This is a genomic window from Burkholderia sp. BCC1999, assembly GCF_905339975.1.
Classification (GTDB): domain Bacteria; phylum Pseudomonadota; class Gammaproteobacteria; order Burkholderiales; family Burkholderiaceae; genus Burkholderia.
This window is the reverse complement of sequence record NZ_CAJPHP010000019.1, coordinates 1-56,376: the sequence shown is the minus strand read 5'-3', so window position 1 is coordinate 56,376 and position 56,376 is coordinate 1. Positions and strand designations below refer to the sequence as shown.

Here is a 56,376-nt window from a genome sequence, read left to right as displayed (position 1 = left end):
TTTGCTCATGGCTTTGAAAACGGACGCGCGTAGCGGACGCGTGTAACGGGCCCAAAAATGGGCAAAAAAACCGAGTGCGACGGCCCGATCGCGGATCGGCCGGCCGGCGCGTCGGACACGCGCCTTCTCGATGACAGACGTTTGAGGAACTCGTTATTTTACCCTGTTGGCGCGGATCGCGGGCTTGACCCCCGTGGTTGCGCGGATTTGGCGCAACAAATTCTTTCACCGGGCTTTCAGCGATCGGCCGCGAGTTTCGCGCCGAGACCGACGAGCGCGACGCCGCACAACGCGTCGAGCGGGCGCCGCACGCGCCGGTAGCCGCGCTGCGCGCGGGGGCTCGCGAACAGGTACGCGACGCACGAATACCAGCCGGCCGACAGCACGCCGATCGTCACCAGCACCGCGCCGTTGAACCACAGCGGCACGTGCGCGGGCAGCATCGCCGCGAACACGCTGGTCCAGAACGCGCACGATTTCGGGTTCGTCAGGCACGTGAACAGGCCGCTGCGATACGCACGCAGGTAGTCGAGCGCCTGCGGTGCGGCCAGCGGCGCGGCGGCGTCCGGCGCGTCGGCCGGCGCCGCGTCGCGACGCACGCCCGAGCGCAGCAGCTTGAAGCCGAAATACACGAGATACACGGCGCCGCCGATCCGGATCGCCTCGTACAGCCATTCGACCTGATGCAGCACGGCCGCGAGGCCGAGCATCGCGAGCGTCGCCCACGCGACCGACGCGGTGCCGACGCCGAGCGCCGACGCGGCGCCCAGGCTGCGGCGACCCGCGAGCGACAGCTGCGAAATCATGAAGAAATTCGGGCCGGGCGTGATCGCCGCGACGAGGTAGACGACGGCGATTTGCAGCAGGATCGGCAGGTAGGTCATGGCGGCGCGGCCCGGCGGCGGGGCGATGGCGGAATGGGCAAGCCGCTACTTTAGCGCGGGCGGCGCGGCCGCGCTCCGGCGGCGCGCGATCGGGGGTGGCCGACGAAGGTTATTGCGGATCGAGGCGCAGGCGAGCGATGTACGGCAGGTGGTCCGACAGCCACGCGGCTTCGCCGGACGGCGCGCGCCATTCGAGCGGCGTCAGGCCGCGCACGAACATCTTGTCGAGCGCGAGCGCCGGCGAGAACGCGGGGAACGTGCGGCCCGATTCGCCGAGCAGCGTCGCGACCTCGGACATCCCGATCTCGCCGAACAGCGCGACCGAATCGTTGCGCCAGTCGTTGAAGTCGCCGGCGAGCATCAGCGGGCCGTCACCCGCGTTGCGCACGATCCAGTGCGCGATCCAGTGCATCTGGCGCAGCCGCGCGGCGCGCGTGAGCGCGAGGTGCGCGCACAGCAGCGTGACCGGGCGCGCGCCCGCGAGCGTTGCACGCGCGACGAGCAGCCCGCGCCGCTCGAAGCGGTGCGCGGAGATGTCCCAGCGGCCGCCGAGGTCGAGCGGATGCGGCGACAGGATCGCATTGCCGTGCCGCCACGACGGCTTGAACACGTTCGGCCCGAGCGCGATCTGCCAGTCGAGCGCATGCGCGATCTCGGTGGCCTGGCAATGCCACACGTCGTCGACCGCGTCGTCCATCTGCGCGCCGAAGCCGGACGCGAGCACGGGGCGCGGCATGCGGCGCGCCATCGCTTCCTGCAGGAAATACACGTCGGCGTGCGTCGACTGCATCCAGTTGCGCATCGCGTTCCACGCGGTGAAGCCCAGTGGCGAGCGGCCCTTGTGCAGGTTCCAGCTGACGGCGGTGATTTCGTCGGGGGCCGCGTGCGGTTCGGCGAACGGCAAGGACAGGGCGTCGGCGGACATGACGCTCAGTCCTTCGCGACGTGCGCACGCACGCGGTACACGAGGTGCGGATGCTGTTCGACGAGCGTCCAGTCGGTCCATGCATCGGCGCCGACCGACAGGCCGGGGTGGCTCGCGACAATCTGCCGCGGCGACGCGGGTACGCACGGATCGATGCGCGTCGCGTTTTCGTCGTCGAGCGTTTCCTGCACGTCGAGCGCGAGCGACACCGTGTTCGCACTGGTGTCGACGGTGAGCGGCGCGACGGTGACCGAACGCGAACGCTCGGTCGGCACGACGCGCGCGTCGTTGCCGCACCCGACCGGCACGGCGGACGGATAGCGATGGGTATCGGTGCGGGTCTGACCCACGGTGGTGCGTTGCTGGAACGTGTCGATCGTCTGACCGTCGCGCACCACCTGGATCTCCCACGCGACGGAGGCTGGCGCGGGGCTTTGCGCATGGGCGGCGAGCGTGAGGCTCGCGAGCAGGACGGCCAGGCCGTGTTTCAGCATGAAACGTCTCCGGAAACGCGCAATAGCGGGGAACGGACGCACATCTTACGCCCGATCGATTTCGATCGTGATGTGACAGGACGCACTGCGACAGGTTCGCAGCACGATGCGGTCCTGCCCGACAGGTAAGGCCGAGCCGTGCATTTTCAAGCGAAAAAGCGCGCGAACTCGGCGACGGGAGCGCGCTCGGTGACGAGGCTGTTCTCGATCGCGTCTGGGTCCGCATGGCCGAGCGACATCCCGCAGACGAACTGCTCGTTGGCGGGAATGCCGAGGTGGTCGGCGACGATCCGGTGAAACGGCACGAACGCGGCCTGCGGGCAGGTATCGAGCCCGCGTGCGCGTGCGGCCGTCATCACGCCCTGCAGGAACATCCCGCAATCGAGCCAGGCCCCTAACGTCATCACGCGGTCGAGCGTGAAGAACAGCGCGACCGGCGCATCGAAGAAACGGAAGTTGCGCGCGTGCTGCGCGTGCATGCGCGCCTTCTCGTCGCGACCGATGTTCAACAGCCCGTATAGGTCCCAGCCGACCTTGCGGCGCCGGTCGATATACGGCGACACCCATTCGCGCGGGTAGTAGTCGTATTCGGCGACGTATTTCTCGTCGCGCGCGGGATCGTCGTGCGCCGCGGTCAGCGCGGCGGCGAGCGCATCGCGCGTGGCGCCCGTCGCGACGTACACGTGCCACGGCTGGATGTTGGTGCCCGACGGCGCGCGGCTCGCGGCTTCGAGGATCGCCTCGAGCGTGTCGCGCGGCACGGGGGTCGGCAGGAAGGCGCGGATCGCGCGGCGCGACGTGAGCGCCGCGTCGACGGCGTCGATCGCATCGGCATCGACGCGGGGGGAAGCAGCGGGGACGGACATCGGCATACCTTTGGGGCATCGCGCGACGCGCCGTGCGGGCGCCGTCGGCAAGGCCGGCGCGGCGGGTGGGGGAACCATCGATCATACGCTGCAGCGCGCGGCCCTGCAGCGCACGCGAAGTGTTAGCAGCAGACTCGCGTGGCTGCTTGCTTGCGCGGGGATATGGGATCGCTACACTGAAATCGTAAGGGTCTGATGGTCGTGTGACGGCAAGTGCAGCGAGGTTGGTATGACGACGGCGATGGTGAAACAGGAACTGGCGGTGGCGTCCTTCAGCACGGTGTACGACCTCGAGCAGGTCGAGACGGCGCTGAGCGACCTGAACGAGAGCGCGAGCGACGCACTGCGCGCCACTTACGAGCGGATGCTCAAGACGGGGAATCTGCGCTTCTGCGTGAAGCCGAACCGGATGCCGTCGTTCGATGAACTCGGCGACGCCTTGCCGAATTTCGGCGAGCCGCTCGACGACGTGCGCAAGCAGGTCGCGCTGTGCCTCGAAACGGACGACCGGCTCGAACTGATGCCGATCCTGCTGCTCGGGCCGCCCGGGATCGGCAAGACGCATTTCGCGAAGGCGCTCGCGCAACTGCTCGGCACCGCGTATCACTACGTGCCGATGAGCTCGCTGACGGCCGGCTGGATTTTGTCGGGCGCGTCGTCGCAATGGAAGAACGCGAAGCCCGGCAAGGTGTTCGAGGCGCTCGTGAACGGCAGCTACGCAAACCCGGTGATCGCCGTCGACGAGATCGACAAGGCCGGCAGCGATGCGCAATACGATCCGCTCGGTGCGCTGTACGCGTTGCTCGAGCACGACACCGCGCGCGCATTCGTCGACGAATTCGCGGAAGTGCCGATCGATGCGGGCAACGTGATCTGGATCGCGACCGCGAACGACGCGCAGGCGATTCCGGAGCCGCTGCTCAACCGGATGAACGTGTACGAGATCGCGCCGCCCGATGCGGCCGGCGCGCGCCGGATCGCGCAGACGATCTACGACGAGATCCGCACGTCGCATGCGTGGGGGCGGCGCTTCCCCGACACGCTCGGCGACGACGCGCTCGACGTGCTGGCCGCGACGCCGCCGCGCACGATGCGTCGCGCGCTGCTGCACGCATTCGGCGCCGCGCGGCTCGACGGCCGCGATGCGATCGGGCCGCACGACATCCGCGCGGACGAGGGCGCCGCGAAGCGCCGGCCGATCGGCTTCTGACACAGCGGCGCGCACCGCCGCGGCGTGTGCGCGCCGCGTCGTCGGCTGCGTCGTCGCGACGCGCTGCGGATGCGTTCTGCACGCGGGCGAACCGGGACGTACAATTCTCTTCTCTCCCTTCGACGCGTTAGCGGCGCGAACTGTCATGGAGCAGATGGATTGTGTCGTGATCGGCGCGGGTGTCGTCGGTCTGGCGATTGCGCGGGAACTGGCCGCGCGCGGGCGTGAAACGATCGTGCTCGAGGCGGCCGACGCGATCGGCACGGGCACGAGTTCGCGCAACAGCGAAGTGATTCACGCGGGGCTCTACTACCCGCGCGGGTCGCTGAAGGCGATGTCGTGCGTGCGTGGCCGCGACATGCTGTACGAATTCTGCGAAACGCATCACGTGCCGCACCGGCGCGCGGGCAAGCTGCTGGTCGCGACGAGCGCCGCGCAGGTGAAGCAGTTGAAGGCGATCGCCGCGCGCGCGGTCGAAAACGGCGTGCTCGACCTGCTGCCGCTCACGCGTGCGGAGGCGCAGACGCTCGAGCCCGCGCTCGAATGCGTGGAGGCGCTGTTCTCGCCGTCGACCGGCATCGTCGACAGCCACCAGCTGATGCTCGCGCTGCTCGGCGACGCGGAACGCAACGGCGCGATGTGCGCGCTGAAATCCCCGGTCGAATCGATCGACGTGCTGCGCGGCGGGCGCTTCGTCGTGCGCACGGGCGGCGATGCGCCCACCGAGATCGAGGCTGCCTGCGTGATCAACAGCGCGGGCCTCGGTGCACAGGCGCTCGCGCGCCGCACGCGCGGCCTCGACCCGCGCTGGGTGCCGCCGCTCTATCTCGCGCGCGGCAATTACTTCAGCCTGTCGGGGCGCGCGCCGTTCTCGCACCTGATCTACCCGATGCCCGATCGCGCGGGGCTCGGCGTGCACCTGACGCTCGATCTCGGCGGGCAGGCGCGCTTCGGCCCGGACGTCGAATGGTGCGATTCGCTGCGCTACGAAGTCGATCCGGCGCGTGCGACCGCGTTCTACGCGTCGATCCGCGCGTTCTGGCCGGCCCTGCCCGACGACGCGCTGCAGCCGGCGTATGCGGGCATCCGGCCGAAGCTCGCGGGGCCCGGCGAGCCGCCGGCCGACTTCATCGTGCAGGGCGCCGCGCAGCATGGCGTGCGCGGGCTCGTGAACCTGTTCGGCATCGAATCGCCGGGGCTCACCGCGTCGCTCGCGCTCGCGCAGCGCGTGGGCGAGATGACCGCCTACCGCTGACGCGACGCACGGGCAGCCGTGTGAAATCCCTTATCTCTGGAATTTCGGCGCGCACATTTATTCGCTTGGGCGTTATTCTGTCGAACGGCTGTCGCCAGAACAGCTTTCAAACCGATAACGTTGGAGCGAGTCCCCCATGAAAACATCCCGTCGGAGTTTCCTGATTACGAGCATTGGTGCCGTGTCCGCGCTGGCGCTGTCGCGCGAAGCGCTGGCCGATGCGCCGATGCTGTCGGAAACGGATCCGACCGCCGTGGCGCTCGGCTACAAGGCCGATGCCACGAAGGTCGACAAGACGAAGTACCCGAAATACGCAGCGGGCCAGGATTGTGCGGCCTGCATGCTGTACCAGGGCAAGAAGGGCTCGGCATCGGGTCCGTGCGGCGCCTTCCCCGGCAAGCAGGTGTCGGCGAAGGGCTGGTGCAGCGCCTTCTCGAAGATGGGTTGAGTCCCGTGCGGCATCGTGCGATGCCGCATTGTGGCGAAAACCGCAAAACGCCCGCCGTCGAAAGATGGCGGGCGTTTTTTATGCTTGAAAACGGTTCCGTCGCTTTCTACACTCGCTGCAAACCTGTGCGCCGCGACCCACCCGCGCGCCGCGCCGCCCGACACGGCGAATTCACGAGGACGAGGCACGCATGGCGACGATTGCGAATTCAACGAAAACGATCCGGCCCGAGCGTGCGCTGAATCGCCGCGCGGTGGCCGCCGCCGTGATCGGCAACGCGCTCGAGTGGTACGACTTCACGGTGTTCGGCTTCATGACGGTCGTGATCGCCGAGCTGTTCTTCCCGACCTCCAGCGAATATTCGTCGCTGCTCCTCACCACCGCGACGTTCGGCGTCGCGTTCTTCATGCGCCCGATCGGCGGCATCGTGTTCGGCCTGTACGCGGATCGCGCGGGCCGCAAGGCCGCGCTGTCGCTGGTGATCCTCCTGATGACGGCCGGCATCTTCCTGCTCGCGATCGCGCCGCCCTATGCGGCGATCGGCATTGGCGGCCCGATCCTGATCGTGCTCGGCCGGCTGCTGCAGGGCTTCTCCGCGGGCGGCGAATTCGGCAGTGCGACGGCGCTGCTGATCGAAGCCGCGCCGTTCTCGAAACGCGGCTTCTACGGCAGCTGGCAGATGGCGAGCCAGGCGGCCGCGCTGCTGATCGGCGCGCTCGTCGGCGCAGCCGTCACGCGCGGGCTGTCGCACGACGCGCTGCGCAGCTGGGGCTGGCGCGTGCCGTTCATCCTCGGGCTCGTGATCGGCCCGATCGGCTTCTACATCCGCCGCCATCTCGCCGATTCCGAAGCGTTCCTGCATGCGCAGCAGAGCGCGCGCCGCGCGACGCTCGGCGAAGTGTTCACGCGCCACCCGCGCGAGGTGTTGTGCGGGCTCGGCTCGGTGATCGCGCTGACGGTGACGATCTACGTGCTGATCAGCTATCTGCCGACCTTCGCGGTGAAGCAGCTGAAGCTGCCGTACGCGGAATCGTTCTACGCGGTGATCGTCGGCAACCTGCTGCTGATGGTGCTGTCGCCGGTCGCGGGCGCCTGGTCCGATCGCATCGGCCGCAAGGGGCTGTCGCTGTGGTCGCTCGTGCTGACGCTCGCGCTGATGTATCCGCTGTTCGCGTGGCTCGACGCGGCGCCGAGCATCGGGCGGCTGATCGCGGTGCAGGCCGTGCTGTCGGTGACGCTCGCGGGCTACTACGGGCCGTTCGGCGCGATGATCGCCGAGCTGTTCCCGGCCAACGTGCGCTCGACCGGGCTGTCGATCGCGTACAACGTCGCGGTGATGCTGTTCGGCGGCTTCGGCCAGTTCATCGTCACGTGGCTGATCAAGGTCACGGGCACGCCGCTCGCACCGACCTACTACGTGATGGCCGGGATCGCGCTGTCGATCGTCGCGGTCGCGTTCGTGCCGGCGCGCAGTGCCGACCTCGACGCGCCGGTGTGATCGCATGACGATTTGAAGACGGTCATCGGATCGTTTCGTAAAACGCAATGATGTGCTGCAGGGCACGGGGAACGGCGCATCGAGCCGTCGTGTTCGCGCCCGAATTGTTTAGTCGTCGAACGAAACTTGCGCGAGATGAACGGAATTGTCGCTCGCGCGCGTTTTCGCATTTTTTACCCACACTAAACATCGGCACAAACCCGTGCGGGGCAGATAGAAGAGTTTTTTCTCCAGCTTGTTGCCACATCGTTAGCTCAAGTAATATCCGCGTACGCCGGCCCCTGGCGGGCCGGTTCCGATCTGGAGACCTGGAGGAAACATGGAATACAACCGTCTGTTGCACACCCTGCGTGTTACCGCCATTGCAGGCGTGGCAGCGGCATCGCTCGGCGTCGCGGGCTCTGCATTCGCACAGATCCCGAACAAAACGCTCGTCTACTGCTCAGAAGGCAGCCCGGCGGGTTTCGATTCCGCGCAATTTACGACCGGCGTCGATTTCACCGCCGCCACGTTCACCGTCTACAACCGCCTCGTCGAATTCGAGCGCGGCGGCACGAAGGTCGAGCCGGGCCTCGCCGAGAAGTGGGACGTATCGCCGGACGGCAAGGTGTACACGTTCCACCTGCGCCATGGCGTGAAGTTCCACACGACCGACTTCTTCAAGCCGACGCGTGAATTCAACGCGGACGACGTGCTGTTCTCGTTCCAGCGCATGCTCGACCCGAACCAGGCGTTCCGCAAGGCATACCCGGTGTCGTTCCCGTACTTCACCGACATGGGGCTCGACAAGCTGATCACGAAGGTCGAGAAGGTCGATCCGTACACCGTGAAGTTCACGCTGGCCGAGCCGAATGCGCCGTTCATCCAGAACATGGCGATGGAATTCGCGTCGATCCTGTCGGCCGAATACGGCGACCAGCTGATGAAGGCAGGCAAGGCCGCCGACATCAACCAGAAGCCGGTCGGCACGGGCCCGTTCATCTTCCGCAGCTACACGAAGGACGCGACGATCCGTTTCGACGGCAATCCTGATTACTGGAAGAAGGGCGAAGTGAAGCTGTCGAAGCTGATCTTCTCGATCACGCCGGATCCGGGCGTGCGCGTGCAGAAGATCAAGCGCAACGAATGCCAGGTGATGAGCTATCCGCGTCCGGCCGACATCGCGACGCTGAAGGCCGACTCGGGCATCGACATGCCGTCGCAGGCCGGCTTCAACCTCGGCTACCTCGCGTACAACGTCGAGCACAAGCCGGTCGACAAGCTCGAGGTGCGTCAGGCGCTCGACATGGCGATCAACAAGAAGGCGATCCTCGAGTCCGTCTACCAGGGTGCCGGCCAGGCCGCCAACGCGCCGATGCCGCCGACCCAATGGTCGTACGACAAGAACCTGAAGATGGCGCCGAACGACACCGCGAAGGCGAAGGCGTTGCTCGCGAAGGCCGGCTATGCGAACGGTTTCGAGATCACGCTGTGGGCGATGCCCGTGCAGCGCGCATACAACCCGAACGCCCGCCTGATGGCCGAGATGATCCAGGCCGACTGGGCGAAGATCGGCGTGAAGGCGAAGATCGTCACGTACGAGTGGGGCGAGTACATCAAGCGCGCGCACTCGGGTGAGCAGGACACGATGCTGATCGGCTGGACGGGCGACAACGGCGATCCGGACAACTGGCTCGGCACGCTGCTCGGCTGCGAAGCGATCAAGGGCAACAACTTCTCGCACTGGTGCTACAAGCCGTTCGACGAGCTGGTCCAGAAGGGCCGCACGACGACGGGCCAGGACGCACGGACGAAGCTCTACACGCAGGCCCAGCAGATCTTCGCGCAACAGCTGCCGTTCTCGCCGATCGCGAACTCGACGGTCTACCAGCCGGTGCGCAAGAACGTGGTCGACATGCGTATCGAACCGCTCGGCTATGCCCGCTTCGACGGTGTTAGCGTGAAGTAACGCGCCTGTCGTAAGCTGTCGCAACTCATCCGGCGGCGGGAGGCCAAAAGCTTCCCGTCGCCGGTCGCACATTTCCCACAAGAAAATACGAGACGCATCATGTTCACATTCGTGTTGCGCCGCGTGGGCATGGTGATCCCGACTTTCATCGGCATCACCATCCTGGCGTTTGCGCTGATTCACCTGATACCGGGCGACCCCATCGAAGTGATGATGGGCGAGCGCGGCGTCGATCCCGCGATGCACGCAGAGGCGATGAAACGCCTCGGGCTCGACCAGCCGCTGCCCATGCAGTACTTCCACTACATCGGCCGGGCGCTGCATGGCGACCTCGGCACGTCGATCATCACCAACACGAGCGTCGCGGGCGAATTCTTCGCGCGCTTCCCGGCGACCGTCGAGCTGTCGCTGTGCGCGCTCGTGTTCGCGCTCGCGGTCGGGCTGCCGGCCGGCGTGATCGCCGCGCTTCGGCGCGGCTCGGTCGTCGACCACGGCGTGATGGGCACCGCGCTCACGGGCTACTCGATGCCGATCTTCTGGTGGGGGCTGATCCTCATCATGGTGTTTTCGTCATACCTCGGCTGGACGCCCGTGTCGGGGCGCATCGCCGTCGAATACGACTTCCCGCACCCGACGGGCTTCATGCTGATCGACGCGCTGCTCGCGCCGGATGAAGGCTCGTTCAGGTCGGCGGTCAGCCACCTGATCCTGCCCGCGATCGTGCTCGGCACGATCCCGCTCGCGGTGATCGCGCGGATGACGCGCTCGTCGATGCTCGAAGTGCTGCGCGAGGACTACATCCGCACCGCCCGCGCGAAGGGGCTGTCGCCCGCGCGCGTGGTCGTCGTGCATGCGCTGCGCAACGCGCTGATCCCGGTCGTCACCGTGATCGGCCTGCAGATCGGCACGCTGCTCGCGGGCGCCGTGCTGACCGAGACGCTCTTTTCGTGGCCCGGTGTCGGCAAGTGGCTGATCGATGCGATCGGCCGCCGCGACTATCCGGTCGTCCAGGGCGGCATCCTGTTGATCGCGACGCTCGTGATCGTCGTGAACCTGGTCGTCGACCTGCTGTACGGCGTGCTGAATCCGCGCATCCGCCACACGAGGTAATCCCATGAGCAATCTGCAAAACACCCTGCCGACCGAATCCGCGCCGGCCGGCGGCCGTGCGCTCGCGCTGCGCGAGTTCTGGGCCAACTTCTCGCGCAACCGCGGCGCCGTCGGCGCCGGCATCGTCGTGCTCGTGCTGATCCTCGTCGCGCTGCTCGCGCCGCTGATCGCGCCGCACAGCCCGGTCGAGCAATACCGCGACTACGTGAAGATCCCGCCCGCATGGCTCGACGGCGGCAACTGGAAATTCATCCTCGGCACCGACGAAGCAGGCCGCGACATTCTTTCGCGGCTGATGTTCGGCGCGCGGATGTCGTTCTGGATCGGCTTCGTGTCGGTCGTGCTCGCGCTGATCCCCGGCATCGTGCTCGGGCTCGTCGCCGCGTTCTTCCAGAAATGGGCCGACACGCCCGTGATGCGCATCATGGACGTGCTGCTCGCGCTGCCGTCGCTTCTGCTCGCGGTCGCGGTCGTCGCGATCATCGGCCCGGGCCTCACCAACACGATGTTCGCGATCGCGATCGTCGCGCTGCCGGCCTATGTGCGCCTCACGCGCGCATCGGCGCTCGGCGAGCTGCAAAAGGAGTACGTGACGGCGTCGCGCGTGGCCGGTGCCGGCACGCTGCGCCTGATGTTCTCGCAGGTGCTGCCCAACTGCACGGCGCCGCTGATCGTGCAGGCGACGCTCGGCTTCTCGTCGGCGATCCTCGACGCGGCCGCGCTCGGCTTCCTCGGCCTCGGCGTGCAACCGCCGACCGCCGAGTGGGGCGCGATGCTGGCCTCCGCGCGCGACTACATCGACAACGCGTGGTGGATCGTGACGATGCCGGGCCTGTCGATCCTGATTTCGGTGCTCGCGATCAACCTGCTCGGAGACGGGCTGCGCGACGCGCTCGATCCCAAACTGAAACGGATGGCGTGAACATGAGCCAAGATCTTCTGACCATCCGCAATCTCGCGGTGAACTTCAATGGCCTGCCCGCTGTCGACCGGATCAACATGTCGATCGCGCCGGGCGAGGTGGTGGGCGTCGTCGGCGAATCGGGCTCGGGCAAGAGCGTGACGATGATGGCGCTGATGGGCCTGATCGACGCACCGGGCAAGGTGACGGCCGACGAGGTCACGTTCAACGGCGTCGACCTGCTGAAGGCGTCGCCGAAGGCGCGCCGCAAGATCGTCGGCAAGGACATCGCGATGGTGTTCCAGGACGCGCTGACGAGCCTGAACCCGAGCTACACGGTCGGCTACCAGATCAAGGAGGTGCTGAAGCTGCACGAAGGCCTGCGCGGCGACGCGCTGAACCGGCGCGCGCTCGAACTGCTCGACCAGGTCGGCATTCCCGACGCGAAGAACCGCATCGCGTCGTTCCCGCACCAGATGTCGGGCGGGATGAACCAGCGCGTGATGATCGCGATGGCCGTCGCGTGCAACCCGAAGCTCCTGATCGCCGACGAGCCGACCACCGCGCTCGACGTGACGATCCAGGCGCAGATCATGGATCTGCTCGTGAAGCTGCAGAAGGAACGCGGGATGGCGCTCGTGCTGATCTCGCACGACCTGGCCGTGGTGTCGGAGGTCGCGCAGCGCGTCGCGGTGATGTACGCGGGCGAGATCATCGAGACCAACAGCGTGCCCGACATCTTCCGTGCGCCGCATCATCCGTACACGGAAGCGTTGCTCGCGGCGATTCCCGAGCACAATAAGGGTGCGCGTCGCCTTGCCGCATTGCCCGGCATGGTGCCCGGCCGCGATGATCGCCCGTCCGGGTGCCTGTTCGCGCCGCGCTGCAAGTATGTCGTCGACGATTGCCGCAAGGCGCGGCCGGCGCTCGACACGCTGGTGTCCGGCAACGATGCGATGCGTGCGCGCTGCATCAAGCCGCTCAACGTTTCCAACCTCGACCTGACGGGAGGTGCACGATGAATGCAGTCAATCAAGCGCGTGCCATGCCGCACGACGAGGAAGCCGTACTGGTGGCCGACGGCCTCGCGAAGCACTATTCGGTGAAGCGCGGGATGTTCGGGCAGGGCACCGTGAAGGCGCTGAACGGCGTGTCGTTCTCGCTGAAGCGCGGCAAGACGCTCGCCGTCGTCGGCGAGTCGGGCTGCGGGAAGTCGACGCTCGCGCGCCAGCTCACGATGATCGAGACGCCCACGTCGGGCAGCCTGACGATCGACGGCAAGAACGTGGCCGGCGCGAGCCGCGACACGGTCGCCGACCTGCGCCGCCGCGTGCAGATGGTGTTCCAGAACCCGTTCGCGTCGCTGAACCCGCGCAAGACCGTCGAGCAGACGCTTTCCGAGCCGCTCGAGATCAACGCGAACCTGACGGCCGCCGAGCGCGCGCAGCGCATCGCGCAGATCATGCGCACGGTCGGCCTGCGGCCCGAGCATGCGAAGCGCTATCCGCACATGTTCTCGGGCGGTCAGCGCCAGCGTGTCGCGATCGCGCGCGCGATGATCCTCGACCCGCGCATCGTCGTCGCCGACGAGCCGGTGTCCGCGCTCGACGTGTCGATCCAGGCGCAGATCCTGAACCTGTTCATGGATCTGCAGGAGCAGTTCAAGACGAGCTACGTGTTCATCTCGCACAACCTGTCGGTGGTCGAGCACGTCGCGGACGACGTGATGGTGATGTACTTCGGCAGCGTCGCCGAGCTCGGCGACAAGGCAACGATCTACGCGCGGCCACGCCACCCGTACACGCGGGCGCTGATGTCGGCGACGCCGGCGATCTTCGAGGAAGACCGCCGCGTGCAGATCAAGCTGCAGGGCGAACTGCCGTCGCCGCTCAATCCGCCGTCGGGCTGCGCGTTCCACCAGCGCTGCCCGTATGCGGTCGAGCGGTGCCGCGCGGAGGAGCCGAAGCTGCGCGAGGTCGATGGCCGGCAGGTGGCGTGCCATCGTGCCGAGGAGGTAGGGGAGGCGAATGCCTGATGTGTTGGCGGCGCGCGTGTCCGGCGTGCGCCGTGCGGGGACAAGCGGCGCGCGCGTGATGCGCGCGTACCGCTACGCGCGGCGCTGGAGCGTGCGTACCGTCACGGGCGCGGCGCTGGCCGGCGCGTGCGTGGCGGCCAGCCTCGTGGTTCCCGTCGAATCCGCGCGCGCCGAAGGGCGCGCGCCGGCCACTTCACCGATCCATCCGTCGCAAGTCCCGCCGCCCGGCATGAGCCTGCCGGGCTTCCACGCACCGTCCGTATCGGACGGCACGGTGTCGCGCGGCACGGTGCGCGTGCAGCCCGCGCGCATGCCGTTCTACGTCGCGACCAAAGGCAACGTCACGCTCTACGTGCTCGGCACGCTGCATACGGGCGATCCGTCGGATTACCCGAGCGCGCAGCCGTTCCGGCCGCGCATCCTCGCGGCGCTCGCCGCGTCGCCGACGCTCGCGCTGGAGCTGTCGCCCGACGATCTGCTCGAATCGCAGGACGACGTGTCGAAGTACGGCGTGTGCCGCTACCCGTGCCTGCAGCGCCTGCTGCCCGAACCGCTGTGGCAGCGGCTCGCGGCGCGCCTGCGCGGCAACCCGGCCGCGCTCGCCGAGATCCGCAAGATGCGGCCGTGGCTCGCGGCGCTCGTCGTCGAGACCTACGATTCGCTGTCGGCCGGCCTGCAGACCGAATACGGCACCGAGGCACAGCTGCAGAACGTGTTCCTGAAGAAGAAGGGCGGCCGCGTGATCGGGCTCGAGACGCTCGCCGAACAGATGCGCGCGTTCACCGGGCTGACGCTGGCCGAGCAGCGCGAGATGCTCGCGCAGGACATGGTGCAGACGCCCGCGCAAAACGCCGACGACATCAAGGCGCTGCACCGGCTGTGGCGAATTGGCGACGCCGATGCGATTTCCGCGTGGGCCGTCGCGAAGAGCGAGCGGCTCGCGCGTTCGAAGGCGCTGTCGGCGTCGATCGACAACAAGATCGTGTACGAGCGCAACCGGCGCTTCGTTGCACGAATGACGGCAATCGCCGCGCCGAACCGGCCGCTGTTCGTCGCGATCGGCGCGCTGCATCTGGGCGGCCCGCGCGGCGTGCTCGAATTGTTGCGTCAACAAGGTTACAGCGTCGACGCGAACTGAGCGTCGTCGTCGCGTCCGAACCGATCCTCCCCTGTTTGATTGACGTCGCGTGGGCACGTCAAACGCCTGTATGGGCGCGCGATTCGATAAGGAAAACCCTCGATTCGTCGGAAAATAGCGTTTCAAACGATTGACATCCCGTTCTGCCAATATCTATTCTTCGATCCACAAGTTGAAAAAATGAAAAGAATAGAAAAAGTTCTACGGGGTAGCAGAAAATAAAGCGCGGGGTTAGCGCGTTGCCGGCACGTGGTGCATACGTGCCGGCCGCGGAAAGTGTCTGCATGTACGGCGGGGCCAATCATCGTCGGACAACAAGAATGCATGCAGGCCGACTTGCACATAAGCAACGCTCCGTCGTCTGACCGGGGAATGCAGTGATCGGGCGGCGGCGGACGTTTTTTAATCCGGAAGATTTTTCCGGTCACCGTCGAAAGACGGTTTCGGGGGGTGCATCGACAGACGGCGAAGCCGCAGCGATTGCGCCAACGGAAAAGCGCCACGAGGGCGCTTTTTTCTTTTGTGCGGCCGATACGCGCAACGTGCGTTGCACGGGATGAATGCGCGTCACGCGCCCTCGTCGGCCTGCAGTGCGCCGGGCGCGACGACGTCGACGCCGGCGGCCTCCAGCGCCGCGCGAATCCGCTTCGCGAACGCCAGCGCATGCGGCCCGTCGCCGTGCAGGCAGACGGTCTGCGCGTTGAGCGGCACCCATTCGCCGCTCAGGGCGCGCACCTGCCGGTTGCGCACCATGTCGAGCGTGCGCGCGAGCACGGCGTCTTCATCGTCGATCAATGCGCCGGGCTGGCTGCGCGGCACGAGCGAGCCGTCCGCGCGGTAGCCGCGATCGGCGAACACTTCTTCCACGGCGGCGAGCCCCGCATGCCGCGCGGCCGCGACGAACACGCTGTTGGCGAGCCCGAACACCGCGAGCGACGGATCGAAGTCGTGGATCGCGGACACCACCGCATCGGCGATCATCGGGTCGCGCGCGGCCTGGTTGTACAGCGCGCCGTGCGGCTTCACGTGGGCGATGCGCCCGCCTTCGGCCTGCGCGATCGCCGACAGCGCGCCAAGTTGATAGAGCACGCCCGCGTAGATGTCGCCGGCCGGCAGCTGCATTTCCTTGCGGCCGAAATTCTCCGGATCGTGAAAGCTCGGGTGCGCGCCGATCGACACGCCTTTCTGCACGGCCCAGCGCACACAGTCGCGCATCGCGTTCGCGCCGCCTGCATGCCAGCCGCATGCGATGTTCGCCGACGTGACGAGGTCGAGCAGCGCCTCGTCCGATCCGCATCCTTCGCCGAGATCGGCATTCAGATCGATTTCCATGTTGTTCCTCGTCCACTGATGGCGTGGCGCGTCTTTCGTTACTGCTTCCGCCATTGTCACGCTGCGCGCGATTGGGCGCGGCGGCGCGCTTCTTCTCGCATGTCGATCGCAACGTCGATCTGCCGCAGATAGGCACGTTCTGCGGAGAGGGCGGCGTGCGCGGCGTCAGGTGTCGTGCGCACGAAGCGGATCGGCAGGTTGAGCCGCGCCTGTGCGAGTTTCCACAGATCGGCGCGGATCACCGTGCCGATCTTCGGGTAGCCGCCGGTGGTCTGCGCGTCGTGCATCAGCACGATCGGCTGGCCGTTCGGCGGTACCTGGATCGTACCGGGCAGCACCGCGTGCGACAGCAGCTCGACGGGCCGCTCGCGCACCAGCTCGGCGCCGGCGAGGCGGTAGCCCATCCGGTTGCTGTTCGCGGTGACGAGCCATTCCTCGTCCCAGAACGCCTGCTGCGAATCGGCCGCGAACGATGCGTAGTCGGGGCCCGGCAGCACGCGCACGGGCATCGCCCACGGCGCATGCGCGGGGCGGTGACGGCGCGGTGGCTCGTCGACGCGTACGAAGGCGCACCACGCGGGCGCCTTCACGCCGAATTCGGGCGCATCGGCCGCGAGGCAGCCCGCGCCGGCCGGTGGCACGCCGACCGGGAGCCGGTCGCCGTCGCGCAGCGTGCGGCCGCCGAGGCCGCCGAAGCGCGACGCGAGATCGGTACTGCGCGAGCCTAGCATCGGCAGCACGTCGATGCCGCCCGCGATGCACAGATAGCCGCGCATTCCACGTTTCGCGGCCGGCAGCACGAGCGTCTGCCCGGCCTCGACCGGCAGGCTCCACCACGAATACACGCGCTGGCCGTCGAGCGTCGCGCCGAACTCGGTGCCGGTGATCGCGATGCGCGTCGCGCGCGTGAAGCGGAACGTGGCGGGGCCGATCGTGACTTCGACAGCCGCCGCGTCGGGGCGGTTGCCGACGAGCCGGTTGCCGACCTCGAGCGCGAGGCCGTCGAGCGCGCCGCCCTGCGCGACGCCGAGGTGGCGTGCGCCGCGGCGCCCGAGATCCTGCACGGTCGACAGCGGGCCGGCGCGCAACACCTCGATGGTGCCCGGTGCGTTGCTCTGGGTCATGACGCGTCGACTCCCGCAATGGTGAAGCGCACGCGATCGCCGGGCAGCAGCAGCGTCGGCTGCGGCCGCGCCGGATCGAACAGCACCTGCGACGTGCGGCCGATCAGCTGCCAGCCGCCGGGCGACGTGGCCGGGTAGATGCCCGTCTGCGCGCCGCCGATGCCGACCGAGCCGGCCGGCACCTCGAGGCGCGGCGCCGCGCGGCGCGGCGTGTGCAGCGACGCGTCGAGGCCGCCGAGATACGCGAAGCCCGGCTGGAAGCCGACGAAGAACACGACATAGTCGCCAGCCGCGTGGCGGGCGACGACTTCGTCGGCCGGCAGGCCCGTGTGGGCGGCGACGGCCGCCAGGTCGGGGCCGGCGGCACCGCCGTACTCGACCGGAATCTCCACTTCGCGGCCGTCCGCGTGCTCGACGTCGGCCGTCTCCCACGCGTCGCGCAGCGCGGGCGTGAGCGATTCGGCCGTCGCGGCGAGCGCGTCGAACACGATGGTCAGGTTGTTCATGCCCGGCACGACGTCGATCACGTCGGGCCACGCGCGCGCGGCCTCGGCAACGGCCCAGACGCGGCGCTGGCAGTCGAGCGTGGCGGGCGGCGGCACCTCACAGACGAGGGCGGCATCGCCGAGCGGATAAATGCGGGGTTGCGTCATCGGACTGGCACGGTTCGGACGGCAATGTTAGCGCACATTGTCAATAAAATATCGACAACTTCCCAATAAGCGTTTTCGCCTAGCCCGTATGTCCGGGCTTCTGGCGTACACTCGGCACTCCCTGTCATCCGGCTTGCTCCGCCTTTCCATGAAGCGTCCTGCGACCAAGATCGTGTCATCCGAACACCTCGTTTCCGATTCGAGCGCGGAGCTGTCGGAGCTCGAGTACGGGCTCATCATGGCAGGCAACGCTTTCAACCGGTGGATGGTGCGCTGCATGTCGGCAGCCGGCGCGAAGGACATGACGGCGGTCGAGGTGTCGCTGCTGCATCATGTCAGCCATCGCGAACGCAAGAAGAAGCTCGCCGACATCTGCTTCGTGCTCAATATCGAGGATACGCACGTCGCGACCTATGCGCTGAAAAAACTGATCGCCCGCGGCTATGTGAAGAGCGAGAAGAACGGCAAGGAAGCGTTCTTCTTCGCGACCGACGCCGGCCGCGACCTGTGCCTGAAATATCGCGAGGTGCGCGAGCACTGCCTGATCGAGACGCTGAAGGACAGCGGGCTCACCAACGAGCAGATCGGCGACGCGGCGCAGTTGCTGCGCCACGCATCGGGCCTCTACGACACGGCCGCGCGCGCGGCGGCGTCGCTGTAAACGATTGCGGGGACCAGGGCGCGCGGGCCTGCGCTGACGGGCGCGAGACGACCGCGGCGCCGCGCGCCGCGTCATCCGGCGTCCGGGTAGAGCGCGCCGTCGGTCACGATCCAGCGCAGTGCGAGATCGTGTGCTTCGGCCGGCAGCGCATCGACGCGGCATGCTTCATACGCGATGCCGACCGTCACGGGCAGGGCGTCGGCCGGCCATGCGGCAAGCGTGCGGTCGTAGTAGCCGCCGCCGTAGCCGAGCCGGTAGCGCTGCGGATCGAATCCGACACAGGGAATCAGCAACAGGTCGGGCACGACGACGATTCCCGACGCCGGTTCCGGAATCCGGTGATGACCTTCGCGCATCGGTGTATGCGCATCCCACGCATGGAACGCGAGCGGCGTGTGCCGCTCGCCGATCACGGGCAGCGCGGCACGCCGGCCGGCATCTGCCGCGCACCACGCGAGCACCGCATCGCGCGCATCGAATTCACCGGGCAGCGGCCAGTAGAACCCGACCGTGCGCGGCGCCAGACGGTCGAGCAGCGTACGCAGCCGCGCGTCGAGCGCGGCGTTCGCGGCAGGCTGCGACGCGGCGTCGCGACGCGCACCGGACAGCGTTTTGCGCAGCGCAACCTTCGGGTTTGGCACAGGGTTGCATGCTATGCTTTCGCTCACTTCGCGCTCCATTCAAAACGATGTCGAACAGCCTTTACCGAGTATATCGCGCGGTCGCGCTGACGCTTTCGGCCACCGCGCTCGTCGCGGGCACCGCCGCGTGCGCCGCACCGAACGACGATGCGGTCTCCGGGGACGACCAGACCTTCGTGCAGCTTCGTGAAGCCGCACGCCGCAACGACGCCGCGAAAGCCGCGCAGCTCGCGTCGATGATCCCGAACTATCCGGTCCCGTCCTACGTCGAGTATTTCCAGATCAAGCCGCAGCTGTTCGATTCGACGGGCCGTGCGCGCGTCGATGCGCCGGACGCACCGGTGCAGTCGTTCCTGCAGCGCTACGACGGCCAGGCGATCGCCGACCGCCTGCGCAACGACTACCTGCTCGTGCTGGGCGCGCGCCACGACTGGCGCAACTTCGACGACCAGTACAAGCGCTTCGTGCTCGACGACGACACGCAGGTCAAGTGCTATGCGCTCGAATCGCGCGCGGCGCGCGGCGAGAACGTCGCCGATGCGGCGCGCGCGCTGCTCGTCGAGCCGAAGAACTACGGCGACGCATGCGTCGACCTGATCACCGCGTTGACCGTCAACCAGCAGTTCACGAGCGACGACGTGTGGCAGCAGGCGCGCCTCGCGTACGAGCAGAACTACACGACGCTCGGCGGCAAGATCGTCGACGCGCTCGGCCCGCGCCCGGTCGGTTTCGACCAGGCGACGAGCGCGCCGCCGCTGTACCTCGCGCGCGGCGTCGGCGCCGACGCGACGTCGCACCAGCTCGCGCTGATCGCGCTCGGCCGCATGGCGCGCAACGATCCGGACGCGGCCGCCGGCATGCTGACGACGGTCGCGCCTTCGCTGACCAAGCAGGAACAGGCGATCGCGTGGGGCGCGATCGGCTACCAGGGCGCGATCAAGCGCTCGCCGCTCGCGTCGGTCTGGTACGCGAAATCCACGAATGCGCCGCTGTCGAACCCGGGCTACGAATGGCGCACGCGCGCCGCGCTGCTCGCCGGCAACTGGCCGATGGTGCGCTGGTCGATCGAGCAGATGCCGCCGTCGCTGCGCGACGATCCGGCGTGGATCTACTGGCATGCGCGCGCGCTCAAGCAGAGCGGCGACACGCTGCAGGCGAACCAGGAATTCGAGCAGGTCGCGGGCCAGTTCAACTTCTACGGGCAGCTCGCCGGTGAAGAGCTCGGCCAGCGCACGTCGATCCCGCCGCGCACGAAGGTGAGCGACGCCGAGGTCGACGCGATGGGCAAGATTCCGGGCTTCGCGCTCGCGCAGCGCTTCTATGGGCTGAACCTGCGCCTCGAAGGCAACCGCGAATGGAACTGGCCGCTGCGCGGGATGACCGATCGCCAGCTGCTCGCGGCCGCCGAATACGGCAAGCGCGTCGAGCTGCTCGACCGCACGGTCAACACGGCCGACCGCACGAAGGCCGAGCACGACTTCACGCTGCGCTACCCGTCGCCGTACCGCAACATCGTCGAACGCTATGCGCAATCGACCGGCCTCGACGTCGAATGGGCGTACGGGCTGATCCGCCAGGAATCGCGCTTCATCATCAGCGCGCGTTCGTCGGTGGGCGCGGGCGGCCTGATGCAGCTGATGCCGGCCACCGCCCAGATGGTCGCGAAGAAGCTCGGCATGGGCACGATCACGCGTGCGCAGATGCACGACATCGATACCAACATCCAGCTCGGCACCTGGTATCTGGCGGACATCTACAACAACTTCGACAGCTCGCCGGTGCTCGCCACCGCCGGCTACAACGCGGGCCCGGGCCGGCCGCGCCAGTGGCGCCAGGTGTTGACGCAGCCGGTCGAAGGCGCGATCTTCGCAGAAACGATTCCGTTCAACGAGACGCGCGACTACGTGAAGAACGTGCTGTCGAACACCGTCTACTACGCGGCGCTCTTCGAGGGCAAACCGCAGTCGTTGAAGAAACGTCTAGGCATGATCTCGCCCTGATACGCAATCTTCACACTGCCGCGCGAGACGCGGCAGTGTTCTTTTGAGGCTCTCACGACATGGATCGCCAGACCGTCGCGCTGCTGGGCGGCACCGGCTTCATCGGCAGCCGGCTCGTCAATGCGCTGATCGACGCCGGCAAGCAGGTGCGGATCGGCACGCGCCGGCGCGACCACGCGCGCCACCTGCAGATGCTGCCGGTCGAGATCGTCGAGCTCGAAGCACTCGACACGCGCACGCTCGCGCGCTTCGTCGCCGGCGCGCATGCGGCGATCAACCTGGTCGGCGTGCTGCACGGCGGCCGAGGTACGCCGTACGGGCCCGGCTTCGAGCGCGCGCACGTCGCGCTGCCGGCCGCGCTCGCGACCGCCTGCACCGAGGTGGGCGTGCGGCGCCTGCTGCACATGAGCGCGCTCGGCGCCGATTCGCGCGGCGCAAGCATGTACCAGCGCTCGAAGGGCGACGGCGAGGCCGCGCTGCATGCGATCGCGGCGACCGATTCGCTCGCGTTGACGATCTTCCGCCCGTCGGTCGTGTTCGGCCCCGGCGACGCATTCCTCAACACGTTCGCGAACCTGCAGCGCACGGTGCCCGTGCTGCCGCTCGCGATGCCCGATGCGCGTTTCCAGCCGGTATTCGTCGGCGATGTCGTACGCGCGTTCGTCAACACGCTCGATCTCGCGGCTGCGCACGGCAAGACCTACGAACTCGGCGGCCCGACCGTCTATACGCTCGAGCAGCTGGTGCGCTATTGCGGCACGCTGGTCGGCCGGCAGGCACGCATCGTGCGGCTGCCCGACGCGCTCGCGCGGCTGCAGGCGAGCGTGTTCGAATGCCTGCCCGGCGAGCCCGTGCTCACGCGCGACAATCTCGCGACGATGTCGGTGCCGAACGTGCTGTCGGGGCCGCTCGCGCCGGAACTCGGGATCTCGCCCGCGAGTCTCGAAAGCATCGCGCCCGCGTATCTCGGCGAAGCCACGAAACGTTCGCGGTTCGACTGGTTCCGCTCGCGCCGCTAGCGTCCGCGCGCATTGCCGTCGTCCGGCCCCTTTCCTTTCCCTTTTCGCGTTGTCCGGAACCCCGTCATGAAACTCGTCATTGGTGACAAGAATTACTCGTCGTGGTCGATGCGGCCCTGGTTGCTGCTCGCGCATTTCGGCATCCCGTTCGACGAGATCGCGGTCGAGCTGCGCCGCGACGACACGGCCGCGCGCATCCGCGAATACTCGCCGACCGGCAAGGTGCCGTGCCTGATCGACGACCACGGCGTCGCGATCTGGGATTCGCTCGCGATCGCCGAGACGCTCGCCGAGCGCTATCCGCAGTTCCCGATGTGGCCGGCCGATCCGCTGGAGCGGGCGCATGCACGCTGCGTGTCGGCCGAGATGCACTCGGGCTTCGCGGCGCTGCGCACGCAGATGGGCATGAACGTGCGCGCGTCGATGCCGGGGCGTGGCGCGACGCCAGACGCGCTCGCCGACGTCGCACGCATCGATGCGCTGTGGAGCGCATGTCTCGAGGCGTCGGGCGGGCCGTTCCTGTTCGGCGAATTCGGGATTGCCGATGCGATGTACGCGCCCGTCGTGATGCGCTTCAACACGTATGAGCCGGGCCTGTCGCCGGACGCGGCCGGCTATGCGGCGCGCGTGACGGCGCTGCCGGCCGTGCAGCGCTGGATCGACGCCGCGCGCCGCGAAACGAACGTGATCGCCGAATACGAGCCCACGCCATGAACATTTACGCGGTAGGCGGAGCGATCCGCGACGAATTGCTCGGCGTGCCCGTGCAGGACCGCGACTACGTGGTGGTCGGCGCGACGCCCGAGCAGATGGCCGCGCAGGGCTTCCGGCCGGTCGGCAAGGATTTCCCGGTGTTCCTGCATCCGCGGACGCAGGAGGAGTACGCGCTGGCGCGCACCGAGCGCAAGACGGCGGCCGGCTATCACGGCTTCCAGTTCCATTACGCGCCGGACGTGACGCTCGACGAGGATCTCGCGCGGCGCGACCTGACGGTCAACGCGATGGCGCGCGAGGTGAGCCCGGAGGGTGCGCTGGTCGGGCCCGTGATCGATCCGTTCGACGGCCAGGCCGACCTGCGCGCGCGCGTGTTCCGGCACGTGAGCGACGCGTTCGTCGAGGATCCGGTGCGGATCCTGCGGATTGCGCGCTTCGCCGCGCGGTTTGCCGATTTCACGGTGGCGGACGAAACGCTCGCGCTGATGCGGCGGATGGTCGACGCGGGCGAGGTGGACGCGCTGGTGCCCGAGCGCGTGTGGCAGGAAATCGCGCGCGGGCTGATGGAGGCGAAGCCGTCGCGGATGTTCGCGGTGCTGCGCGAGTGCGGCGCGCTCGCGCGCATCCTGCCCGAGGTCGACGCGCTGTGGGGCGTGCCGCAGCGCGCCGACTATCACCCGGAAGTCGATACCGGCGTGCACGTGATGATGGTCGTCGACTACGCGGCGAAGCAGCGCTATTCGCTGCCGGTGCGCTTCGCGGCGCTCACGCACGATCTCGGCAAGGCGACGACGCCCGCGGACGTGCTGCCGCGCCACGTCGGCCACGAAGGCCGCAGCGTCGATCTGCTCAAGCCGTTGTGCGAGCGGCTGCGCGTGCCGAACGAATGCCGCGATCTTGCGCTCGTGGTCGCGCGCGAGCACGGCAACCTGCATCGCGTGATGGAGATGGGCGCGGCCGCGCTGGTGCGCTTGTTCGAGCGCAGCGATGCGTTGCGCAAGCCGGCGCGTTTCGCCGAGATGCTGCAGGCGTGCGAATCGGATGCGCGCGGTCGGCTCGGGCTCGATGCGCAACCGTATCCGCAGGCCGAGCGGCTGCGCGTCGCGCTCGCGGCCGCGCGTAGCGTCGATGCCGGCGCGATCGCGCGCGGCATCGGCAACGACGCGGAGAAGATCAAGGATGCCGTGCATCGCGCGCGGATCCGGGCCGTCGCGCAAGCGCTCGAGATCGACGAGTAGGGGCGACGAATACGGGGAAGAACAGGGTGGCGCGCGTTCGCGGCCGTTACGACTTCTTCTTGCGCGCCGGGGTGGCGGCCGCCGGGCGTTTGCCGGTGGACGCGAGCGGTTTCGCCGAAGCCTTCTTTTCCGCGGCGCCGGCCCTGGCCGGCCGGGCTGCCTCGGCGTCGCGGTCGCTGCGTTTGGAGGCCGGCGCGGCGCGGCGGCTCACGCGCGGCTCGCCGGGCGCCGGCGGTCGGATTTCCATCGTCGCGGACACCAGTTCGGCGCACCTGTCGTCGAACAGCGGCAGCGTGCCGACCGCGATCAGCTCGGCCGGCCCGTCGCCGACGTTCGCGACGCGATGCCGCTTGCGTGCGTCGAAGTGCAGCGAATCGCCGGGCGCCAGCGGGTAGACCTTCTTGCCGACCGTGTAGCAGATGCGGCCGGCCAGCACGTACACGAACTCGTCGCCGCCATGTGACACCCATTCCGAACGGTAGCCTTCCATCATCCGCACCTTGAGCGCGTTGACCTGGCTGCCTTCGAAGGTGGTGGAGAGCCGCTCGTACCACTGCGACGTGGCGTCGAGCGCGTACGGCTTGCGGCTGCCTTCGTGCGAATCGGGCTGCGCCTGGCGCGGCTGGTCGATCAGCGCGCCGAGCGGGACGTCGAGCGCCTTGGCGACGTTGACGAGCGAAGACAGCGAGATGCCGGTGAGATGCCGCTCGACCTGCGACAGGAACCCGACCGACAGCTTCGCTTCGGTCGCGACTTCCAGCAGCGTCTTCTTCGCTTCCCGGCGCAGGCGGCGAATGCGCAGGCCGATACGCATGATGTCTGAATCCATGAATCTCTTTCGTGGCAACGAGTCGGGAGACGAGCGGAGAGGCGGTGCAGTCGCCGGGACTTGCTTTCCGCGCATCGCACGAAGCACGGCCGTCGGGACGGCGATGCCGGCGCATTGTACCGCGCAGTGCTGCCGGGCGAATTCGCGTTGTGCCGGGATCCGCGTCCGTCACGCCGATTTTAGTCCTACGAAAATTTTAGCTTGACCTCAATTTCGGCGTGCTCTAGATTCTGTCGCGCATCAAACAAAGTTAAGTGAGACAAAAATTCCCCGAAGACCTGCCGCCGGAACGGCACCGCGGGCCGGCTGTGCGCCGGGCCGCGCGTGATCCGCGCCACGGCGACGAGTCGTTTGCGGCATGCGCCATGCCGCGTCACGCCGCCGACCGCCGACAACAATGAATAACGGGCACACGATGATCGATCGACTGAAATACAGCTTCTCCGGCCTTCCCCAGTACGACGCGTCCGTCGCCGACACGCAGGCCGGCCTGTCGCGCCTGCTCGACGCGGCGCGCCTCGACGCGGTGATCGTCACGTCGCAGGACGAATACGTGACCGAGTACCTGCCGCGCAGCAACAACCCGCGCTACGCGCTGTCGGGTTTCGACGGGTCGGCCGGCTGCGGGATCTTCCTGAGCGCGGCGACCGCGCAGGCGCTCGGCGTGCCGCCGTTCGTGCTGTTCGTCGATGGCCGTTATCACCTGCAGGCCGAGCAGCAGTGCGATCCGGCGCACGTGCATATCGAGAAGCTCGGGATGAACGTGACGATCTGGCAGGCGATGGCCGACTGGCTGGTTGCACATGCGAGCCGGCTCGCGCGGGTCGGCTACGACGCGCTGCGGGTCAGCGTCGCGCAGCGCGACCGGCTGCTCGCGCAGACGCAGGCCGCGTCGCTCGACTGGACGAGCCTCGCCGATCGCGAGATCGACCGTGCGATCGCGCTGCCGGGCTGGAACGTCGAGCGGCCGATCTTCGAGGTGCCGGAAGCGATGACCGGCCTGAGCGTCGCGCAGAACCTCGACACGCTGAACCGCCAGCTCGCCGCGCACACCGGCGCGGCCGACGGCAAGACCGCGTTCTTCTCGTGCGCGTCGGACGATCTCGCGTATCTGCTGAACAGCCGCGGTTATCACATCCCGAATGCGTCGTCGCACCTCGGCTTCCTGTTCGCGGTCGGCGGGCAGGTCGCGCTGTTCCTGCCGGAAGGCTGCGACGGCTGCGAGGTCGCGCTCGATTCGTATCCGGCGCTGAACGTGATCCGCCGCGATGTGGCGGCGCTCGAGCGTTTTCTCGCGCAGTTCGCGGTCGAGCACGTGTGCTACGGCTTCGAATCGGTGAACTGCGCGCTCGTCGATGCGGTGAGCCGCGTGTGGCCGCACGCGCGGCATGCCGATTTCAACCCGGTCGAGGCGATGCGGGCGAGCAAGACGCCGGCGGTGCTCGACCGGTTCCGCGACGCGTTCGCGCGCAGCTCGGCGGCGATCGCCGAGACGATGCGCTGGGCGAAGACCGGCGAGCCGGGCGCCCGCCACACCGAATACGACCTCGCACGCACGATCAACGACGCGTACGGCGCGCGTTCGGCCGTCGCGCTGACGTTCCCGTCGATTGCGGCGAACGGCGCGAACAGCGCGTTCGCGCATTACACGGCGGCAAGCGCCGGCGTCGAGCTGACGGAAGGCGAGCTCGTGCTGCTCGACAGCGGCGCTTATTACGAAGCCGGCTTCGCGACGGACTGCACGCGCGTCGTGCTGCGCCGCACGCATCCGGACACGGTTGCGCAGCCGTGGCAGCGCGAGATCTACACGGTCGCGCTGAAGGCCTGCATCAAGGGGCTCGTCACGCGCTTCCCGAGCACGGCGACGGGCGCCGACGTCGACGCGCTCGTGCGGCAGGTGTGCCGCGACCACGGCCACGATTTCGGCCACGGCACCGGGCACGGCGTCGGGATTCACGTGCACGAGGGTGGCGTGCGGTTCGCGCCGGGCGCGAAATACGGGCTGGTGCCGAATGCGGTGATTTCGGTCGAGCCGGGCATCTACCTGGCGGGCAAGGGCGGCGTGCGGATCGAGAACATCGTGATCATCCGGCCCGACGAAACGCAACCGGACACGGTGAGGTTCGAGAACATCGTGACGGTCGGCTACGACTGGGACCTGATCGATCTCGACCTGCTCGACGACGACGAGCGCGCATACCTGCGCGACTACGAGCGGTTGTGCGTGGAACGCGGCACGCAGGTCACTGCGTGTCCGCTGCTGTAAGCGCCGCCGCCCGCCGCGATCAGTTCAGCAGGCGCGCGCGCACGAACGGTGCGATCCGCTCGGCGAGCCACGCGTGCGTGCGCGTCGTCGGGTGCAGCGTGTCCCAGAACACGAAGCGCGCCGGATCGCGGCAGTCGGCGCGCGGCGTCTGCGCGCTCAGGTAGGTGAGCGACGACGGCTTCGGGATGTCGAGACAGGCGCGCGTCGCGTCGTCGAAGCCGTACCGGGCCGGGTGGGTCAGCAGGTCGTCGAACGGCGCGTAGGCGTCGAACACCTCGAGCCGCAGCGTCGCGCCGTAGCGATCGCGCAGCGCGGCGGCCGCGTCGACGAGGCGCCGGTTGTAGTCCTTGACCTGCGCGGCGACGCTCGCCGTGTCGGCACGGGTCGCGAACACCGGCGCGCGCGACACGTCCGGCAGCGTGACGAGCATGATCCGCGTCGCGCCGGCCGCGGCGAGCCGCTCGAGGCTGTCGCGCACCGCATTCGCCGCCTGCTCGGGCGAGCGCCCGTAGTTCACGAGATCGTTGCCGCCCGCGAACACCGCGAACAGCGTGTTGGCTGGCCGGTAGTCCGGGGCGCGCTCCATGTATTCGCGCCACGAGTCGATCTGCTGCACGAGGCCCGGCACGACGAGGTGCTGGTCGGTCGCCGCACCGCCGATCGCCCAGTTGTAGAACGGCAGCCGCAGCGCGTTCGCGAGATATTCGGCCCACACGGGGCCGTTGCTGAAGCGCCCCGCATGCCAGCTCGTGCCGTTAGGCAGCTTCCACTGGCTCGCGTTGAACATGTTCTGGGTGTCGGACAGGCTGTCGCCGAACACGATCAGCTTGTTGACGCGCGCGTCCTGTTGCGCGGCGTCGATGGTCCACACCGTGTAGTTGAACGACAGCGCGTTGTTGGCCGCGACCGCCTGCGTGAGATCGGACCGGATGCCTTTCGCCGCCAGCGTCTTGCGGCACACGTCGGCGAGCGTGTCCTGCGTCGTCGTGCTGTAGAACATGTTCTTCCACTGCGTGATGCCGTCGGCCCACCAGTAGCCGGACACGCGATACCAGTCGCCGCCGGCGGGGTCGCGCGCCCATTCGTAGGTCGCGGCCGGCTTCAGCGGATCCGCGTCGATCCGGTACCAGCAACGCAGGTACGTGTAGGTATCGGACCCGCGGCGCGCGGCGCGCGACGTCGCGCCAGGCGCGCTCGATGCGGCCGGCGGCGCGACGTCGGGGCCGGCCGGCGACAGCGACATGTCGCCCGTCGGCGTGGGCAGCGGCGCGGGGCTGGCGGCCTGTGCGGCGGGGAGCGTCAGCGTGGCGGCCAGCGCCGCGACAGCGGAAGCGACGACGATGCGGCTCGACAACGGAATGCGGAAACAAGACATGCGGCCCTCTTCTGATTGTTGTGACGAGGCGGCGGCGCGGTTGCGCGGCCGTGTATCGGAAGGGACCGTGGGCGCCGGGCTCGGGCCCGGTCTGTCGAAACGTGAAGTGCCGCGAATGGCGGCGAGAGGCGGTCGATACGGTATCGGCGGTACTGCCGGCCGGTCAGCGCGTCAGCGCCGAGACGCGCCCGTCCGGGCCGTACACGCCGGTCGGCGCGGGCGCCGAGCGCAGCACGGCGAGCGCGCGCTCGTTGTAGTCCATCCGGATGCGGATCAGCATCCCGTTGTTCGCATTGGCCTGGCGCGCGCGTTCGGCGGCCTGCTGCAGCAACTGCCAGCGGCCGGCGAGGCGTGCATCGCGCTCGGCGGCCTGGTCCATGCCCTTCTTGCCGGCCGGAAAGCCGAGCGCGGAAAGCTGCGTGTCGCGCGTGCGTTCGAGCTGCGCGAGCCGGTCGATCAGCGCGGTTTTCTTTTCGACGATGCCAGGCAGCATCTCGAGCGGCTCGGCCGTCGTCAGTGCCTTTTCCTCGTAGACGAGCAGGGACGCGAACGCCTCGACCGTCGCGTGTTCGTCGTTGACCGTGGCCAGCAGCTCTTCTCTCATCGCGTCATGCTCGTCGCGCCGGCACGCGCGGTGGCGCGCCGGCAAACCGGTGGAACCGGCTAGGGCCTGCTTACGCTAATAACGGGCTCGTTCCCCTGATTGGAAAAAATCCTTTGTGGGGCTGGCCACCAGAAGGGCCGATCGCTGCGTCATACTCCTTGCGAATACGTCGAGTATTCGCTTCGTCGCAATCCTTGCGCTCGGCCCTTCTGGTGGCCAGCGCAAGCCCGTTATTAGCGTAAGCAGGCCCTGGGCCGGCTTAGTTACCCTGCGGGCGCTGCTGTTGCAGCAGCTCGCGGGCGGTATTCAATACGCCGTCGGCAATCTTGTTCGCGTCGATCGTCAACGTGCCGTTGTTCAGCGCGTCCTTGATCGACTGGACAAGGCCGGTGTCGATATCGGCGTCGCCCGACGCGGATACCGAACGCAGCTGGCCGGACAGACCCGACAGGTTCACGGTCGTGTCGCCGCCGGTCGATCCGGCGTCGGCCGCCTGCGCGGACGACTGGGCCGTGCCGGATTGCGCACGGGACGCGCCGTTGCCGGTCGGCGCCAGGGGGCTCGGGTTCGGAGTGGAATCGATTTTCACGATGGGTTTCCTGTACGGTTTGACCCAGATAACGGCCGGGTCGGCCCGAACTTTAGCACCGCGAACCCGAAATGCCCCGAATAAACAATTCTTTACACTCTTGCTGCTGAATCCGTCCCTATAGCGGAATTTCCACGGTGCCGGCGTCCTTGACGATCGCCGTGACGATCTGGCCCGCCGCCATCCGCACCCGCACCGACTGGCCCGGTGCCGCATTCGCGAGCACGCTGCCCTCGGCCGAAATCGTGAAGCCGGGCCCGGCCGCGACGACCCGCACCGTCTGGCCGGCCGACACCGACGCCGCGCTTTTCAGCAGGTCCTGCCGCAGCGGCAGGCCGGCCGAGATGCGCGCGAGCGCGGTCGAGCCGATCGCCTGCGCCGGATCGGTGATCACCGCCAGCGGCATGACCGTCAGGTCGCCGTCGCGGGCGACCAGGTCGGCCGCGGTGAGCGGCTCGCCGGGCGCGATCTGGCGCGCGGCGACGTAATAGGTGGCCTGCACGGCGACCTTCGCCTGCAGGTAGACGGTCCACGGCCGCTCGCCCGCGCAGCGCACGCCGACTGTCGTGCGGCCCCACAGGCGCGCGCCGGTCGGCAGGAACGGCTCGAGCGTCGTGCACGCGGCGAGCCCGCGCGGAAACGAGGTCGTGACCGTCGCGGTGGTCTTGCCGGGCAGGCCGGCGATCTGCTGTTGCAGGAACGCGAGGGCTGCGCGGCGGATCGTCTCGGGATCCTGCTGGCCGGGCGGCGTCGCGGGCTGGGCCGCAGTGGCGGCCGGGGCCGCGGCCGGATTCGCTGAAACCGCCGCCGCGCGCGGCGCCGGTGCGGCCGACGCGGCGCGGGTTGCGGCGACGCGTGCGGCGGCGGCCGACGGTTGCGCCGGCCGAACGGGATTCGATGCGGGCTCGGCCGTGCCGGCGACGACCGTCGCGATGGCGCTCGGGTCGGCAGCGCGCGGCTGCGCGCCGTAGCCGGCGTTCACACGAGCGGCTGCACGAACGGGCGACGGCGCGGGCGCCGGGGGCGGCACGGTCGTCACGACCATCGTGCCGGCCGGTTGCGCCGCGTAGCCGGTCGCGGCCCCTGCCGCCGAAGCAGCACGGCCGGCCTCCGGCGCGATGCCCGCACCCGTAGCCATCCCCGCATTCCCGCCGAACTGCCCGCCGTTCGCCGCGTTGGCATGCGCGAGCGCGGTTTCGGCCGTCTCGCCGCGTCCGGGAATCACGATCATCCCGTCTTCCGCGTGTGCGGCCGGTGCGGCGATCCACAGCGCCGCAGCGAGTGCAACTGCAGGCGCAAACGCACGCTGGACGTGCGTGAGCCGCCCGTTCCTTCCGCGAAGTGCGCTGCCAGTCATCGCCGTGTCCTCGATCCGTTGATCCGATGCGCATTCTAGGGAGCCGGGCCGCTGCGCAAACGATGAATAGAGGGGGCCTTTGCCGCGTTATTCGCCCGATTGCCGGTTGCGTCCGACGCCTACCATCGCTGTCATGGAAAAAAGCCTCTCGGGTCGCCATCCGGCGCGAGGGGCGTGCAGCGCTTCATACGGAGAGACGCACACATGCTGGACAAACTCGATGCGGAATTCGCGTTCGGCCGACAGGCGCTCGACGTGCGCGCCTACCGGCAGGAACTGCTGTCGTCGAACATCGCGAACGCCGACACGCCCGGCTACCAGGCCCGTGACGTCGATTTCGCGTCGACGCTCGCGCGCTCGCTGAAGCAGACGGGCGGCGGCCTGGCGCCGAGCAACGCCGCGCAGCTGCCGATGGCGCAGCCGGCCGGCGTGACGAGCGGCATGTCGATGGTGTCGACGGCGGCCGGTCACATGGCCGGCACCGCGAAGCTGATCCCGACCGGCGGCCCGTCGGACGACTACGGCCGTGCGCAGTACCGGATGCCGCTGCAACCGTCGCTCGACGGCAACACGGTCGATCTCGACGTCGAGCGCGTGCAGTTCGCGAACAACGCGCTGCACTACGAATCCGGGATGACCGTGATGACCCAGCAGATCAAGGCGATGATCGCCGCGATCTCGACGAACTCGTAAGCGCAACCGAACCCGAGCACAAGCACCAGGAGCCACCATGCCTTCGTTGATGAACATCTTCGGCGTCGCCGGTTCGGCGCTGTCCGCGCAATCGCAGCGCCTGAACGTCACCGCGTCGAACCTCGCGAACGCCGACAGCGCCACCGGCCCCGACGGCAAGCCGTACAAGGCCAAGCAGGTCGTGTTCGCAACCGACCCGATCGGCGGCGCGCGCACCGCGTCCGGCCAGGGCGTGGGCGGCGTGCGCGTGACGAAGGTGATGGACGACCCGTCGCCGATGAAGTCGACCTACGACCCGGCGAACCCGTCCGCCGACGCGAACGGCTACGTGCAGATGCCGAACGTCGATCCGGTGCAGGAGATGGTGAACATGATCTCGGCGTCGCGCTCGTACCAGGCCAACGTCGAGACGCTGAACACCGCGAAGACGCTGATGCTCAAGACGTTGACGATCGGCTCGTAAGCCGCGCGCCGACCTCACAGACCACGACAGAAGGCCACCCAGGATGACTTCCTCCAGCACGACGATCGGCAGCAACGGCACGAACGTGTCGACCCTGCCGACCGACACGATGAACACCAACAACGTGTCGTCGACCAACGGCACGTCGGCGAGCGACCTGCAGGCGACGTTCCTGAAGCTGCTCGTCACGCAGCTGCAGAACCAGGATCCGACGAGCCCGGTCGACAGCTCGCAGATGACATCGCAGCTCGCGCAGATCAACACGGTGAGCGGCATCGCGCAGCTGAACACGTCGCTGACGTCGCTGTCGACGCAGCTCACGGCCGGCCAGCAGACGCAGGCCGCGCTGCTGATCGGCACGAACGTGCTCGCGCCGGGCAACTCGGTCGCGGTGAAGAGCGGCGCGGCGTCGCCGTTCGGCGTGTCGCTCACGAGCGACGTGTCGAACCTGACGATCACCGTGAAGAACAGCTCGGGCGTCGTCGTCAACACGATCAACGCGGGCAAGCAGTCGGCCGGCACCGTGCCGTTCAACTGGACGCCGACCGACGCGGCCGGCAACGCGCTGCCGGACGGCGCGTACACGGTCAGCGCGCAGTACACGGGCACCGACGGCAAGGCCTACGCGCCGACCGTGCTGGCGGCCGCAACGGTGCAGAGCGTGATCAAGCAGGCGGACGGCACGGCGGGCCTGGTGCTGTCGAACGGTACGACGGTGGGGCTCACCCAGGTCGCGTCGATCTTCCCGAACGTCAAGACGTCGTCCACGACCGGCGACACCACCACCAACTGATCGAGCTTTCTCGAAACGGAGACCGAAATGGGTTATCAACAGGGTCTGAGCGGCCTCGCCGGTGCCTCGAACGCACTCGACGTGATCGGCAACAACATTGCGAACGCGAACACGGTCGGCTTCAAGTCGAGCACCGCGCAGTTCTCCGACATGTACGCGAACTCGGTCGCGACGTCGGTCAACACGCAGATCGGCATCGGCACGTCGCTCGGGTCGGTGCAGCAGCAGTTCGGTCAGGGCACGATCAATACGACGAACTCGTCGCTCGACGTCGCGATCAACGGCAACGGCTTCTTCCAGATGTCGAACAACGGCGTGACGACGTACTCGCGCGACGGCACGTTCCAGCGCGACAAGAACGGCTACATCGTCGACTCGCAAGGCCGTAACCTGATGGGCTATGCGGCCGGCGCGGGCGGCGTGATCAACACCGCGCAGACCGTGCCGCTGCAGGCGCCGACGACCAACATCGCGCCGACCGCGACGACCAAGATCACCGGCCAGTTCAACCTGAACTCGCAGGACACGACGCCGACCAAGACGCCGTTCAGCGCGACCGACAGCACGACCTACAACTACTCGACGTCGATCCAGGTGTACGACTCGCTGGGCGGTTCGCAGGCGGTCAACATGTATTTCGTGAAGTCGGCATCGGGCACGTGGGAAGCATACGCGGGTGTCCAGGGCGGCACGACGACCGATCTCGGCACGGTCACGTTCGATACGTCGGGCGCGATCAAGAGCACGACGACGGGCACGCCGCCGGCGCCGACCGCGTCGCTCGGCCAGTTCCAGTTCACCGTGCCGAACACCGACGGCTCGGCGACGCCGCAGAACCTCACTCTCGACCTGACCGGCACCACGCAGTACGGCGGCAAGGACGGCGTGAACAACCTCGCGCAGAACGGTTTCGCGAGCGGCACGCTGACGACCTATTCGATCGGCGCCGACGGCAAGCTGACCGGCAACTACTCGAACGGCCAGACCGCGGTGCTCGGCGAGATCGCGCTGGCGAACTTCAACAACCCGAACGGGCTGGTGAACCTCGGTGGCAACCAGTATGCGGAAACCGCCGCATCGGGCGTGCCGCAGGTCTCCGCGCCGGGCAGCACGAACCACGGCACGCTGCAGGGCAGCGCGCTCGAAAACTCGAACGTCGACCTCACGTCGCAGCTCGTCAACCTGATCACCGCGCAGCGCAACTACCAGGCGAACGCGCAGACGATCAAGACGCAGCAGACCGTCGACCAGACGCTCATCAACCTGTAAGCGCGGATAACCGGCAGCCATGGACCGACTGATCTACACGGCGATGACGGGCGCGTCGCAGTCGCTCGACCAGCAGGCGATCGTCGCGAACAACCTCGCGAACACGTCGACGACGGGCTTTCGCGCGCAGCTCGCGACGTATCGCGCGGTGCCGATGAATTTCGGCGACGGCAGCGCGATCGACCCGACGACGACGCGTACCTACGTGCTCGCGTCGACGCCCGGCGCGGATTACGCACCGGGTCCGATCACGCGCACCGGCAACCCGCTCGACGTTGCCGTGCAGGGCGCGGGCTGGCTGTCGGTGCAGGCGGCCGACGGCAGCGAGGCGTACACGCGCGCCGGCAACCTGCACGTCGACGAGAACGGCCAGCTCGTCAACGCGAGCAACCTGCCGGTGATCGGCAACGGCGGCCCGATCTCGGTGCCGCCGAACGCGGAAGTGACGATCGGCAAGGATGGCACCGTTTCCGCGCTGATGCCGGGCGACCCGCCGACGGCCGTTGCGATCGTCGACCAGATGAAGCTCGTCAATCCCGATCCGGCCACGCTCGCGCGCGGCAACGACGGGCTGTTCCGCACCGCCGACGGCAATCCGGCCGACGCCGACCCGAACGTGGTCGTCACGCCGAATTCGCTCGAGGGCAGCAACGTCAACCCGGTGACCGCGATGGTCGCGATGATCGACAACGCGCGCGCGTTCCAGCTTCAGTCGAAGCTGATCCAGACGGCCGACCAGAACGAGCAGTCGGCGAACCAGCTGCTCAACTTCAGCTGAGCGCCCCCGCCAGCTTACGCAGGAGAATCGACAAGTGAACCGTTCGCTCTACATCGCCGCCACCGGCATGAATGCGCAGCAGGCGCAGATGGACGTGATTTCGAACAACCTCGCGAACACCAGCACGAACGGCTTCAAGGCGTCGCGCGCGGTGTTCGAGGATCTGCTGTACCAGACCATCCGCCAGCCGGGCGCGAACTCGACGCAACAGACCGAGCTGCCGTCGGGCCTGCAGCTCGGCACCGGCGTGCAGCAGGTTGCGACCGAGCGCCTGTACACGCAGGGCGGCCTCACGCAGACCGGCAACTCGAAGGACGTCGCGATCAACGGCGCGGGCTTCTTCCAGGTGGTGATGCCGGACGGCACGAACGCATACACGCGCGACGGCTCGTTCCAGACCAACGCGCAGGGCCAGCTCGTCACGTCGAGCGGCTACCAGATCCTGCCGGCGATCACGATCCCGCAGAACGCGACGTCGCTGACGATCGGCAAGGATGGCGTGGTGACGGTCACGCAGGCGGGCTCGACCAATTCGGTGCAGATCGGCGCGCTGCAGATCGCGACCTTCATCAACCCGGCCGGCCTCGAGGCGCGCGGCGAGAACCTGTTCTCCGAGACGACGTCGTCGGGCGCGCCGAACGTGTCGCAGCCGGGCCTGAACGGCGCGGGCGTGCTCAACCAGAACTACGTCGAAGCGTCGAACGTGAACGTCGTGCAGGAACTGGTCAACATGATCCAGACGCAGCGTGCCTACGAGATCAACAGCAAGGCCGTGACGACGTCCGACCAGATGCTGCAGACCGTCACGCAGATGAAGAGCTAACCGGAAAGTCCCGTCGTCGCCATGAAGCAGGTTCGCCTCCTCCCGTCAGCCCCCGTCCGCGCCGCATGCGCGGTCGCGGTGGCGGCGCTCGCCGGTTGCGCGCAGATTCCGCGCGACCCGATCATCCAGCAGCCGATGACGGCGCAGCCGCCGATGCCGATGTCGATGCAGGCGCCCGGCTCGATCTACAACCCCGGCTACGCGGGGCGGCCGCTCTTCGAGGATCAGCGGCCGCGCAACATCGGCGACATCCTGACGATCATGATCGCGGAGAACATCAACGCGACCAAGTCGTCGGGCGCCAACACCAACCGGCAGGGCAACACCGACTTCAACGTGCCGACGGCCGGCTTCCTCGGCGGGCTGTTCGCGAAGGCGAACCTGTCGGCCACCGGCAACAACAAGTTCGCGGCGACCGGCGGCGCGAGCGCGGCGAACACGTTCAACGGCACGATCACGGTGACGGTCACCGGCGTGCTGCCGAACGGCAACCTCGTGGTCAGCGGCGAGAAGCAGATGCTGATCAACCAGGGCAACGAATTCGTGCGCTTCTCGGGCGTCGTCAACCCGAACACGATCTCGGGTGCGAACTCCGTCTACTCGACGCAGGTCGCCGACGCGAAGATCGAATACTCGTCGAAGGGCTACATCAACGAAGCCGAGACGATGGGCTGGCTGCAGCGCTTCTTCCTCAACATCGCGCCGTGGTGATGACGATGCAGACGACCCTGATCCACCGCCTGTCGGCCCGTGCGCATGCCGCCGCGCGGCTCGCCGTCGCGTTCGCGGCCGTGGCTGCGGCGTGCGCGCTCGGCGCGGTGCCCGCGCATGCGGAGCGCCTGAAGGACCTCGCGCAGATCCAGGGCGTGCGCGACAACCCGCTGATCGGCTATGGCCTCGTCGTCGGTCTCGACGGCACGGGCGACCAGACGATGCAGACGCCGTTCACGACGCAGACGCTCGCGAACATGCTCGCGAACCTCGGCATTTCGATCAACAACGGTTCGGCGAACGGCGGCCCGTCGTCGCTGAGCAACATGCAGCTGAAGAACGTCGCGGCCGTGATGGTGACGGCCACGCTGCCGCCGTTCGCGCGGCCGGGCGAGGCGCTCGACGTGACGGTGTCGTCGCTCGGCAACGCGAAGAGCCTGCGCGGCGGCACGCTGCTGCTCACGCCGCTGAAGGGCGCGGACGGGCAGGTGTACGCGCTCTCGCAGGGCAACATGGCGGTCGGCGGCGCGGGCGCCAGCGCGAACGGCAGCCGCGTGCAGGTGAACCAGCTCGCGGCCGGCCGGATCGTCGGCGGCGCGATCGTCGAGCGCGCGGTGCCGAACGCGATCGCGCAGATGAACGGCGTGCTGCAGCTGCAGCTGAACGACATGGACTACGGCACCGCGCAGCGGATCGTGTCCGCGGTCAACTCGAGCTTCGGCCCGGGCACCGCGACGGCGCTCGACGGCCGCACGATCCAGCTCGCGGCGCCGGCCGATTCGGCGCAGCAGGTCGCCTTCATGGCGCGGCTGCAGAACCTCGACGTGAGCCCGGACAAGGCTGCGGCGAAGGTGATCCTGAACGCGCGCACGGGCTCGATCGTGATGAACCAGATGGTCACGCTGCAGAGCTGTGCGGTCGCGCACGGCAACCTGTCGGTCGTCGTCAATACACAGCCGGTGGTGTCGCAGCCGGGGCCGTTCTCGAACGGGCAGACCGTGGTGGCGCAGCAGTCGCAGATCCAGCTGAAGCAGGACAACGGCGCGCTGAAGATGGTGACGGCCGGTGCGAACCTCGCCGACGTCGTGAAGGCGCTGAACACGCTCGGCGCGACGCCCGCGGACCTGATGTCGATCCTGCAGGCGATGAAGGCGGCCGGCGCGTTGCGCGCCGACCTGGAGGTGATCTAAGGGTCTGCCTACTCATGAAACGTGCATGCGAATGCCCGAAATCGGGCGCAGGGCAAGGAGTGAGGAGCGCCGTTTGGCCGTGCCAAACAAGAGACGAAGGACGCCGCCATGCGGCCGATTTCGGGCATTCCCGTGGAATGCAATTTAAATTTGGGGTTGCCCCGAGACGGGCCGCTCGCTGCGTCACGCTCCTTGCGAATACGTCCAGTATTCGCGGCGTCGCAGTCCTTGCGAGCGGCCCGTCTCGGGGCAACGCATGTACGTTTCATGAGTAGGCAGACCCTTATGGCGAACCTTCCGAACGCGAACGACCTCACGCAGCGCTTCGCGCTCGACGTGCAGGGTTTCGATGCACTGCGCGCGCAGGCGAAGCAGTCGCCGCAGGCCGGCGCGAAGGCGGTCGCCGGCCAGTTCGACGCGATGTTCACGCAGATGATGCTCAAGAGCATGCGCGACGCATCGCCCGACGGCGGGCTGTTCGATTCGCATACGTCGAAGATGTACACGTCGATGCTCGACCAGCAGCTTGCGCAGCAGATGTCGACGCGCGGGATGGGTGTCGCCGACGCGCTGATGAAGCAGCTGCTGCGCAACGCCGGCGCGGGCGCGGGCAGCGACACGGCGGCCGACATCGGCGCGGGCGGCATGGGCGCCGGCGGCCTCGGCACGGCCGGCAACGAAGGCAGCCTCGCCGCGATGAACGCGATGGCGAAGGCCTATGCGAACGCGGCGAACAATGGCGGTCTCGCCGGCGCACGCGGTTACTCGGCCGGCAGCGCGCTGACGCCGCCGCTGAAGGGCGCGAGCGGCGTGCAGGACGCCGACGCGTTCGTCGACCGGCTCGCGGGCCCCGCGCAGGCGGCCAGCGCGACGACCGGCATCCCGGCGCGCTTCATCGTCGGCCAGGCCGCGCTCGAATCGGGCTGGGGCAAGCGCGAGATCCGTGCCTCCGACGGGTCGACCAGCTACAACGTGTTCGGCATCAAGGCGAACAAGGGCTGGACGGGCCGCACGGTGTCGGCGCTGACGACCGAATACGTGAACGGCACGCCGCGCCGCGTGGTCGCGAAATTCCGCGCGTACGACTCGTACGAGCACGCGATGACCGACTACGCGAACCTGCTGAAGAACAATCCGCGCTACTCGGGCGTGCTCAGCGCGAGCCGCAGCGTCGAAGGCTTCGCGCACGGGATGCAGAAGGCCGGCTACGCGACCGACCCGAACTACGCGAAAAAGCTGATCTCGATCATGCAGCAGATCGGCTGACGGCCGGCGCCCGCTTTCGCTGAAAACGGGCGCCCGCAGCCATCCGGTTCCCCCTTCGGACCGCGCCCGGCAGCCCGCCGCGCGCGGTTTCAACGTTTGCGCGAAAAAATTCACCAATTCGATCTAAACTTTCGGTCAGCACTGCCGCTAAGTGTGAGAGACCTGTGACCGGGCCTGTGATCTGGCCCGGTTTTACTGCGCACCGGTTGTCCGGGCGCTCATGACAAGAAAGACCGGCTAGCCATGAATATCGAAACGTCGACGGACCCCAGCCTGGATGCAGGCCACTCCGGGCCCGACTATGCCCGCCGCAATCCCCTGGAAATCGGCGTGCAGTTGCGCAACCTCGTGAATCGCGGCGATTTCCTGACCGTCCAGTACCCGGGCGGCCAGCTCGTCACGCGCCTGCTCGAGGTCGATGTCGGTGCGCGGACGTTCACGTTCGACTGGGGTGCGCTGTCCGAGCAGAACGCCGGCATCCTCGGCGCGTCGCATTGCACGTTCGCGGCCTCGCCGGAGGGCGTACGCGTCGAATTCACCACGGGCACGCCGCGCGAGACGCGTTACGAGGGGCTGCCCGCGTTCGTCGCCGATTTCCCCGACGTGCTGGTCTGCATCCAGCGCCGGGAATATTTCCGCGTCGACGCGCCGATCGTCGATCCGTTCCTGTGCCGCGGCACGCTGCCGGACGGCGAGCGCTTCCTGTTCGAGGTGCATAACCTGTCGCTCGGCGGCGTGGGGCTGCGCACGGCCGACGAACGCGTCGAGGCGCTCGAGGTCGGCACGCTGCTGCCGGACGTCGAACTCGAGCTGACCGGTCACGGCAAGCTGTCGCTCGACCTGCAGCTCGTGTCGCAGCGCTCGACGCAGATGCCGAACGGGTCGCGGCGCTACCAGCTCGGCTTCCGCTACATGTCGCTGCCGGGCAGTGCGGAAAACACGCTGCAGCGGCTCATCACGCAGCTCGAAATGAAGCGCCGCTCGCTCGCGCGGGCCTGACGCGCCCGCGGCCGCCGGCCTTGCCCGGCGCGCGCCGCGACCCTCCGCCGGCCCCACCTGCCGGACGCTTCGACCGGCGACGCGCGCTTGCGCGTCGCGCGTGCATTTTTTCCTCAATTTTTCCTGTCAGCGGCCGTTATACCGGGAGTCACGCAACCCGGCGGCCGCAGCGCGGCCGGCTCATCAGGATCGCGCATGTCCAACACACTCATGAACCTCGGCGTCAGCGGCCTGAATGCCGCGCTCTGGGGCCTCACGACGACCGGCAACAACATCAGCAACGCAGCGACGCCCGGCTATACGGTCGAGCGGCCGGTCTATGCCGAAACGAGCGGCCAGTACACGGGCAGCGGTTACATGCCGCAGGGCGTGAGCACCGTCACCGTGCAGCGCCAGTACAGCCAGTACCTGAGCGACCAGCTGAACACCGCGCAGACGCAGGGCGGCGCGCTGACGACGTGGTACACGCTCGTCGCGCAGCTGAACAACTACATCGGCAGCCCGACGGCGGGGATCTCGACCGGGATCACGAGCTACTTCACCGGGCTGCAGAACATCGCGAACAACGCGTCCGACCCGTCGGTGCGCCAGACCGCGATCAGCAACGCGCAGACGCTGGCCAACCAGATCAACGCGGCCGGCCAGCAGTACGACGCGCTGCGCCAGAGCGTGAACACGCAGCTCACCAGCACCGTGTCGCAGATCAACACGTACACCGCACAGATCGCGCAGCTGAACCAGCAGATCGCGGCGGCGAGCAGCCAGGGCCAGCCGCCGAACCAGCTGATGGACCAGCGCGACCTCGCGGTGTCGAACCTGTCGGGCCTCGCCGGCATCCAGGTCGTGCGCAACGACAGCGGCTACAGCGTGTTCATGTCGGGCGGCCAGCCGCTCGTCGTCGCGGACAAGAGCTACCAGCTCGCGACCGTCACGTCGCCGTCGGATCCGAGCGAGCTGACCGTCGTGTCGCAGGGCATCGCCGGCGCGAACCCGCAGGGGCCGAACCAGGCGCTGCCCGATTCGTCGCTGTCGGGCGGCACGCTCGGCGGCCTGCTCGCGTTCCGCAGCCAGACGCTCGACCCCGCGCAGGCCCAGCTCGGCGCGATCGCGACCAGCTTCGCGGCGCAGGTCAACGCGCAGAACGCGCTCGGCATCGACCTGTCGGGCAATCCGGGCGGCAACCTGTTCACGACGCCGTCGCCGACCGTGTACTCGAACCAGGGCAATACCGGCAACGCGTCGCTGTCCGTGTCGTTCGCGAACGCTTCGCAGCCGACGACGAGCGACTACACGCTGTCCTACGACGGCGCGAACTACACGCTGACCGACCGCGCGAGCGGCGCGGTGGTCGACCAGAAGGCGGGGCCGATGCCGGTCTCGCTCGGCGGGCTGAATTTCTCGACCCCGTCGGGCTCGATGAACGCCGGCGACAAGTTCACCGTGCTGCCGACGCGCGGCGCGCTGAACGGCTTCGGCCTCGCGACGACGAGCGCGTCGGCGATCGCGGCCGCATCGCCGGCCGTCACGTCGGCGGCGAGTACCAACACCGGCACGGGCAAGATCACGCTGGGCGGCGTGACCGCGGGCTACCAGGTGCCGACGACCAAGCTGACCTACGACGCGACGGCGAAGACGCTGACGGGCTTCCCGGTCGGCACGACGGTGACGATCGGCACCACGCCGCCGACGTCGGTCACGATCAACAACCCGACGGACACCGTCCCGTACGACCCGGCGGCCGGCGCGACGATGACGATGTCGGGGACGGCCGCGGGCGCGCTCAACGGCGTGAGCGTCACGCTGTCCGGCGCACCGGCGACCGGCGACTCGTTCACGATCGGGCCGTATGCGGGCGGCACCAGCGACGGCTCCAACGCGCTCGCGCTGTCGAAGCTGGTCAACGCCAAGGCGCTCGGCAACGGCACGACGACGCTCACCGGCGCGTATGCGAGCTACGTGAACGGCATCGGCAACACGACGACCCAGCTGAAATCGTCGAGCGCCGCGCAGACCGGGCTGATCGGCCAGATCACCGAGGCGCAGCAGTCGGTGTCGGGCGTGAGCACGAACGAGGAAGCAGCCAACCTGATGCAGTACCAGCAGCTTTACCAGGCGAACGCGAAAGTGATCCAGACGGCGGCGACGCTGTTCCAGACCGTGCTCGGCCTGTTCAACTGACCGGATTCGAGGGATAGAAGCGATGCGGATTTCCAGCGCCCAGTTCTTCCAGCTGAACGTTTCCCAAATGAACGACCAGCAGGCCCAGCTCGCGCAGCTGTATCAGCAGATCTCGAGCGGCGTGAGCCTGCAGACGGCGGCCGACAACCCGGCCGGCGCGGCGCAGGCCGTGCAGCTGTCGATGACGTCGGCGACGCTGTCGCAGTACGCGACCAACCAGAACACGGCGCTCGCGTCGCTGCAGGCCGAGGACCAGACGCTGCAGAGCGTGAGCGGCGTGCTGACGAGCGCGCAGACGCTGCTCGTGCGCGCCGGCGACGGTTCGCTGTCCGACAGCGACCGCTCGGCGCTCGGGACGCAGTTGCAGGGTTACCGCGACCAGTTGATGACGCTCGCGAACACCAACGACGGCGCGGGCAACTACCTGTTCGCCGGCACGAAGAATTCGGCGGCGCCGTTTTCGACGACGCCGAGCGGCAGCGTCACCTATGTCGGCGACACGGGGACGCGCCAGGTGCAGATCGCCGATTCGAGCACCGTGTCGCAGGGCGACACGGGCGCCGCCGTCTTCATGTCGGTGCCGGCGATCGGCAGCTCGCCGGTGCCGTCGGCCGGCGCGGGTAATACGGGCACCGGCACGATCGGCGCGGTCACGGTGACGAACCCGTCGATCGCGACGAATGGCCATCAGTATTCGATCAAGTTCGGCGGCACGGCCGCCGCGCCGACCTACACGGTGACCGACAACTCGGCCAGCCCGCCGACCACCACGCCGGCGCAGGCCTATTCGGCGGGCTCGGCGATCTCGCTCGGCGGCGGGATGACGGTGGCGGTGTCGGGCACGCCGGCCGCCGGCGACACGTTCGCGGTCTCGCCCGCGCCGCAGGCGAGCGGCGGCTCCGACGTGTTCTCGACGCTCGACGCGATGATCTCGGCGCTGAAGACGCCCGTGACGGGCAATGCGGTGGCGGGCGCGGCATTGAAGAACGCGCTGATGACGGGCTCGACCAAGCTCGGCAACACGATGCGCAACGTCACGACGATCCAGGCATCGGTCGGCGGCCGCGAGCAGGAAGTCAAGGCGATGCAGACCGTCAACCAGACGGCGACGCTGCAGACGACCAGCAACCTGTCGGACCTGACCAGCACCAACATGGTCACGACGATCAGCCAGTACCTGCAGGTGCAGAATGCGCTGACCGGCGCGCAGAAGGCCTACGTGCAACTGCAGAACATGTCGTTGTTCCAGTACATCAATCCCTGATGCACGGCGCACCGGCTGCGATGTGAGCGCACGCTTGCATCGCGGCCGACGCCATCCGCCGCCCGCGCGCCGCTTCGCGTACGCGGCACATGCGGCACACGCGGCGCTCTGCGCCGGAAGCTTGTCAGCCCCGCCTGCCAGCCCCGCGCGTCAGCCCGCTTGCCAGCCCCATTTCCGCTCCGTAAACTCGCGCCAGATTCCAGACCGGCGCATCCTTGGCAGCCGGCGACCGACAGGAGCCCTTTCCCCATGTCCGATTCCTATTTCCCGCGCTGGCGGGTCCAGTCGACCGGCGCGGCATCGCGCGTGGTCGGCCCCGACGAGCGCCTCGCGTGGCCGCAGATGGTCGCGATGGGCGTGCAGCACGTCGTCGCGATGTTCGGTTCGACCGTGCTCGCGCCGCTACTGATGGGCTTCGACCCGAACCTGTGCATCTTCATGTCGGGCATCGGCACGCTGCTGTTCTTCGTGCTGGTCGGCGGCCGCGTGCCGAGCTACCTCGGCTCGAGCTTCGCGTTCATCGGCCTCGTGATCGCGGTGACGGGCTACGGCGGCAGCGGCCCGAACCCGAACATTCCGGTCGCGCTCGGCGGGATCATCGCGTGCGGTGTGGTGTACGTCGCGATCGGCGCGCTGGTGCAGGCGATCGGCACGAACTGGATCGAGACGCTGATGCCGCCGGTCGTGACCGGCGCGGTCGTCGCGGTGATCGGGCTGAACCTCGCGCCGATCGCGGTGAAGGGCGTCTCGGCGTCGACCTTCGACTCGGTGATGGCGCTCGTGACCGTACTGTGCGTCGGCGGCGTCGCGGTGTTCTCGCGCGGCATGGTGCAGCGCCTGCTGATCCTCGTCGGGCTGGTGATCGCCTATGCGATCTATGCGGTCGCGACCAACGGGATGGGGCTCGGCAAGCCGATCGATTTCTCGATCGTCGGGCAGGCGGCCTGGTTCGGGGTGCCGAGCTTCCGCGCGCCGGTGTTCGATCCGCACGCGATGCTGATGCTGGCGCCGATCGCGGTGATCCTGGTCGCGGAGAACCTCGGTCACATCAAGGCCGTCAGCGCGATGACGGGCACCAGCCTCGATCGCTACGTGGGCCGCGCGTTCATCGGCGACGGGCTCGCGACGATCGTGTCGGGCAGCGTCGGCGGCACCGGCGTGACGACCTACGCGGAGAACATCGGCGTGATGGCCGTCACGCGGATCTACTCGACGCTGGTGTTCGCGGTCGCCGCGGTGATCGCGATCGTGCTCGGTTTCTCGCCGAAATTCGGCGCGGTGATCCAGACGATCCCGGGCCCCGTGCTCGGCGGCGTGTCGATCGTCGTGTTCGGGTTGATCGCGGTGACGGGCGCGCGGATCTGGGTCGTCAACAAGGTCGACTTCTCCGACAACCGCAACCTGATCGTCGCGGCCGTCACGCTCGTGCTCGGCGCCGGCGACTTCTCGCTGAAGATCGGCGGCTTCGGGCTCGGCGGAATCGGCACCGCGACGTTCGGCGCGATCATCCTGTACGCGATCCTGCGCAAGGAAAAGGAACCGGGCCCGGTGGTCTGAGCGCAAGCGGGCGGCGCCATGCCGCCCGCCGGCGCGCCCTCAAGCGCCGGTATTCGACTGCGCCTGCAGCCACGCGCAGAACTGCGCGACGAGCGGATCGTCGATCGGTGCGCGCGGCGCGATCCACCAGTAGCTGCGCGTCGCGATCCGCGGCCCGGGCAGCGGCATCACGAGCCGGCCGCTCGCGAGCTCGTCGTCGATCAGCGGCAACGGGCCGAGCGCGACGCCCAACCCGTCGACCGCTGCCTGCAGCGCCAGGTAGAAGTGGTCGAACGACTGCCGCTTGCGCCCCTTCATCGCCACGCCGGCCGCCGCGAACCAGTCGCGCCAGCCTTCCGGCCGCGTATCCGAATGCAGCAGCACGTGCCGCGCGAGATCGTCCGCGCGCGCGATCGGCGCGCGCTTGAGCAGCGCCGGGCTGCAGACCGGGATCACGCTTTCGTCGAGGAAGTGCCCGCTCGTGCAGTTCGGCCAGTGGCCGGGGCCGCGGCGGATCGCGACGTCGAAGCCGTTCAGCGTGTCGAGCGGCGCATTCGACGTCGACAGCTTCAGCTCGACGTTCGGCACGTCGCGCTGGAACCGCGACAGGCGCGGCAGCAGCCATTTCATCGCGAAGGTCGGCAGCGCGTTGATGCGCAGCACGCGCGCCGCGCCGGTGTTGCGCAGCTGCTCGGTCGCGTGCGCGATGCTGTCGAACGCCGCGCGCACGGTGTCCAGGTAGCGCCGGCCTTCGTCGGTGAGCTTCACGCGCTTGCCGTAGCGGTGGAACACCGGCTTGCCGAGCCACGCCTCGAACCCGGCAATTTGCCTGCTGATGGCACCATGAGTCACATGCAGCTCGTCGCCGGCGGCGCTGAAGCTTTCATGTCGTGCCGCGGCTTCAAAGGCCCGAAGCGCGGAAAAGGGCGGGAGATCGCGTGCCATGCTTGTGATTCTAGATCACAAGGGCGCGCCGATAAAATCGTTTTGCCACGATCCGGAACGGCGGTAACCTCGGTTCACCGTTTAGTGAGGAGCACCATGCAATCCGCTGTTCCACCTGCCGCTCCGCCGTCTGCGGCGGCGCCCCGCAACGTCGGCCTTGCCGAGCTGTTCACCGGCTTCCTGTCGCTCGGCCTGATGTCGTTCGGCGGCGCGTTGCCGTTCGCGCGACGCACGATCGTCGACGAGCGCAAGTGGCTCTCCGCCGACGAATTCACCGATCTGCTCGGCCTCTGCCAGTTCCTGCCGGGCGGCAACGTGATCAACCTGTCGGTCGCCGTCGGCATGCGCTTTCGCGGCGTTGCCGGCGCGTTCGCCGGCATTCTCGGGCTGATCGCGGGCCCGACGCTCGTCGTCGTCGCGCTCGGCGTGCTGTATGCGAAGACGCAGAACGATCCGCACGTGCAGCACCTGTTCGCGGGGCTCGCGGCCGCGGCTGCCGGGCTGCTCGTCGCGATGGCCGTGAAGGTCGCGAAGCCGCTGCGGCACGCCCCTGCGGCGGCCGGTATCGCGGCGCTCGCGTTCGTCGCGATCGCGGTGCTGCGCATTCCGCTCCTGACCACGATGCTCGTGCTGACGCCCGTCAGCGTGTGGCTCGCGTCGCGCCGCCGCGACGCGGGCACGCCGCAGTCGGCGCAGGCCGCCGCGCGCGGCACCCGGCCGGGAGACCGCCCATGACCGACACGCTGATCGCCATCGCGACGATCTTCAGCCAGCTGTCGCTGCTCGCCTTCGGCGGCGGCAACACGATCCTGCCGGAGATGCAGCGGCAGGTCGTCGACGTGCATCACTGGATGAGCGCGCACGAGTTTACCGCGCTGTTCGCGTTGGCCCAGGCGGCGCCCGGGCCGAACATGATGATCGTGTCGCTGGTCGGCTGGCACGTGGCCGGCTGGGCCGGGCTGCTGGTCGCGTCGCTCGCGAAGTTCGGGCCGTCGTCGCTCGTCACCGTGCTCGCGCTGCATGCGTGGGAGCGCTTTCGCGACCGGCCGTGGCGCCGCTACGTGCAGCAGGGGATGATGCCCGTCACGGCCGGGCTCGTCGCGGCAAGCGCGGTGCTGATCTCCGAGGCCTCGAACCGTACGGCCATCCAGTGGGGCATCACGGCCGCGTGCGCGGTGCTCGCGTGGCGCACGCGCATCCATCCGCTGTGGCTGCTCGCCGGCGGTGCGCTGATCGGGCTCACGGGCATCGGGCAATGAGCGGCGCACGGTAGCTTCCCGTGCGCCATACTGGCGCGAATCTTGACGGGAGGATCGATGGATCTCGACGGCGCCAGCCGCAATCTCACCGTCGCCGCATTGCTCACGCTGTCCGGCGGCTACCTCGACGCGTACACGTACGTCGGCCACGGCCACGTGTTCGCGAACACGATGACCGGCAACGTCGCGCTGCTCGGCATCAACCTGTCGGCCGGCGAATGGGCCGCCGCGCTGCATCACGTGCCGCCGCTCGTCGGCTTCGTGATCGCGGTGTTCGTCGCGCACCTGCTTGGCCTCGCCGCGCAGCGCGGCTGGATGCGGCACACGGCGTTCGCGAGCCTGATCGTCGAGATTGCGTTTCTCGGCGTCGCCGCGAGCGGCCTCGTCGGCGCGTCGAGCGCGTGGCTGATCCCGGGCATCTCGTTCGTCGCGACGCTGCAGACGCTGTCCTTCACCCATCTCGAGGAACTGTCGTACACGTCGGTGATGACGACCGGCAACCTGCGGCGCGCCGCGCAGAAGCTGTTCGTCGGGCTGATCCCGCGTTATGACGCGGGCGCGCTGCACGACTCGGCGCTGCTCGCGACGATCAGCTTCTGCTTCCTGGCCGGCGCGGTGGTCGGCGGCCTCGTGACGCGGCTCGTGCCGGGCGTCGCGCTGTGGGGCGCCGTGCTGCTGCTCGTCGGCGCATTCGCGGAAATCGTGCGGCGCGCGTGGCGCCGGCACACGGCCGACGGCGGGCCGGCGGCGGCGTGACCGCGCACCCCGCGGGTGCCCCCGGGTGCCCGTCCGTTCCACGGCGCCGGCCGCGCGATCCTTACAGACCCGACGCACCGTAAGCCGCGCGGCCGGTTGCTGCCGCACGGCGCCGGCCGCCCGCCGGACAAGCGTCACGCGCGTAACGTTGTGCGCGGGCGACAGTTCCGCCATTACCGCGCATTTCAATTTCTTTCAGCGATCGCACTCGTCATATGATTCAGCCCACATCGCGCGCGCCAAGAACGTGAGCGATCGCCACCCGGCTGCGCACGCGGCCGGCCATGAATGGAGACACCTACAAAAAGGAAAGCTCATGAAGCAGACCACCCGACTCGCAGCCATCGCAGGGGGCGCCGCGCTCGCATTTGCCAGCCAGTACGCGGCCGCACAAAGCTCGGTCACGCTCTGGGGCGTCGCCGACGCCAGCATCCGTTACCTGACCAACGCCAATGCCAAGAACGACGGCCTGTTGTCGATGACCAACGGCGCGATCACGAACAGCCGCTTCGGCATCTACGGCACGGAAGACCTCGGCGGCGGCCTGAAGGCCGTATTCAACCTCGAAAGCGGCGTGAACCTGCAGAACGGCGCATTCGCCGACAGCGGCCGCCTGTTCAACCGCGCAGCGTACGTCGGCCTGCAGAGCCCGTACGGCACGGTGACCCTCGGCCGCCAGAAGACGCCGCTGTTCGACCTGCTGTCGGATACCTACGATCCGCTGACGGTCGGCAACTACCTCGAAAACGCGTGGCTGCCGGTCGCACTCGGCGGCGGCCTGTATGCGGACAACCAGATCAAGTACACGGGCAAGTTCGAAGGCCTGACCGCGAAGGCGATGTACTCGACCGGCACCAACTACGAATCGACCGGCGCCGGCGGCTTCTCGGGCCAGATCCCGGGCTCGCTCGGCAAGGGCAATGCGTGGGGCGTGTCGCTGTCGTACGTGATGGGTCCGCTCAGCATCGCGGCCGGCGCGCAGCAGAACAGCGACAACTCGGCACGCAAGCAGACGATCTACCACGCGAACGTCGTGTACGCGTTCAGCAAGGCGAAGATCTACGCGGGCTACCTGCGCTCGAAGGACGACACCGGCTTCGTCGACAGCCTGCTCGCGCAGCAGTCGATTCCGGTCGCGAAGGGCACGGGCCGGATCGACGACGGTCCGTTCGCGGGCGTGAGCTGGCAGGTCAGTGCACCGCTGACGCTGACGGGCGCGTTCTACTACGACCACATGCGCAATGCGATGACCACCAACGGCACGCTCGCGAGCGGCAACCGCTATGCGATCGTCGGCATCGCCGAGTACGCACTGAGCAAGCGCACCGAAGTCTACGGCACCGTCGACTTCAACAAGACGAACGGCGCGGCGAACGTCGAGCTGCCGGGTCGCAGCAACCAGACCGGCATCGCGATCGGCCTGCGCAATATCTTCTGACGAACGTCGGAACGCATGCGCCGGCATTGGCCCGGCGCACATCGAAGAGGCTCCGCACGGAGCCTCTTTTTTTTCGTCACGCGACCTTCATACGCGCGCACGACTATTCGGCAATCGCTCCATTGCGGAAGTCCCGCGCCGTAAGCGTTCCGTCGGCATTCCAGAACATACTTTTACAGTACGCGCGAAGGCTTTCCGCTACGCTGCGTGCATCGCCCGCTGCGTGCCGTCAGGCTCGCGCGTGCGTCGTTCCGGTGGCGCTCGAAGAGCGCGGCCGGCCAGGTGCGTAACTTGTGTATCCGGTGATGACAATCGCGGTCTGCCGGTTTTTTTCGTGGGACGATGCGCTCACGATTTTCTTGAAAGGGGATGACGATGGGTATCCTGGACACCGTGGGTGAAATCGCTGGCGCAGTCGCAGCCGTCGAAGGCGCGGAAAAGCTGGATCCGGATGCGGGCCTGCTGACCAAGGCGGCTGCAGCCGTCGCCGGTTTCAAGGGCGCCGAGGCAGTCGAAGGTCTGCTCGAGAAGAAGAAGGAAGAGCAGCCCCAGCAGCAGGCAGACGACACGCAGGCGACGGACGGCAGCGACACGTCGCAAGCATGAGCATGGCGGCTGGTCCGGCCGCGGGCGCGCCCTTCGCGCGTCCGGGCGGACCGGTGCCGCGCAGCCGGCAGGTCGGGCATGCGGTCGATCGGTGACGCATGACACACCCGGCAGCCGGTTTGACCGGCGAGAGGCCACGTCTCTCGCCGTTTTTTATTGGGCGCACGCCTGGTCGCGCCGTGCTCCGCACGAATCCCCGAATCTTGCTATCGTGCCTTCATCCGAACTGCGATGAGGGAATGCGATGGATTTCGACTACGACCTGTTCGTCATCGGCGCCGGCTCCGGCGGCGTGAGGCTCGCGCGGATGTCCGCGTCATATGGCGCACGCGTCGGCATAGCGGAAGAAGAGCAGATCGGCGGCACCTGCGTGCTGCGCGGCTGCATTCCGAAGAAGCTGCTCGTCTACGCATCGCACTATCCGCATGAAGTCGAGGATGCGAAGGGCTTCGGCTGGACCTTCGGCGCCGGCACGCTCGACTGGTCCGCGCTGATCGCCGCGAAGGATCGCGAGATCAACCGGCTCAGCGACATCTACATCAACCTGTTGCGGCAATCGGGCGTCGACATGCACGCGGGCCGCGCGACGCTCGTCGATGCGCACACCGTTGCAATCGGCGAACGCAGCATCCGCGCGCGGCATATCGCGATCGCGACCGGCTCGCGCCCGTCGTCGCCGGCGCGGCCCGGCATCGAGCACACGATCACGTCGCGCGAGGCGCTGTCGCTCGCGACCTGCCCCAAGCGCATCGCGGTGGTCGGTGGCGGCTATATCGCGGTCGAGTTCGCGGGCATCTTCAATGGTTTCGGCAGTCACGTCGACCTGTTCTATCGCGGCGAGAAGATCCTGCGCGGCTTCGACGACGACGTGCGCCAGTTCCTGACCGACGAGATGACGAAGCAGGGCGTCGCGATCCACGCGCGCGCGGTGGTCGAGTCGATCGAGCGCGCGGACGACGGCACGCTGAGCGTGCGCGTCGGCGATGCGCGGCACGGGCCGTACGACCAGGTGCTGTATGCGACCGGCCGCGTGCCGAACGTCGACGGGCTCGGGCTCGAACAGGCGGGCGTGGCGCTCGACGCGCGCGGTGCAATTGCCGTCGATGCGTATTCGGCGACGTCGGTGCCGTCGATCCACGCGATCGGCGACGTGACGTCGCGGCCGCAGCTCACGCCGGTCGCGACGCGCGACGGCGCGCTGCTCGCGCGCACGCTGTTCGGCGGTTCGCGTGTCGCGGCCGATCATGCCTACGTGCCGTCGGCCGTGTTCAGCCAGCCCGAGGTCGCGACGGTCGGCCAGACCGAGGCCGACGCGCGTCACGCGCATGGCGAGGTCGACATCTACCGTACGTCGTTCAAGGCCCTGCGCCATACGCTGTCGGGCCGCGACGAGCGCACGATGATGAAGCTCGTCGTCGCGCGCGACAGCCAGCGTGTGGTCGGCGCGCACATGGTCGGCCGCGACGCGGGCGAAATCATCCAGGGCATCGCGATCGCCATTCGCGCGGGCGCGACGAAGGCGCAGTTCGACGACACGATCGGTATTCATCCGACCGCGGCGGAGGAATTCGTGACGATGCGGCAGAAGCTGGCTGGTTAGCGGGAGCGGCGTGTATTCGTGCCGGCTGGGAGGGGGCGGCCGCGCTTTGGCGCGGCCGTTTCTCGTTGGTGTGTACGTCGCTCAATGCACGCCGAACGCGTCGAGCATCCGGTACCAGCTCATCGCGAGCACCAGTGCCGGCGTGCGCAGTGCCTCGCCGCCGGGGAAGTCGCGATGCCGGATCTTGTCGAACAGGTCGAAGCGGCTCGCCTGTCCGTTGATCGCTTCGGCGATCAGCTTGCCCGCGAGCGCGGTCGTGTTCACGCCGTGCCCCGAGAACCCCTGCGCGAAGTACATCGTCGGCGCGATACGACCGAAGTGCGGCGCGCGGTTCATCGTGATGTCGACGAAGCCGCCCCATGCATAGTCGACCTTCACGTCCGCGAGTTGCGGGAACGTCTTCAGCATGTCCGCACGCATCGCCGCGGCGAGGTCGCGCGGCTCCCGCGTCGAATAGCTGACCTTGCCGCCCCACACGAGCCGGGTGTCGGGCGCCGGCCGGAAATAGTCGAGCACGAAGCGGCTGTCGCAGATCGCCGCGCGCGCGGGCATCAGCGCGGCGGCGCGCGCTTCGCCGAGCGGCTCGGTCGCGATCACGTAGGTGCCGACCGGCATGATCTTCTTCGACAGCGCGGGCGCGAGCGTGCCGATGTAGGTGTTGCACGCGAGCACGACGAAGCGCGCACGCACGTTGCCGCCGCTCGTCTCGACGACGTGGCCGCCCGACACGTCGCGCACGCGTGTCACGCAGCTGTCCTCGTGGATGCGCACGCCCGCGTCGGTCGCCGCACGCGCGAGGCCGAGCGTGTAGTTGAGCGGATGCAGGTGGCCGCTGTCGGGGTCGTACAGCCCGCCACAATAGCGCGCCGACTGCACGTAGTCGCCGAGCTCGTCGGCTTCGACGAAGTGAAAGCGGTCGTAGCCGAAGCGCTTCGCGGCTTCGTCGCGCCAGCGCTTCAGCGAATCGGCGTCGCGCTCCGTGTTCGCCGCGGTCAGGTAGCCGGGCACCAGCGCGCAGTCGATGTCGTGCTGCGCGATGCGCGACTTCACGAGCGACAGCGTTTCGAGCCCCATGTCCCACATGCGTTTCACGTCGCCTTCCGGCATGAACTGCCCGAACGTGTCGATGTCGCACGCAAAGCCGCCGATCAGCTGGCCGCCGTTGCGGCCGCTCGCCGCCCATCCGACCCGCGACGCTTCGAGCACGGTCACCGAATGGCCGCGCTCGGCGAGGTTGAGCGCGGCGGACAGGCCCGTGAGGCCCGCGCCGATCACGCACACGTCGGCGTCGATCGTGCCGGCAAGCGGCGCGTGGCGGGTCGTATCGTTGGCGGTCGCCGCGTAGTAGGACGCGACGTGCGGCTGGTTGGCGAATGTCTGCATGGTCAGGAGAACGGAGAAAGGGGGGGCTTAGAACAGTTCACGCACGCGGTGGTACAGCATCCCGAGCTCGAGCGCGGGTTGCCGCCATGCGTCACCGCCGGGAAAGCGCCGGTGACGCACGCGCGCGAACAGGTCGAACGCGCGCGTGTCGCCCGCGATCGCGCCGGCGATCGCGCGTCCGGCAATGCCGGTGAGCGCGACGCCGTGCCCGCTGAAGCCCTGGACGTAGAAGAAGTTCGGATCGAGCGCGCCGAAATCCGGCGCGCGATTGCGCGTGACGTCGACGAAGCCGCCCCACGCGTGGTCGACGCGCACGTCGCCGAGCTGCGGGAACACGCCGACCATGCGCTGCCGGATCGTTTCGGCGAGCGTGGCGGGCGACGCGCCGGCCGAGTTCGCGCGGCCGCCGAACAGCATCCGGTGGTCGGCTGACAGCCGGAAATAGTCGAGGAAGAAATTGTTGTCGCACACGGCTTCGCGCCGGGCGATCAGTGCGTCGGCGCGTGCCTGGCCGAGCGGCTCGGTCGCGATGATGTACGACGCGATCGGTGCGATGCGGGCGGCGGTCGCGGCGGGCAGGATGCCGCCAGGCCCCGCGTTGCAGCACGACACGACGTAGCGGCAGCGCACCTCGCCCGACGGCGTGCGCACGACGGGCCGTGCGCCGCGCACGACGTCGAGCGCCGGCGTGTGCGCATACAGCGCGACGCCTTCGCGGCGCGCGGCGTCGGCGAGGCCGAGGCAGTACTTGAGCGGATGCAGGTGGCCCGACAGCGGATCGTGCACACCGGCCAGATAGCGCGTCGATGCAATGCGTGCGCGGATCTCGCCGGTGTCGAGCCACGCGAGCGACGGATGGCCCCAGCGCGACGTCGCGGCCTCCATCCACGCGCGCAGGTCGTCGATGCGGCGCGGCTTCGTCGCGACCGTCAGGTAGCCGCGCGTGAAGTCGCAGTCGATCCCGTAGCGCGCGATGCGTTCGGCGATCAGCGCGACGCCGTCGAGCGACAGCGACCACGCGGCACGCGCGCCGTCGGCGCCGAGCTGCTGCTCGATCACCTCGTCCTTCGCGAAGCCGGTGATGGCCTGGCCGCCGTTGCGGCCCGACGCGCCCCAGCCGGGCCGGTGCTCATCGATCACGGCGACGGACAGCCCGCGCGCGCGACAGTCGAGCGCCGTCGACAGGCCCGCGAAGCCGGCGCCGATCACGCAGACGTCGACGTCGATCGCTGCCTCGAGCTCAGGGTCGTCAACCACGGGCCGTGTGACCGTTGCCTCGTAGTACGAGTCGCGCGCGAGCGCATCGGCGCGGCGGGTGAAAGACTGCGTCATGAAACCGGCTCCCTCGAAAAGGCTGCAACCTGCTCGCAGCCACCCCTGAAAACGGCGCGGGACGCCGTGCGCGCGGCACGGCGTCCCGCGTGTGCTGCGTCAGAACGAGTAGATGAACTGCGTGGCGAGCAGGTCGTTGGACTTGCCGTACGAACCGTCGTTGCGCAGGAACACCTTGTTGTTCGCCCAGTCGTGCCGGTATTCGACCTTCACGGTGATCTGCTGGGTCGGATAGAACAGCAGGTCGAGCGCGACGTCCTGGCGTACCGCCCCCTTGCACTCGAAGCCCAGGCCGCCGCCGGCCTTCGACTGCGCGAGGCAGTCCGCGTCGACGCCGAAGCCGTTGCTCGGATCCATCCCGTTACCGTTCAGCGCGATGCCACCACCGCCGCCGCCGTTCTTCGAGTTGGCGAGCAGGTCGTAGCGCAGCGTCACGCCCATGCGGCCGACCACCGGCGCGTTGAACTTGCGATGCGCGAGCAGCGACAGGCCGTACCACTGCGCGAGCCCGCCGTTGAACGCGGCATGCTGCTGCCGGCCGTAGTCGACTTCCGCGTTGTACTGAATATCGGCGAGCGTGTAGGTCGCGTCGAGTTCGCCGAAGAAGAACGAACCGTAGGCGCTCGGCGCGTTGGCGCCCGACCCGTAGTGCACGACGCCGTTCGAATCGATCGCGCTGGACAGCGTCTGGCGGCCGATGTTGAACGAGCCGCCGAGGTCAAGCGCGCTCGACCACGTGTAGTCCGCGCGCGCGGTGAACGTCGGCACCTTGTTGCTGGTGGTGATCGGGTCGCCGAGCGCATTGGTGCCCGTCTGCGTGACCGAACCGTACGTGCGGTACTGCTCGTTGCCGAGGAAGAACTTCCACGCCCAGTTGCCCTTCGTGTAGTTCGCGCCGACGCCGACGTAGCTGCCCGGATCCGAGAAATCGTACAGCAGGTTGTGCGTGAGCGTGAGCATCTGGTTCGACTGCTGCACCTCGTAGCCGCCGAAGCTCGGGATCAAGCCGGCGACCAGCGTCGTCTCGGCGGTGATCGGCACGTTGATGACGGCCGTGTTCAGCAGGTTGTCGGTGATCGAGCCGCGCGAGTTCTGCAGCAGCGTGATGCCGTTGCCGCGGTTCGGCATCAGCGTGATTTCCGCCGACGGCGCCATCGGGCCGACGCCGAACGTCTTCTTGATGTCGAGGTAGAGATCGCCGAACGTGCTGTTGAAGTAGTTGTACGCGTTCTCGTGGTTCGCGAACAGGAACGACGACGTGCCGGCCGCGCGGTTGTAGATGTAGGTCGGGTCGATGTAGCCCGTGACCGACAGGCCGGCGAGCGGGCCCGTGTTGGCCGCATCGGTCAGCGAATCGACCTTCAGCTGCTGGTTGGCGATCTGCTGCTTCATTTCGCCGACTTCGTCGTTGGTCAGCGTGGCCTGCGCCTTGCCATAGTCCGGCGAGCCCGGGTCGACGGCCACTGCGACCGGCGCTGCTCCGGCCTTCGCGCCGGCCTGCGCGGTCGCGGCGCCGCCCTTCGCCGAGAGCAGCGCCTGCATCGACTTCATCTGTTTCTGCAGTGCCGCGACCTGCGCCTGCAGCGCCTTGATCTCGGCGGATGTCGAGTCGGCCAGCGCGATGCCCGGCAACGCGCCGGCCACCAGCAGGCAGATCAGTTTCTTCTTCATTGCGGATTCTCCTTGTCGTGCGCCTGTCAAATCGGGATCGAATCGCGCGCCCCCCCTGGGGCCGCGCGTCTTGCTTGTCTGCAGTGCTTGTTATCCTTGAAGCGGGAGGTGCGTCGTCAGGCTGCCGCAAACGCCGCCTTCAGGTCGGCCATCCGGCGCCGCTCGCGCGCGATCATCATCCGGTTCACGACGATCACGCCGATCGTCACGGCCGTGATGAACAGCGTCGCCAGGGCGTTCATCTCCGGGTTCAGCCCCAGCCGCACGCGCGAGAACACCACCAGCGGCAGCGTCGTCGACCCGGGCCCG

The 56,376-nt window shown here is 68.2% G+C and carries 53 protein-coding genes and 1 pseudogene (1 of these 54 only partly in view); 35 read left to right on the top strand and 19 right to left on the bottom strand.

The genetic code is table 11. The features are described from left to right. From U5809_RS25290 to U5809_RS25270, 5 genes are all read right to left on the bottom strand, one after another. A protein-coding gene (locus U5809_RS25290) for a ferredoxin--NADP reductase (RefSeq protein WP_282506168.1) crosses the window boundary here: on the bottom strand, window positions 1-9 show its beginning. Its footprint begins 762 nt before the window's first position; the window shows 9 of its 771 coding nt (coding positions 1-9); the start codon lies at window positions 7-9; the stop codon falls past the left edge of the window. A 227-nt stretch (window positions 10-236) separates the two neighbouring features. Further along, a complete protein-coding gene (locus U5809_RS25285) occupies window positions 237-884 on the bottom strand; it encodes a LysE family translocator (RefSeq protein WP_322088526.1) in 648 nt (215 codons plus the stop codon). 109 nt (window positions 885-993) lie between these two features. After that, on the bottom strand, window positions 994-1,809 hold the full coding sequence (locus tag U5809_RS25280) for an endonuclease/exonuclease/phosphatase family protein (RefSeq protein ID WP_322088525.1): 816 nt from the start codon (window positions 1,807-1,809) through the stop codon (window positions 994-996). A 5-nt stretch (window positions 1,810-1,814) separates the two neighbouring features. Continuing rightward, window positions 1,815-2,303 (bottom strand): hypothetical protein, encoded by a 489-nt coding sequence (locus U5809_RS25275; RefSeq protein ID WP_322088524.1) that lies wholly within the window; start codon window positions 2,301-2,303, stop codon window positions 1,815-1,817. 146 nt (window positions 2,304-2,449) lie between these two features. Next, complete coding sequence (locus U5809_RS25270) at window positions 2,450-3,169, bottom strand: nitroreductase (protein ID WP_322088523.1); 720 nt, start codon at window positions 3,167-3,169, stop codon at window positions 2,450-2,452. 229 nt (window positions 3,170-3,398) lie between these two features. Here U5809_RS25270 and U5809_RS25265 point away from each other — a divergent pair, with 229 nt between their 5' ends. The 10 genes from U5809_RS25265 to U5809_RS25220 all read left to right on the top strand — a co-directional run bounded on the left by U5809_RS25265 (window position 3,399) and on the right by U5809_RS25220 (window position 14,712). Beyond that, the gene (locus U5809_RS25265; protein ID WP_322088522.1) at window positions 3,399-4,379 is read left to right on the top strand and encodes an AAA family ATPase; all 981 of its coding nucleotides are present in this window, start codon (window positions 3,399-3,401) and stop codon (window positions 4,377-4,379) included. Window positions 4,380-4,524: 145 nt separating this feature from the next. Then, window positions 4,525-5,634, top strand: a complete 1,110-nt coding sequence (locus U5809_RS25260; RefSeq protein ID WP_322088521.1) for an NAD(P)/FAD-dependent oxidoreductase — start codon at window positions 4,525-4,527, stop codon at window positions 5,632-5,634. A 136-nt stretch (window positions 5,635-5,770) separates the two neighbouring features. Further along, entirely contained in the window at window positions 5,771-6,082 is a 312-nt protein-coding gene (locus tag U5809_RS25255) for a high-potential iron-sulfur protein (RefSeq protein ID WP_021163765.1), read from the top strand. 190 nt (window positions 6,083-6,272) lie between these two features. Then, a complete protein-coding gene (locus U5809_RS25250) occupies window positions 6,273-7,580 on the top strand; it encodes an MFS transporter (protein ID WP_322088520.1) in 1,308 nt (435 codons plus the stop codon). Between the two features lie 319 nt (window positions 7,581-7,899). After that, window positions 7,900-9,528 (top strand): ABC transporter substrate-binding protein, encoded by a 1,629-nt coding sequence (locus U5809_RS25245; protein WP_322088519.1) that lies wholly within the window; start codon window positions 7,900-7,902, stop codon window positions 9,526-9,528. Between the two features lie 99 nt (window positions 9,529-9,627). Further along, window positions 9,628-10,638, top strand: coding sequence for an ABC transporter permease subunit (locus U5809_RS25240; RefSeq protein WP_322088518.1), 1,011 nt, complete (start codon window positions 9,628-9,630; stop codon window positions 10,636-10,638). 4 nt (window positions 10,639-10,642) lie between these two features. After that, window positions 10,643-11,560, top strand: a complete 918-nt coding sequence (locus tag U5809_RS25235) for an ABC transporter permease subunit (RefSeq protein WP_096508485.1) — start codon at window positions 10,643-10,645, stop codon at window positions 11,558-11,560. Window positions 11,561-11,562: 2 nt separating this feature from the next. Continuing rightward, the gene (locus U5809_RS25230; protein ID WP_282506159.1) at window positions 11,563-12,561 is read left to right on the top strand and encodes an ABC transporter ATP-binding protein; all 999 of its coding nucleotides are present in this window, start codon (window positions 11,563-11,565) and stop codon (window positions 12,559-12,561) included. Further along, window positions 12,558-13,574: a peptide ABC transporter ATP-binding protein gene (locus U5809_RS25225; protein ID WP_282506158.1), complete on the top strand. Its 1,017-nt coding sequence runs from the start codon at window positions 12,558-12,560 to the stop codon at window positions 13,572-13,574. The genes U5809_RS25230 and U5809_RS25225 overlap by 4 nt, the downstream gene beginning before the upstream one ends. Continuing rightward, a complete protein-coding gene (locus tag U5809_RS25220) occupies window positions 13,567-14,712 on the top strand; it encodes a TraB/GumN family protein (RefSeq protein WP_282506157.1) in 1,146 nt (381 codons plus the stop codon). The genes U5809_RS25225 and U5809_RS25220 overlap by 8 nt, the downstream gene beginning before the upstream one ends. A gap of 567 nt (window positions 14,713-15,279) precedes the next feature. On the opposite strand, the gene pxpA is transcribed toward U5809_RS25220, so the two are convergent. The 3 genes from pxpA to pxpB are packed head-to-tail and all read right to left on the bottom strand — an operon-like array spanning window position 15,280 to window position 17,821. Further along, entirely contained in the window at window positions 15,280-16,044 is a 765-nt protein-coding gene (pxpA, locus tag U5809_RS25215; protein WP_034190296.1) for a 5-oxoprolinase subunit PxpA, read from the bottom strand. A gap of 56 nt (window positions 16,045-16,100) precedes the next feature. After that, a complete protein-coding gene (locus U5809_RS25210; RefSeq protein WP_322088517.1) occupies window positions 16,101-17,168 on the bottom strand; it encodes a biotin-dependent carboxyltransferase family protein in 1,068 nt (355 codons plus the stop codon). Then, window positions 17,165-17,821: a 5-oxoprolinase subunit PxpB gene (gene pxpB / locus U5809_RS25205; RefSeq protein ID WP_322088516.1), complete on the bottom strand. Its 657-nt coding sequence runs from the start codon at window positions 17,819-17,821 to the stop codon at window positions 17,165-17,167. Before pxpB ends, U5809_RS25210 begins: the two co-directional genes overlap by 4 nt. A 148-nt stretch (window positions 17,822-17,969) precedes the next feature. Between pxpB and U5809_RS25200 the strand changes: the two genes are divergently transcribed. After that, on the top strand, window positions 17,970-18,482 hold the full coding sequence (locus tag U5809_RS25200) for a winged helix DNA-binding protein (protein ID WP_322088515.1): 513 nt from the start codon (window positions 17,970-17,972) through the stop codon (window positions 18,480-18,482). 71 nt (window positions 18,483-18,553) lie between these two features. Here the strand turns inward: U5809_RS25200 and U5809_RS25195 are convergent, their stop codons facing one another. Then, the gene (locus U5809_RS25195) at window positions 18,554-19,162 is read right to left on the bottom strand and encodes a 5-formyltetrahydrofolate cyclo-ligase (protein WP_322088514.1); all 609 of its coding nucleotides are present in this window, start codon (window positions 19,160-19,162) and stop codon (window positions 18,554-18,556) included. Window positions 19,163-19,170: 8 nt separating this feature from the next. Between U5809_RS25195 and U5809_RS25190 the strand changes: the two genes are divergently transcribed. The 4 genes from U5809_RS25190 (at window position 19,171) to U5809_RS25175 (ending at window position 24,094) form a co-directional block, all read left to right on the top strand. Further along, a complete protein-coding gene (locus U5809_RS25190; RefSeq protein WP_322088513.1) occupies window positions 19,171-21,123 on the top strand; it encodes a lytic transglycosylase domain-containing protein in 1,953 nt (650 codons plus the stop codon). A gap of 59 nt (window positions 21,124-21,182) precedes the next feature. Then, window positions 21,183-22,142, top strand: coding sequence for a complex I NDUFA9 subunit family protein (locus tag U5809_RS25185; protein ID WP_322088512.1), 960 nt, complete (start codon window positions 21,183-21,185; stop codon window positions 22,140-22,142). Between the two features lie 66 nt (window positions 22,143-22,208). Then, on the top strand, window positions 22,209-22,856 hold the full coding sequence (locus U5809_RS25180) for a glutathione S-transferase family protein (RefSeq protein WP_176050745.1): 648 nt from the start codon (window positions 22,209-22,211) through the stop codon (window positions 22,854-22,856). Then, the gene (locus tag U5809_RS25175) at window positions 22,853-24,094 is read left to right on the top strand and encodes a multifunctional CCA addition/repair protein (protein WP_322088511.1); all 1,242 of its coding nucleotides are present in this window, start codon (window positions 22,853-22,855) and stop codon (window positions 24,092-24,094) included. The genes U5809_RS25180 and U5809_RS25175 overlap by 4 nt, the downstream gene beginning before the upstream one ends. 46 nt (window positions 24,095-24,140) lie before the next feature. Here the strand turns inward: U5809_RS25175 and U5809_RS25170 are convergent, their stop codons facing one another. Beyond that, entirely contained in the window at window positions 24,141-24,923 is a 783-nt protein-coding gene (locus U5809_RS25170; protein WP_322088510.1) for an XRE family transcriptional regulator, read from the bottom strand. A gap of 415 nt (window positions 24,924-25,338) precedes the next feature. Between U5809_RS25170 and U5809_RS25165 the strand changes: the two genes are divergently transcribed. Next, window positions 25,339-27,189: a M24 family metallopeptidase gene (locus U5809_RS25165; RefSeq protein WP_322088509.1), complete on the top strand. Its 1,851-nt coding sequence runs from the start codon at window positions 25,339-25,341 to the stop codon at window positions 27,187-27,189. A gap of 19 nt (window positions 27,190-27,208) precedes the next feature. On the opposite strand, the gene U5809_RS25160 is transcribed toward U5809_RS25165, so the two are convergent. From U5809_RS25160 to flgA, 4 genes are all read right to left on the bottom strand, one after another. After that, window positions 27,209-28,564 carry an SGNH/GDSL hydrolase family protein gene (locus U5809_RS25160; protein WP_322088508.1) on the bottom strand — a complete coding sequence of 452 codons (1,356 nt, stop codon included), beginning with the start codon at window positions 28,562-28,564 and terminating at the stop codon, window positions 27,209-27,211. A gap of 163 nt (window positions 28,565-28,727) precedes the next feature. After that, complete coding sequence (locus U5809_RS25155; protein ID WP_176050740.1) at window positions 28,728-29,168, bottom strand: flagella synthesis protein FlgN; 441 nt, start codon at window positions 29,166-29,168, stop codon at window positions 28,728-28,730. Between the two features lie 259 nt (window positions 29,169-29,427). Then, entirely contained in the window at window positions 29,428-29,757 is a 330-nt protein-coding gene (flgM, locus tag U5809_RS25150) for a flagellar biosynthesis anti-sigma factor FlgM (RefSeq protein WP_282506148.1), read from the bottom strand. A 118-nt stretch (window positions 29,758-29,875) separates the two neighbouring features. Beyond that, complete coding sequence (flgA, locus tag U5809_RS25145; RefSeq protein ID WP_322088507.1) at window positions 29,876-31,114, bottom strand: flagellar basal body P-ring formation chaperone FlgA; 1,239 nt, start codon at window positions 31,112-31,114, stop codon at window positions 29,876-29,878. A gap of 204 nt (window positions 31,115-31,318) precedes the next feature. Here flgA and flgB point away from each other — a divergent pair, with 204 nt between their 5' ends. The 13 genes from flgB (at window position 31,319) to U5809_RS25080 (ending at window position 45,098) form a co-directional block, all read left to right on the top strand. Next, complete coding sequence (flgB, locus tag U5809_RS25140; protein WP_282506146.1) at window positions 31,319-31,807, top strand: flagellar basal body rod protein FlgB; 489 nt, start codon at window positions 31,319-31,321, stop codon at window positions 31,805-31,807. Window positions 31,808-31,844: 37 nt separating this feature from the next. Further along, window positions 31,845-32,270: a flagellar basal body rod protein FlgC gene (flgC, locus tag U5809_RS25135; RefSeq protein WP_176050736.1), complete on the top strand. Its 426-nt coding sequence runs from the start codon at window positions 31,845-31,847 to the stop codon at window positions 32,268-32,270. A 43-nt stretch (window positions 32,271-32,313) separates the two neighbouring features. Continuing rightward, the gene (gene flgD, locus U5809_RS25130; protein ID WP_176050735.1) at window positions 32,314-33,063 is read left to right on the top strand and encodes a flagellar hook assembly protein FlgD; all 750 of its coding nucleotides are present in this window, start codon (window positions 32,314-32,316) and stop codon (window positions 33,061-33,063) included. Window positions 33,064-33,090: 27 nt separating this feature from the next. Beyond that, window positions 33,091-34,332: a flagellar hook protein FlgE gene (gene flgE, locus U5809_RS25125; protein ID WP_322088506.1), complete on the top strand. Its 1,242-nt coding sequence runs from the start codon at window positions 33,091-33,093 to the stop codon at window positions 34,330-34,332. 19 nt (window positions 34,333-34,351) lie between these two features. Then, window positions 34,352-35,110 (top strand): flagellar basal-body rod protein FlgF, encoded by a 759-nt coding sequence (flgF, locus tag U5809_RS25120; protein WP_282506144.1) that lies wholly within the window; start codon window positions 34,352-34,354, stop codon window positions 35,108-35,110. Between the two features lie 34 nt (window positions 35,111-35,144). Further along, on the top strand, window positions 35,145-35,933 hold the full coding sequence (gene flgG / locus U5809_RS25115) for a flagellar basal-body rod protein FlgG (RefSeq protein WP_166962600.1): 789 nt from the start codon (window positions 35,145-35,147) through the stop codon (window positions 35,931-35,933). A 21-nt stretch (window positions 35,934-35,954) separates the two neighbouring features. Beyond that, window positions 35,955-36,644: a flagellar basal body L-ring protein FlgH gene (flgH, locus tag U5809_RS25110; RefSeq protein WP_176050732.1), complete on the top strand. Its 690-nt coding sequence runs from the start codon at window positions 35,955-35,957 to the stop codon at window positions 36,642-36,644. A 5-nt stretch (window positions 36,645-36,649) separates the two neighbouring features. Continuing rightward, window positions 36,650-37,834 carry a flagellar basal body P-ring protein FlgI gene (locus U5809_RS25105; RefSeq protein ID WP_322088505.1) on the top strand — a complete coding sequence of 395 codons (1,185 nt, stop codon included), beginning with the start codon at window positions 36,650-36,652 and terminating at the stop codon, window positions 37,832-37,834. A 285-nt stretch (window positions 37,835-38,119) separates the two neighbouring features. Next, a complete protein-coding gene (gene flgJ, locus U5809_RS25100; RefSeq protein WP_322088504.1) occupies window positions 38,120-39,100 on the top strand; it encodes a flagellar assembly peptidoglycan hydrolase FlgJ in 981 nt (326 codons plus the stop codon). Window positions 39,101-39,343: 243 nt separating this feature from the next. After that, window positions 39,344-40,099, top strand: coding sequence for a flagellar brake protein (locus tag U5809_RS25095; protein ID WP_282506140.1), 756 nt, complete (start codon window positions 39,344-39,346; stop codon window positions 40,097-40,099). 195 nt (window positions 40,100-40,294) lie between these two features. Continuing rightward, window positions 40,295-42,277 carry a flagellar hook-associated protein FlgK gene (gene flgK / locus U5809_RS25090; RefSeq protein ID WP_322088503.1) on the top strand — a complete coding sequence of 661 codons (1,983 nt, stop codon included), beginning with the start codon at window positions 40,295-40,297 and terminating at the stop codon, window positions 42,275-42,277. Between the two features lie 22 nt (window positions 42,278-42,299). Then, the gene (gene flgL, locus U5809_RS25085) at window positions 42,300-43,541 is read left to right on the top strand and encodes a flagellar hook-associated protein FlgL (RefSeq protein ID WP_322088502.1); all 1,242 of its coding nucleotides are present in this window, start codon (window positions 42,300-42,302) and stop codon (window positions 43,539-43,541) included. Window positions 43,542-43,790: 249 nt separating this feature from the next. Continuing rightward, window positions 43,791-45,098, top strand: a complete 1,308-nt coding sequence (locus tag U5809_RS25080; protein WP_282506137.1) for a solute carrier family 23 protein — start codon at window positions 43,791-43,793, stop codon at window positions 45,096-45,098. A 39-nt stretch (window positions 45,099-45,137) separates the two neighbouring features. On the opposite strand, the gene U5809_RS25075 is transcribed toward U5809_RS25080, so the two are convergent. Next, on the bottom strand, window positions 45,138-46,022 hold the full coding sequence (locus tag U5809_RS25075; protein ID WP_282506136.1) for a transcriptional regulator GcvA: 885 nt from the start codon (window positions 46,020-46,022) through the stop codon (window positions 45,138-45,140). Between the two features lie 96 nt (window positions 46,023-46,118). Here U5809_RS25075 and U5809_RS25070 point away from each other — a divergent pair, with 96 nt between their 5' ends. The 6 genes from U5809_RS25070 (at window position 46,119) to gor (ending at window position 51,681) form a co-directional block, all read left to right on the top strand. Then, window positions 46,119-46,757 carry a chromate transporter gene (locus tag U5809_RS25070; protein ID WP_322088501.1) on the top strand — a complete coding sequence of 213 codons (639 nt, stop codon included), beginning with the start codon at window positions 46,119-46,121 and terminating at the stop codon, window positions 46,755-46,757. Beyond that, the gene (locus tag U5809_RS25065) at window positions 46,754-47,281 is read left to right on the top strand and encodes a chromate transporter (RefSeq protein WP_322088500.1); all 528 of its coding nucleotides are present in this window, start codon (window positions 46,754-46,756) and stop codon (window positions 47,279-47,281) included. The genes U5809_RS25070 and U5809_RS25065 overlap by 4 nt, the downstream gene beginning before the upstream one ends. A gap of 57 nt (window positions 47,282-47,338) precedes the next feature. Beyond that, window positions 47,339-48,037, top strand: a complete 699-nt coding sequence (locus U5809_RS25060) for a YoaK family protein (RefSeq protein WP_322088499.1) — start codon at window positions 47,339-47,341, stop codon at window positions 48,035-48,037. Window positions 48,038-48,353: 316 nt separating this feature from the next. Next, the gene (locus U5809_RS25055; protein WP_011353454.1) at window positions 48,354-49,475 is read left to right on the top strand and encodes a porin; all 1,122 of its coding nucleotides are present in this window, start codon (window positions 48,354-48,356) and stop codon (window positions 49,473-49,475) included. Between the two features lie 375 nt (window positions 49,476-49,850). After that, entirely contained in the window at window positions 49,851-50,081 is a 231-nt protein-coding gene (locus U5809_RS25050; RefSeq protein ID WP_176050721.1) for a hypothetical protein, read from the top strand. Between the two features lie 244 nt (window positions 50,082-50,325). After that, window positions 50,326-51,681 carry a glutathione-disulfide reductase gene (gene gor / locus U5809_RS25045; RefSeq protein ID WP_322088498.1) on the top strand — a complete coding sequence of 452 codons (1,356 nt, stop codon included), beginning with the start codon at window positions 50,326-50,328 and terminating at the stop codon, window positions 51,679-51,681. A gap of 81 nt (window positions 51,682-51,762) precedes the next feature. On the opposite strand, the gene U5809_RS25040 is transcribed toward gor, so the two are convergent. The 4 genes and pseudogenes from U5809_RS25040 to U5809_RS25025 form a co-directional block, all read right to left on the bottom strand. Beyond that, window positions 51,763-53,064, bottom strand: coding sequence for an FAD-binding oxidoreductase (locus U5809_RS25040; RefSeq protein WP_322088497.1), 1,302 nt, complete (start codon window positions 53,062-53,064; stop codon window positions 51,763-51,765). Window positions 53,065-53,091: 27 nt separating this feature from the next. Continuing rightward, window positions 53,092-54,396, bottom strand: a complete 1,305-nt coding sequence (locus U5809_RS25035) for an FAD-dependent oxidoreductase (RefSeq protein ID WP_322088496.1) — start codon at window positions 54,394-54,396, stop codon at window positions 53,092-53,094. Window positions 54,397-54,495: 99 nt separating this feature from the next. Then, on the bottom strand, window positions 54,496-56,067 hold the full coding sequence (locus U5809_RS25030; protein WP_322088495.1) for a DUF3138 family protein: 1,572 nt from the start codon (window positions 56,065-56,067) through the stop codon (window positions 54,496-54,498). A gap of 116 nt (window positions 56,068-56,183) precedes the next feature. After that, window positions 56,184-56,376: pseudogene (locus U5809_RS25025) on the bottom strand (putrescine ABC transporter permease PotI); the annotation flags it as partial.

Excerpts from the sequence above, each read along its gene's own strand:
- U5809_RS25285 (WP_322088526.1), bottom strand. The coding sequence starts at position 884 with ATGACCTACCTGCCGATCCTGCTGCAAATCGCCGTCGTCTACCTCGTC.
- U5809_RS25280 (WP_322088525.1), bottom strand. The coding sequence starts at position 1,809 with ATGTCCGCCGACGCCCTGTCCTTGCCGTTCGCCGAACCGCACGCGGCC.
- U5809_RS25275 (WP_322088524.1), bottom strand. The coding sequence starts at position 2,303 with ATGCTGAAACACGGCCTGGCCGTCCTGCTCGCGAGCCTCACGCTCGCC.
- U5809_RS25270 (WP_322088523.1), bottom strand. The coding sequence starts at position 3,169 with ATGTCCGTCCCCGCTGCTTCCCCCCGCGTCGATGCCGATGCGATCGAC.
- U5809_RS25265 (WP_322088522.1), top strand. The coding sequence starts at position 3,399 with ATGACGACGGCGATGGTGAAACAGGAACTGGCGGTGGCGTCCTTCAGC.
- U5809_RS25260 (WP_322088521.1), top strand. The coding sequence starts at position 4,525 with ATGGAGCAGATGGATTGTGTCGTGATCGGCGCGGGTGTCGTCGGTCTG.
- U5809_RS25255 (WP_021163765.1), top strand. The coding sequence starts at position 5,771 with ATGAAAACATCCCGTCGGAGTTTCCTGATTACGAGCATTGGTGCCGTG.
- U5809_RS25250 (WP_322088520.1), top strand. The coding sequence starts at position 6,273 with ATGGCGACGATTGCGAATTCAACGAAAACGATCCGGCCCGAGCGTGCG.
- U5809_RS25245 (WP_322088519.1), top strand. The coding sequence starts at position 7,900 with ATGGAATACAACCGTCTGTTGCACACCCTGCGTGTTACCGCCATTGCA.
- U5809_RS25240 (WP_322088518.1), top strand. The coding sequence starts at position 9,628 with ATGTTCACATTCGTGTTGCGCCGCGTGGGCATGGTGATCCCGACTTTC.
- U5809_RS25235 (WP_096508485.1), top strand. The coding sequence starts at position 10,643 with ATGAGCAATCTGCAAAACACCCTGCCGACCGAATCCGCGCCGGCCGGC.
- U5809_RS25230 (WP_282506159.1), top strand. The coding sequence starts at position 11,563 with ATGAGCCAAGATCTTCTGACCATCCGCAATCTCGCGGTGAACTTCAAT.
- U5809_RS25225 (WP_282506158.1), top strand. The coding sequence starts at position 12,558 with ATGAATGCAGTCAATCAAGCGCGTGCCATGCCGCACGACGAGGAAGCC.
- U5809_RS25220 (WP_282506157.1), top strand. The coding sequence starts at position 13,567 with ATGCCTGATGTGTTGGCGGCGCGCGTGTCCGGCGTGCGCCGTGCGGGG.
- pxpA (WP_034190296.1), bottom strand. The coding sequence starts at position 16,044 with ATGGAAATCGATCTGAATGCCGATCTCGGCGAAGGATGCGGATCGGAC.
- U5809_RS25210 (WP_322088517.1), bottom strand. The coding sequence starts at position 17,168 with ATGACCCAGAGCAACGCACCGGGCACCATCGAGGTGTTGCGCGCCGGC.
- pxpB (WP_322088516.1), bottom strand. The coding sequence starts at position 17,821 with ATGACGCAACCCCGCATTTATCCGCTCGGCGATGCCGCCCTCGTCTGT.
- U5809_RS25200 (WP_322088515.1), top strand. The coding sequence starts at position 17,970 with ATGAAGCGTCCTGCGACCAAGATCGTGTCATCCGAACACCTCGTTTCC.
- U5809_RS25195 (WP_322088514.1), bottom strand. The coding sequence starts at position 19,162 with ATGGAGCGCGAAGTGAGCGAAAGCATAGCATGCAACCCTGTGCCAAAC.
- U5809_RS25190 (WP_322088513.1), top strand. The coding sequence starts at position 19,171 with ATGTCGAACAGCCTTTACCGAGTATATCGCGCGGTCGCGCTGACGCTT.
- U5809_RS25185 (WP_322088512.1), top strand. The coding sequence starts at position 21,183 with ATGGATCGCCAGACCGTCGCGCTGCTGGGCGGCACCGGCTTCATCGGC.
- U5809_RS25180 (WP_176050745.1), top strand. The coding sequence starts at position 22,209 with ATGAAACTCGTCATTGGTGACAAGAATTACTCGTCGTGGTCGATGCGG.
- U5809_RS25175 (WP_322088511.1), top strand. The coding sequence starts at position 22,853 with ATGAACATTTACGCGGTAGGCGGAGCGATCCGCGACGAATTGCTCGGC.
- U5809_RS25170 (WP_322088510.1), bottom strand. The coding sequence starts at position 24,923 with ATGGATTCAGACATCATGCGTATCGGCCTGCGCATTCGCCGCCTGCGC.
- U5809_RS25165 (WP_322088509.1), top strand. The coding sequence starts at position 25,339 with ATGATCGATCGACTGAAATACAGCTTCTCCGGCCTTCCCCAGTACGAC.
- U5809_RS25160 (WP_322088508.1), bottom strand. The coding sequence starts at position 28,564 with ATGTCTTGTTTCCGCATTCCGTTGTCGAGCCGCATCGTCGTCGCTTCC.
- U5809_RS25155 (WP_176050740.1), bottom strand. The coding sequence starts at position 29,168 with ATGAGAGAAGAGCTGCTGGCCACGGTCAACGACGAACACGCGACGGTC.
- flgA (WP_322088507.1), bottom strand. The coding sequence starts at position 31,114 with ATGACTGGCAGCGCACTTCGCGGAAGGAACGGGCGGCTCACGCACGTC.
- flgB (WP_282506146.1), top strand. The coding sequence starts at position 31,319 with ATGCTGGACAAACTCGATGCGGAATTCGCGTTCGGCCGACAGGCGCTC.
- flgC (WP_176050736.1), top strand. The coding sequence starts at position 31,845 with ATGCCTTCGTTGATGAACATCTTCGGCGTCGCCGGTTCGGCGCTGTCC.
- flgD (WP_176050735.1), top strand. The coding sequence starts at position 32,314 with ATGACTTCCTCCAGCACGACGATCGGCAGCAACGGCACGAACGTGTCG.
- flgE (WP_322088506.1), top strand. The coding sequence starts at position 33,091 with ATGGGTTATCAACAGGGTCTGAGCGGCCTCGCCGGTGCCTCGAACGCA.
- flgF (WP_282506144.1), top strand. The coding sequence starts at position 34,352 with ATGGACCGACTGATCTACACGGCGATGACGGGCGCGTCGCAGTCGCTC.
- flgH (WP_176050732.1), top strand. The coding sequence starts at position 35,955 with ATGAAGCAGGTTCGCCTCCTCCCGTCAGCCCCCGTCCGCGCCGCATGC.
- U5809_RS25105 (WP_322088505.1), top strand. The coding sequence starts at position 36,650 with ATGCAGACGACCCTGATCCACCGCCTGTCGGCCCGTGCGCATGCCGCC.
- flgJ (WP_322088504.1), top strand. The coding sequence starts at position 38,120 with ATGGCGAACCTTCCGAACGCGAACGACCTCACGCAGCGCTTCGCGCTC.
- U5809_RS25095 (WP_282506140.1), top strand. The coding sequence starts at position 39,344 with ATGAATATCGAAACGTCGACGGACCCCAGCCTGGATGCAGGCCACTCC.
- flgK (WP_322088503.1), top strand. The coding sequence starts at position 40,295 with ATGTCCAACACACTCATGAACCTCGGCGTCAGCGGCCTGAATGCCGCG.
- flgL (WP_322088502.1), top strand. The coding sequence starts at position 42,300 with ATGCGGATTTCCAGCGCCCAGTTCTTCCAGCTGAACGTTTCCCAAATG.
- U5809_RS25080 (WP_282506137.1), top strand. The coding sequence starts at position 43,791 with ATGTCCGATTCCTATTTCCCGCGCTGGCGGGTCCAGTCGACCGGCGCG.
- U5809_RS25075 (WP_282506136.1), bottom strand. The coding sequence starts at position 46,022 with ATGGCACGCGATCTCCCGCCCTTTTCCGCGCTTCGGGCCTTTGAAGCC.
- U5809_RS25070 (WP_322088501.1), top strand. The coding sequence starts at position 46,119 with ATGCAATCCGCTGTTCCACCTGCCGCTCCGCCGTCTGCGGCGGCGCCC.
- U5809_RS25065 (WP_322088500.1), top strand. The coding sequence starts at position 46,754 with ATGACCGACACGCTGATCGCCATCGCGACGATCTTCAGCCAGCTGTCG.
- U5809_RS25060 (WP_322088499.1), top strand. The coding sequence starts at position 47,339 with ATGGATCTCGACGGCGCCAGCCGCAATCTCACCGTCGCCGCATTGCTC.
- U5809_RS25055 (WP_011353454.1), top strand. The coding sequence starts at position 48,354 with ATGAAGCAGACCACCCGACTCGCAGCCATCGCAGGGGGCGCCGCGCTC.
- U5809_RS25050 (WP_176050721.1), top strand. The coding sequence starts at position 49,851 with ATGGGTATCCTGGACACCGTGGGTGAAATCGCTGGCGCAGTCGCAGCC.
- gor (WP_322088498.1), top strand. The coding sequence starts at position 50,326 with ATGGATTTCGACTACGACCTGTTCGTCATCGGCGCCGGCTCCGGCGGC.
- U5809_RS25040 (WP_322088497.1), bottom strand. The coding sequence starts at position 53,064 with ATGCAGACATTCGCCAACCAGCCGCACGTCGCGTCCTACTACGCGGCG.
- U5809_RS25035 (WP_322088496.1), bottom strand. The coding sequence starts at position 54,396 with ATGACGCAGTCTTTCACCCGCCGCGCCGATGCGCTCGCGCGCGACTCG.
- U5809_RS25030 (WP_322088495.1), bottom strand. The coding sequence starts at position 56,067 with ATGAAGAAGAAACTGATCTGCCTGCTGGTGGCCGGCGCGTTGCCGGGC.